The sequence below is a fragment of the Bacillus sp. TH25 genome (assembly GCF_016650935.1).
In the GTDB taxonomy this organism is placed as follows: domain Bacteria; phylum Bacillota; class Bacilli; order Bacillales; family Bacillaceae_G; genus Bacillus_A; species Bacillus_A mycoides.
Genome location: NZ_JAEKEU010000005.1, coordinates 62672 through 120342, shown reverse-complemented (window position 1 = coordinate 120342; position 57671 = coordinate 62672). Strand labels below are relative to the sequence as shown.

Genomic DNA, 57671 nt, shown 5'->3' with positions numbered 1-57671 from the left:
ACAAACAGCTTATGGAAAAGCTCCTGTTGGTGTCGCGAAGCGGGCGAAATGTCGTCATATTCCTGTAATTGCTATTGGTGGATCTGTATCTCCGAATTATACGACTGTTTACGAAAAGGGAATTGATGCAGTGTTTAGTATTACGGCTAGCCCAATGACATTAGAAGAAGCATATAAAGCGGCAGAAGAGAATATCGAAATGACAGCAAAAAATATTGCAGCAGTGTGGAAATTAGCATCAGAAAAACGCTTCTAAGTGTAGAAGTGTTTTTTAAATTCAGTTATTTGAGGATATTTTGTGTAATTCTAGGTATTGATGGAGAAAGGCACGGATAAAAATATTAGCTGATAGAAAAGTTAGTTGGTTCATTAAGTTAACTTTATACATAGAATAGTTTAAAAATCGGGAATCCAACGTAAATATAAGTGAATAAAATGTATATCCATGCAGAAAAATGTCGAGTTGAGTCAGACTATATAAAAGATTTAAAATATTTAGTGAAGGCATAAAAGGGGGATACTATCTATGAAAAAAGAAATCTCAGTTATTGGAGTTCCAATGGATTTAGGACAGATGCGTCGCGGGGTTGATATGGGACCAAGCGCGATCCGTTATGCAGGGGTAGTTGAAAGAATTGAACAAATTGGATATGACGTAAAAGATATGGGAGATATATGTATAGAGAGAGAAAAAGAAGTAGATGAAAATACAAAGTTACGAAACCTTACTCAAGTTGCAACTGTATGTAATGAACTAGCGACTAAGGTTGATCATATTATAGAAGAAGGTCGTTTTCCACTTGTATTAGGCGGTGATCATAGTATTGCTATCGGTACGCTAGCTGGTGTGGCGAAACATTATAAAAATTTAGGTGTTATTTGGTATGATGCACACGGTGATTTAAATACAGAAGAAACATCACCATCTGGAAATATTCACGGTATGTCACTTGCTGCAAGTTTAGGTTATGGACATTCTTCACTTGTAGATTTATACGGGGCATACCCGAAAGTAAAAAAAGAGAACGTTGTAATTATAGGTGCACGTGCATTAGATGAAGGGGAAAAAGACTTTATTCGTAATGAAGGCATTAAAGTATTTTCAATGCATGAAATTGATCGTATGGGTATGACGGCTGTTATGGAAGAAACAATTGCTTACCTATCTCATACTGACGGTGTTCATTTATCATTAGATTTAGATGGTCTTGATCCTCATGATGCACCAGGAGTTGGGACGCCTGTAATTGGTGGTTTATCGTATCGTGAAAGCCACCTAGCGATGGAAATGTTAGCAGAAGCTGATATTGTTACATCTGCTGAATTTGTTGAAATAAATACGATTTTAGATGAGAGAAATAGAACAGCAACAACAGCGGTTGCTTTAATGGGTTCTTTATTCGGTGAAAAACTAAAATAAATGTAAGAAAAGCAACTGAGAAGTTGCTTTTTTTATTTGAAAATAGGCGTATAATAATGACTTATATTATACTGTAGGATAAGAAAGTTTGACATCTTACCAATTTAAGCTAAAGGGGGGCGTTTGTAATTGTCGTTTGGTTCATGTATGGTATAATTAACTAGTTGTTGGAAATACATACAGATAGAGCATAAAATAATATTTCAATATATGGATAGAATTGCTCGTAAGTAGGAGGAAGGGTTAGCATGCCTTTTGAAGATACGACCATTTTGAAATATCTTAGTACGGCATTAGATATTGCTGTTGTATGGTTTATTATATATAAGCTAATTCTTATAATTCGGGGCACGAAAGCGGTGCAACTTTTAAAAGGTATTACAGTTATTATTGTCGTCCGGATGATTAGTATTTTACTTGAATTGCATACGCTATATTGGCTAACGGAACAAGTATTAACGTGGGGATTTTTAGCCGTTATTATTATTTTCCAGCCAGAATTGAGAAGAGCACTTGAGCAGCTAGGACGGGGTAGCTTATTTTCGCGTGTGGGAAATCAGGGGGAAGATGAACCTGAAATTGTTGCAACAGCGATAGCTAAAGCAACGGAATATATGGGAAAACGTAGAATTGGTGCACTAATTACTTTGTCAAAAGAGACTGGGATGGATGATTATGTAGAAACGGGTATTCCGCTAAATGCAAATGTATCATCGGAATTACTCATTAATATTTTTATCCCTAATACCCCTCTTCATGATGGAGCAGTAATTATGCAGGGAAGTACAATTAAAGCAGCAGCATGTTACCTTCCTTTATCAGAAAGCCCATTTATTTCTAAGGAGTTAGGAACTAGGCATCGCGCTGCAATGGGAGTTAGTGAAGTCACCGATAGTATTACAGTAGTTGTGTCGGAAGAAACAGGCCAAATTTCTTTAACGAAAAACGGTGAGTTACATCGTGATTTGAAGACAGAACAGCTAAAGGATATGTTGTTAGCTGAATTCAGTGGGAACGAAAAAACGACTTCTTCGTCTTTATGGAATTGGAGGAGAAAGCGTCATGGATAAGTTAATGGAGAATCATTGGTTTTTAAAAGGAATCTCATTACTATTGGCGTGTATGCTTTTTATGTCAGCAACTTTAACTGAAAAAAATACGACAGCGAATATACTGCCTTTCGTAAATGATGCGAAAGAAACATTAACTAATCATGCTATTAACCTTAAGTATGATGAAGAGAAGTATATTGTAAGTGGTATTCCATCAGAGGGAGTTAAGGTGAAGTTAGAAGGTCCAAAAGCAGCGGTTGCTGCAACAAAAAACAAAAGACAATTTGATATACCAGTTGATTTGGAAGGTCAACCAAAAGGAACGTATGAAGTTTCTTTAAAAGCGAACGGGCTTCCAGATGATGTGAAGGGGACAGTTCAGCCAGCAACAATTAAAGTCACTCTTCATGAAAAAGCAAAAAAGTATGTTCATGTAGATTTAAAATTATCAAATGAAGACCAGATGCCAGCAGGTGCTACCATTGAGAAATCAAGTATTAAGCCTGACACTGTTGAAGTAGTTGGAACAAAAGAAGAAATAGAAAGTATTTCATCTGCTAAGGCATATATAGATTTAAAAGGTGTTAATAAAACAGTTACAAAAACAGCAGACGTTACATTATACAATAAAGAAGGAAAACGTTTAAATGTAAAAACAAGTCCATCTAAAATAAGTGTAACGGTGAATGTAGCGACACAAGCTACAGCAAATAATGTCGAAAAAACAGTTCCTTTAACATATTCGAAAAAAGGGAATTTACCAGAAGGTTTAGCTGTTACAAATATTAGTGTTGAACCAAAAGAAGTAACGATAGCAGGTCCAAAAGACATTTTGGATAATATACAATCTATAGAGGGGGTCGAGGTAGATCTTAGTCAATTGACGGATTCTACAACATTCGATGCCTCTGTTTTATTGCCAAAAGGTGTAACAAGTGCAAAACCAAATCAAGTGAAGGTTTCCATAGGGGTACAAAAGGTAAAACAAACGAAAAGTAAAACTATTGATGGTATCCCGATTCAAAAAAGTGGAATTCCGAATGATGTTACTGTGCAGCTACTTTCGCCACAAGATGGAAAGATAAGCGTTGATATTTCAGGAGAAGCAAGTATAGTAGATAAAATAACAGTTGCTCAAATAACAGCGGCGATTAATCTGCAAAATGTATCTCCGGGGACGAAGGATGTTTCTATTCAAGTGAGTGGTCCTGGTAATATTTCGATAGAAGCAAAACAAAAAAGTGCTAAAGTCACAATTGTGAAGAAAGAAAAGCCGGATAAAGAAGTACAGGGTAATATTGAACAACCAGATTCAAAAAACAATCAAGAAAATCAAACTGAAAAACCAAAAAATCCTGAACCTAATCCAGAAAAGGATCAGGAAAAAGATAAAGACAAAGAAAAAGACAAAGACAAAGAAAAAGAAAATGGCCAAGAAACGAGCCAAGAACCAACAGTAGATAATCAAAAAGAGCACGAAAAAGGAGCGAATAATAATGGGTAAATATTTTGGTACAGACGGAGTACGCGGGGTTGCAAATAAGGAATTAACACCTGAATTAGCTTTTAAAATAGGACGTTTTGGCGGCTATGTATTAACAAAAGATACAGATCGTCCAAAAGTAATTATTGGCCGTGATACACGTGTATCTGGACATATGCTAGAAGGAGCTTTAGTAGCAGGCCTATTATCAACTGGAGCGGAAGTAATGCGCCTTGGTGTTATTTCTACACCAGGTGTGGCTTATTTAACAAAAGCTTTAGGGGCGCAAGCAGGTGTTATGATCTCTGCATCTCATAACCCAGTACAAGATAATGGAATTAAGTTCTTCGGTTCAGATGGATTTAAATTAACAGATGAGCAAGAAGCAGAAATTGAAGCGTTATTAGACAAAGAAGTTGATGAGCTACCACGTCCAACAGGTACTAACCTTGGACAAGTGAGTGATTACTTTGAAGGTGGACAAAAATATTTACAATACATTAAACAAACTGTAGAGGAAGATTTCTCTGGTTTACATATTGCTTTAGATTGTGCACATGGTGCTACATCTTCTTTAGCTCCATATTTATTTGCAGATTTAGAAGCTGATATTTCAACAATGGGAACTTCACCGAACGGTATGAATATTAACGCTGGAGTAGGTTCTACGCATCCAGAAGTATTAGCTGAATTAGTAAAAGAAAAAGGTGCTGACATTGGTCTTGCTTTTGATGGTGACGGAGACCGTTTAATCGCAGTAGACGAAAAAGGAAACATCGTTGATGGCGATCAAATTATGTTTATTTGCGCGAAGTATATGAAAGAAACTGGCCAATTGAAACATAATACAGTTGTTTCAACAGTTATGAGTAACTTAGGTTTCTATAAAGCGCTTGAAGCAAACAATATTACAAGTGATAAAACAGCAGTTGGTGATCGCTACGTAATGGAAGAGATGAAACGTGGTGGATATAACCTGGGCGGAGAACAATCAGGTCATATTATCTTACTTGATTACATTACAACTGGTGATGGAATGTTAAGTGCACTTCAACTTGTAAATATCATGAAAATGACGAAAAAACCATTATCTGAGCTTGCAGGCGAGATGACAAAATTCCCACAATTACTAGTAAATGTTCGTGTAACAGATAAGAAACTAGCACTAGAAAATGAGAAAATTAAAGAAATTATTCGTGTTGTAGAGGAAGAAATGAACGGAGACGGTCGTATTCTTGTTCGTCCATCTGGAACAGAACCACTTATTCGTGTAATGGCAGAAGCACCGACACAAGAAATTTGTGATGGGTATGTACATCGTATTGTAGAAGTTGTGAAAGGTGAAGTTGGCGTTGAATAATTAGCCGATTTTATTTAAAAGGAGCACAAAAAGTGCTCCTTTTTCATATGTTTTATAGACAATGAAAAAAATTTCATTGACGATTTATATTGTTTGTTATACGATGGTCTTGTTCTTTTTCTCAAAGGAAATATTGTAAATTATAAAAGCGCCAGAACTACAAGTAGTGTAGTTGACGAGGTGGAGTTTATCGAGATTTCGGCGGATGACTCCCGGTTGTTCATCACAACCGCAATCTTTTACTTAAAACATTAAGGTGACTTAGTGGACAAAGGTGAAAGTGTGATGAGAGAAGAGGAACGGATGAATACTAGCTGTATAAGTATATACGGACTTTAACCCAATCGAGAGGAAGGTGAAAGCCGTTACAAGCTTACAGGGCTAGCAATATGTAATCCGTTTTTTAGTATAAATAAAAATGGTATCGGACTATGTCGTTACATGTTCGCAGAGCAGTGTAAGCATTTGTAACGGCGACTAAACATGTGTGGAATCGTAGGATTTATTGGAGAGCAAGATGCAAAGGAAATTTTATTAAAAGGTTTAGAAAAGCTAGAATATCGCGGATATGATTCAGCAGGTATTGCAGTACAAGCAGAGAACGGTGTTATTGTATATAAAGAAAAAGGCCGTATTGCAAAACTTCGCGAAGTCGTAGAAGAGAATGTAGCAGCAAGCGTGGGAATCGGTCATACACGCTGGGCTACACACGGTGTTCCAAGCAAATTAAACGCGCATCCGCATCAAAGTACATCAAAACGCTTTACACTAGTTCATAACGGTGTAATTGAAAACTATGAATTAGTGAAAAAAGAATATTTACAAGATGTAACGTTCGTAAGTGAAACAGATACAGAAATTATCGTGCAGCTTATGGAACAACAAGTAAGTACAGGACTAAGTGTAGAAGACGCGTTCCGTCAAACGTTATCTCTTTTACATGGTTCTTACGCAATCGGACTACTTGATGCTGAAAATCCAAACATGATTTATGTTGCTAAAAACAAAAGCCCGCTATTAGTAGGTGCTGGTGATAACTTTAATGTTATTGCAAGCGACGCTATGGCGATGTTACAAGTTACAGATCAATTTATCGAGTTAATGGATAAAGAAATGGTAATCGTAACAAAAGAAAGCATTACAATTAAAAACTTACAAGGTGAAACGATTGAACGTGCACCGTTTACAGCGGAATTAGACGCAAGTGATATTGAAAAAGGAACGTATCCTCATTTCATGCTAAAAGAAATCGACGAGCAACCACTTGTAATCCGTAATATTATTCAAAAGTACCAAGATGAAAATGGCGAAATTGAATTAGATCAAGATATCCGTAACGCAATTTTAGATAGCGATCGCATTTACATCATTGCATGTGGAACAAGTTATCATGCAGGTCTTGTTGGAAAGCAATTCATTGAGAAATTTGCGAAAGTACCAGTTGAAGTACATGTAGCAAGTGAATTCTCTTACAACATGCCATTATTAACAGAAAGACCATTCTTCATTTACATTTCACAAAGTGGTGAAACAGCTGATAGCCGTGCAGTACTTGTGCAAACAAATGAAATGGGTCATAAAGCATTAACAATTACAAACGTACCTGGTTCTACGCTTTCTCGTGAAGCTGATTATACACTTCCTTTATATGCAGGACCAGAAATCGCAGTTGCATCGACGAAAGCATACACAGCACAGCTTGCAGTACTTTCAATCTTAGCGGCTGACATTGCAAAAGCAAAAGGTGAGGTTCTTGATTTCGATTTAACACACGAATTAGGACTTGTAGCAAATGCAATGGTAGTACTTTGTGATCAAAAAGAAGAGATGGACGCATTAGCAAAACAATTTTTAGCAACAACGCGTAACTGCTTCTTCATCGGACGTAGCGTAGACTTCTTCGTAGGTTTAGAAGGTGCGTTAAAACTAAAAGAAATCTCTTACATCCAAGCAGAAGGGTTTGCTGGAGGAGAATTAAAACACGGTACAATTGCCTTAATCGAAAACGGTACACCAGTTATCGCACTTGCTACACAAGAGCACGTAAACCTTGGAATTCGTGGTAACGTGAAAGAAGTAGTAGCACGCGGAGCTAACCCATGTATCATCTCAATGAAAGGCTTAGAAATGGAAGGTGACAGCTTCGTATTACCAGCTGTACACGAAGCACTAGCACCGCTAGTAGCAGTTATTCCATTCCAACTTATCTCATACTACGCAGCGCTTCACCGCGAATGTGATGTTGATAAGCCACGTAACTTAGCTAAGTCTGTTACAGTTGAGTAGGAGATTGGTAGGTTAATAAATATAGTTATAGCTTTAAAATAAACTTACGAATCTGTACCCCTTTAGATATTTTATCTAAAGGGGTATTTTTTATGTCGAAAAAGAATACCTAAAATTGATAAGTGGATAGAACCCTATTGATTAAAGTTGTACTTTATCGAATTTGGAATGGAACTACTTTTCCCTATCTGAATTTTCTGTTATCATTTTAAGTATTCGTGAACAATTTTCTTTATTATGACAAGAAGAGACGATAGATTCATGGACATTACAAGGGGGCATATTGATGAAAGTGAATGAAAAGAAATATCTAAGTATAGAAGAGATTATTTCATTACCAACCTTATCAGGTGCAAATATAAGTGATGACGGCAAAGGCGTAGCATTTGTTAGGAAGACAGCTAACTGGAAAGACAATACATATAGGAATCATATATGGATATATGAAAAAGATAAGGAGCAGAGTTACCTATTAACAACTGGGGATATAGATAGTATACACCCATTATGGTCCCCAGATTCTAGGGATATCGCATACCTTAGCCCAGTTGGTGACGGAGATAATAAGAAAAATCAAATCTTTGTTAAGTCAATAGATGGTTATAGTGAGTTACAAATTACTGATGAGAAAGAAGGGGTCAGTACATTCAAATGGGAGCCTACTGGTAAAGGTTTTTATTATGTTGCACAGTCAAAAGAATGTGGGGAAATAAAGAAACGTAAAGAGCTATATGGGGACTTCCAACATGCAGGTAAGGAACATCGGAATAATTGTTTATATTACATTGAAATAGAAAAAGGGATACAAAATGATAAAGAGGAACGTGAGATTAGCGGTGTTTATCAACTAACGGATGGTAAGGATTTTTATATACATAACTTTGATATTTCAAATGATGGGAAAAAGGTTGTATTTATGGCTACACCAAGCCTAAACGATTATATGAATGGTGATCTATACATATTAGATATTGAAGCTGGAGAACTACAAAAGATGAACATAGATAAGTTGTTGGGCGGGAGCGTTTGCTTTTCTCCTGAGGGCAGCAAAATATGTTACTCAGCAAGCATAAGAGAGAAGGATTACTATAGAAACCATATACAAGAAAGTACATTAGAGATATATGATATGAATACTGGAGAGGTAATTCAGCCTCTAACAAACTTTGATAGTACGGTTATGCCATTACAGTGGACAGATAAGGGGATTTTAATTAGATGGCAGGATAAAACTAACTATCGTATTGGATTGCTATGTGAGGATGGCACTGTGGAAATGTTAAGTGACAAAGTAGATGGCTTTATAATGGATGCTTCTATAACAAGGGATGGAAATCATATATCCTATAGTAAGGCTATAACAAATGAAACCTTTGAAATCTATTTAGACGATAAAAAAATAACGGATGAAAATAGCTTTTTTAAAGGGAAGCTGAAAAGTAACAGGGAAATAATCTCATGGCAAAGTAGTGATGGTCTTGAAATAGAGGGTGTTTTATCAACCCCAGTAGATTTTGATGCCAACAAAAAATATCCTTTATTAGTAGTAATCCATGGTGGACCAGCTTGGGCATCTTTTCCGATATTCTCAGACTGTTTTAATGAGAAATATCCGATTGAGCAGTTTATCGAAAAAGGCTTTATAGTTTTAGAGCCAAACTATAGAGGAAGTTCTGGCTATGGTAATGAGTTCTTAAAAGCCAACTATAGAAAACAGGGAATTGCTGACTACGATGATGTTATATCTGGAGTGGATAAACTAGTTGAGCAAGGGATTGTAGATAAAGATAGAGTAGGAGTTATGGGATGGAGTAACGGAGGATATATATCAGCCTTCTGTTCTACGTTTAGTAATAGATTTAAAGCTATTTCAGTTGGAGGTGGAATTACTAACTGGAGTACCCATTATGTGAATACAGATATACCTTACTTTATTAGAATGCATTTAGGAAATACTCCATGGAATGATCCAGATATATATACAAAAACATCGCCAATGGCATATATTAAATCAGCCTGTACGCCTACCTTAATCCAACATGGCGAAAAGGATGCAAGGATTCCAACTTCCAATGCATATGAGCTATATCAAGGGTTAAGGGATATGGAAGTTGATACAGAATTAATTATTTTTAAAGGAATGGCATATAGTTCTGATCAACCAGGAGTTCATGTGGCTATTATGAAGCAGAACTTGATGTGGTTTTCGCACTATATTCTTGGAGAAAGTATGGAGGATTTTAGTGGTTTATAATGGATATCCTCACAGGATACATAAGGATGAAACAGTCTTCATAAGGAGGGCTGTTTTCATATTTAGCTTGTGCTTGTAGCTCTTGCTGCTGGTTCATCTGCAAGTATACGTATTATTAGATTTTCAGATAGCCCAACGTTATAAGGTAACTTATAACGTTTATATAAATATAAATATAAATTACTTCTATAGATAAATTTGTATTATATCGAATTGTGAATAGTTTAGGTGATTTATTGTATATCAAAAAACCGAAATCTGATTATAGATTTCGGTTTCACTTTATGTGAGAAAATGATCGTGTATCTTATTAGCTTATATTTAAAAGGTGAACTATTCTTATGCAGTTTTACTTAATTTATATGCTTCACGGTTATTTTTTTTGGAAAGTTTTGGGAAAACATAACCATCTAATCCAATACGTCCAGCATTATGTCCTGCAACTAAAATGAACATAGTTAAAATAAGCAGGTTTGGGTTTACACTAACAGTTCCGCTTAATAAAAATGAAAGGTTCATTATGATGCCGAAAAATGCAGCTGTTTTTGTTAATCCACCTAAAATCAAACCTAGCCCTACTAAAATTTCTCCCCATTGAACTAAAAAGCTAAATAGGTCTGCGTTTGGAAGAACAAAATGTTGAAGAAAATCTGCCCACCAACCTTGTACTGCAGGGTGGTCACCTGATGCTTGAGCGATAGCTCCTTTTAGAAAACCACTTGCATCAAAAGACTGTCCAAAAACTTTTCCTATTCCAGCAGCGAGCCATGCATATCCTATGTAAAGTCGTAAAAATAATAATATGAAAATAGCGCGTTTATCAGTTCTTAAAAAATTGATGACCATTGAAATCCCTCCAATGTATTGTATTTACATGTTTATTATATATCCATTGTGAATAAATTCACAATGGATAAAGTGTGAACAAAAATTATGATTTTTCATTTGTACATAAAGTATTTGGAAATTTATTTTTTGGAGGATGAATAATAAATGAGGGATGGGAGCTTTCCACTAAAATAGATAGCTCCCATATTAAACAGATTAATGCACGTTCTTTTAACTATTTACTATTAGTTTATCTTGTCTTTTCCTTATTATTTCTCTGGTTTTATATAAGGAACTACTTGCGCAGTAGCTCCTACAGAGGCACCACGAATAAAGTCTTGGTTTTCTAACGCCTTAAAATTCTCTGTTTTCCCGGTTAGCATGACACCTAAAATTTTTACTTGATCAAAGGGTTTGTTTTTGTTTGATTTTAAAAATTTTTGAAGGTCTTCGTCATGTCCATCGTCATCGTATTGTTTAAGTGAATCAACGAACTCTTTGTACGCTTCCTCAGGGGACTTATCTGGATTGAATCCGTAAACTGGCATACCAGCAGGCCCTTTACTTTCATCTCCAATTGGTGATGTCATATATAGCCATACAATGTTTAAGGTATCTGGAATTTTTTCTTTAATTTCTTGTAATGTATAGGGTTGATTGAATGAGAGAGCAACTTCTGCAACATAGTTGTTCATTTGTGAAACTTCACCTAATTCATTTTGGACACCATCATGATATTCTTTAATATCTGGATTATAAAATGTCGCAAATTTATTTTTAGTTTGTTTATCGTACTCATAGAACTCTGTATCGGACCAATAAAAGCCGGGCGTTAATTCATTGGTATCAATGTTGGTACGGAGCCAACCATAGGAACTTGTTAAAGTGTTCCATGGGACTACATAACCATTAATATTTTTAGAACGATTTGATATAATATTGCCTCCAAACATAGATGAATTACTCGTTACTTGAGAATCAATTTGCACATTCGGTTCTGCAATTGCGTTATGTAAAAAGAGATGTTCGTGAAGTTTCGTAGAACTTTTCGCTGCGAAGTAATTACCGATCTGATAAATTATAGGGATAAGTATTATTACGACGATAATAGAAGTAATAATAATTTTGATTAATTGCTTACGCTTCGCCCTTTTTAACGCATCTTTTAAAGAAGTATCCATTAAGTTTTTCCTCCTACTTTAGAATGAATTGTTTTACGTGCGCGATGTAATTTTTGTTTGACGCTGTTTGCTTGAATATCTAGTATTAGAGCGATTTCTTCATATGTAAAATCGTAATAATATTTTAAAAAGAAGGCCTCTTTGTATTCTAGTTTTATATCTTTTAATAAATAGAAAATCTCATCTTTATTTAAAACGACGTCCAATTCACGGTCTGTATATTGTAGTTTTGAATAAATTTCCTCAGTTAAGTAGATGTTTTGCTGTTCTTTTTTTCTCTTTAAGTCAATGTATTCGTTTAGTGCGACTCTGAAAAACCATGGACGTATGTTACACTCGGTTAGATCATCTAGCAACGTGTATACTTTATAGAAAGTATTTTGGATGATATCTTCTGCATCTTCTTTTATAGCTCCTTTCGCTAGTAATAGCTTGAACACTTCCTCTCCTAAATTGATAAGATAGGAGGTCAATATATTTTCTTTTCCCATCATTTTTCCTCCCTACACTTATACAACGAATAGGTAATGATAAATGTATACACTTAAATTAAAGTTTTTGAGATAGTAACTAGAGTTATATTACATGATGATTTTTAGAAAGAAAATAAGAATAATTATTGTATTTTTTGAAATATTACCGCTTTATTGTTAAAATGAAAACTAGAGATATATTGAAAGGGGATAAAGAATAGATATGTGGATGAACTTGTAATGATTAGAAATTAGATAGATGAATTTTTCTCTCGTAAGTGAGGGTTTATTTAGCTATCTGTAAATCATTCAAGGACTGCATATTTAGCTTGTACATCCCCTTTGTAAGGGTAGATGCCTATGTGGGGAAATTTATATCTCTTATATAAAATATGCGTCCTTTAAACTTGGAGGAGTATATGATGAATCAATTAAAAAATAAAGTAGCAGTTGTTACAGGTGTAAGTCGTCTAGACGGTATAGGAGCAGCTATTTGCACGGAGTTAGCAGAGGCTGGATACGATATATTTTTTACGTATTGGACAGAATACGATAAAGAGATGCCTTGGGGCGTTGATAAAAATGAACAAATACAATTAAAAGAAAAATTGATACAAAACGGTGTCAAAGTATCGAGCATGGAGTTAGATCTAACTCAGAATGATGCATCAAATCAGCTTATAAATAAAGTTACTGAACAATTAGGGTACCCTCATATATTAATTAATAATGCAGCATATTCTACAAATAATGATTTCTCTAATTTGACTGCTGAAGAACTAGATAAGCACTACATGGTAAATGTTCGTGCGACTACATTGTTAAGTAGTCAATTTGCCCAAGGTTTTGATAAGAAATCTGGTGGTAGAATTGTGAATATGACGTCGGGACAATTTAAAGGACCTATGGCAGGAGAATTAGCGTATGCAACAACGAAGGGAGCAATTGACGCTCTTACTAGTACGTTGTCAGCGGAAGTGGCCCATTTAGGGATAACAGTGAATGCAATTAATCCAGGTCCAACTAGTACAGGATGGATGACTGAGGAGATAAAGCAAGGATTAAGACCGATGTTTCCTTTCGGCAGAATTGGTGAGCCAAAGGATGCAGCAAGGCTTATTAAGTTTTTAGTGAGCGAAGAAGCCGAATGGATTACAGGGCAAGTTATTCATTCAGAAGGTGGATTTAAGAGATAATTTTATAATTAAAAAGAAGGTATCTCATTGAAATGAGATACCTTCTTTTTAATCTTTCTTTAATTTTCGTGCAACACCATTTCCTAAAGACTGTAATCCTTGAACGAGGATAATCAAAATAAAGACTGTTGCATACATTACTTCAGGTTCGTAGCGTAAATGTCCGAATCGATATGCTAAATCACCAAGGCCGCCAGCACCTACAAGTCCAGCCATTGCTGTTGCACCGATTAAGCCGATCGTTGCGATTGTTAATCCAAGTACGAGAGACGGGCGAGCTTCTTTAACCATAACGTGCCAAATAATTTTTAAAGTAGAGACTCCCATTGCTTGATATGCTTCAATGACACCGCGATCCACTTCTAATAAAGCAGTTTCCATTAAACGGGCAATGTAAGGGGCTGTGAAGACAACAAGTGGTACGATAACACCTTGTACGCCAATGGACGTTCCCATTAGAAACTTTGTAAAAGGTAAAATGAAGAATAATAGAATGATAAATGGAAGAGAACGAATGATATTAATAACTGTATTAAGAATAGGATAGATAATTTTATTTTCTCGCTGTCCACCAGGTCTCGTTAAAACAAGTGTGACGCCGAGTGGTAATGCAATAAGAATAGAGATAAGTAGTGAAAGAGATGTCATTTGAAATGTTTGAATTGTTGCTTCCCATATTACGTTACCCCACTCATCCAAAAAGGACTTGTTTCCCATAATCTGTTCTACCTCCTTCTACGATAATCCCTTGTTCTTGTAAAAATGATAAGGCACGGTGTACTTCACTTTTTTCACCTTGCATATGAACGATCAGTTTTCCATATGCCTCATGTTTTAACTGTGTAATATTGCCTGATAAAATATTAGGATATACGTGGAAACGTTTTGTAGCGACAGCTAACGCTGGTTCTCCTGAAGCGGTTCCTATAAATGAAAGTGTTACGATTTCCCCGGTGCTTTGTAGTTCTTTCTGTACCTCTTCTGGAATTTTAGCTGCAAACGCGCTATTTACAAATTTCTTCGTTGTTACATGTTGTGGATTGGTAAAAATATCCTTCACTGTTCCACTTTCAACGACAGACCCATGTTCCATTACAGCAACTTGGTCACAAATACGCTGGATGACATTCATTTCGTGTGTAATTAGCAAAATCGTAATTCCGATTTCTTCGTTGATCTTTAATAATAAATCAAGAATAGAATCGGTCGTTTCCGGATCTAATGCGCTCGTTGCTTCATCACTTAATAAAACTTCAGGCTCATGAGATAGTGCGCGAGCGATCGCTACACGTTGTTTTTGACCACCAGATAATTCACTTGGATAGGCATCTTTTTTATTAAAGAGATCAACAATGCGTAAATACTTTTCTACCCTTTTTTCAATTTCATTTTTGGGAAGACCAGATAGACGTAAGGGTAGTGCGATATTTTCATAAACGGTAACGGTTTTAAGTAAATTGAATCCTTGAAAAATCATGCCGATCTTTTTTCTCGCCTTTGCGAGTTCTTTTGTCGATAAGGTTGTTAACTCTTGTTCATTTACAATGATATCTCCTGTCGTTGGTTTTTCTAATAAATTTACACAACGAATTAATGTACTTTTACCAGCGCCACTATATCCGATGATTCCAAATACTTCGCCCTTTTTTACTTTAAGGGAAGTTGATTTAAGAGCCTCAACATTCCCTTTTTTTGTTGTAAATATTTTGGAGACATTTTTTAATTCAATCATTATAGTCAGCTCCTACCAAGACGGTAAAACAGAACCATCGAATTTTTTCTCAATGAAATCTTTTACTTCTTTAGATTGATAAGCTTTCTTTAATTTATTAACAACAGCATCATCTTTATTTTCAGTACGAACAACGACCCAATTCACATATGGTGAATCTTTTCCTTCGCGGAAAATGGAGTCTTTTGCTGGACTTAATTTTGCACCTAATGCAAAGTTTGTATTAATTGCAGCTGCCTTCACTTCACCTAGCTGCGTTGGTAATTGAGATGCCTCTAATTCAACAATCTTTAAATTTTTCGGATTTTCAATTACATCTTTTGCAGTCGCTTTTTCTGTAGCTTTTGGATCCACTTTTAAAACCCCTGCTTTTTCAAATAGCTTTAAAGCACGAAGCTCATTTGTTGGATCGTTTGGGACAGCAATTGCGTCGCCCTCTTTTAATTCTTTTACATCTTTTAAGTTTTTAGAGTATATGCCCATAGGGAATGTTACTGTGGAAAATACTTCAGTTAATTTCATATTACGTTCAGCTTTAAATACGTCTAAATAAGATTTAGTTTGATAGCTGTTTACATCGAGACTTTTTTCATCTAAAGATACGTTTGGCGCTACATAATCATTAAATATCTTTACATCAATTTGGAGGCCATCTTTTGCTGCAACTTCTTTCACCTTTTCAAAAATTTGTTCATGCGGTCCGCCCGTTACACCGACAGTAATCTTTTTCTCATCTAATGCTTTTACCTCTTTATCAGAATTAGCACCACATGCACCTAACAATAATACAGCTCCGCTTACAATACTTAATAATACCTTTTTCATATATAATTCCCCCTTAATATACGTTCCAAAATAAAAAGCACCTCTCAAAAATAAGAGAGGTGCCGAATAGACGAAATAGGTTCCTCTCTTATCTTCCAAAACGAAAATCGTTCTGCAGGAATTAGCACCTTAGCTTATAAGTTCTAAGCTCGGTTGCCGGGCATCATCGGGCCAGTCCCTCCGCCACTCTTGATAAGAGTATGTGTATGTAGTTTTTAAATATGGTACTAATAGTAAATCTTACAAAAAGAATTGTCAATGTTATTTTCTGAATATATTTTATTTTAAGGCAATAGAAACATTCCCTTTTTTATGTCCCTTTTCCACATACATATGAGCTTCAGCAATTTCTTCTAATCGGTAAGTTCTATCAATAACGGGCTTTAGTTTTTCCGTTTCGACTAGTTTTTTTAATAGAATCATATCCTCTTTACTTACCTTAGCCATCATTCCATTAACAGATACATATTTTCCATTGGGTGTTAATGTATTTGTACAAAGGGATTTTTTATACTTCCCAACTGCATCAAATATAATATCGTAGCATTTGCCTTGCTTAGTAAAATCTTCTTTCGTATAATCAATTACTTTATCAGCTCCTAAAAATTGCACGAGTTCAAAATTTGAATTACTACAAACAGCCGTAACGGTCGCGCCGAAATATTTAGCAAGTTGTACGGCGGCTGTTCCTACTGAACCAGATGCGCCATATATAAGTACTTGTTGCCCTTTTCTTATACGTCCTTTTCTCAGGAAGTGTAATGCTGAAGTTCCACCAAAAGGAATAACGGCAGCTTCTTCATACGTCACATTGGTAGGTTTTAATGATATCAATCCACTTTCATGTACACATGTATATTCTGCATAACCACCGACATTAAGCTCTGTTAATGCGAAAACTTGGTCTCCTTTTTTAAATTGAGTTACATCTGTTCCTATTTCTTCGATTTCACCAGATAGCTCCACGCCGAGTATAGGTTTTCTTGGTTTTTTTAAACCTAATATAATCCGCATAGGAATCCAAAATAAAAGGGGGCTATTAAAGCCGCGCATTCTACAATCTCCAGTCGTTACACTTGTTGCGTGAATTTTAACTAATACTTCATTCTTTTTTGGAGTAGGTTTCTCTACATCTTGAAGTTTGAGAACATTAGGCGGCCCATACTTTGTGCAAATAATTGCTTTCATAATGACCTCCTGAATTTAGTTGTTTTTATTTACATCATATTTAAGTATTTCTTTAAACATGTTGTTATTCGAGAAATAAAGTTAAATAGAAATATTAAAAAGTATATAGATTTCAAAGGAAAATAGATGATATCCTTTTGGAAAGGAGGACAAATTATGAAAAAACTTATTTTAACTTCTAGTATGATCCTTGCAGTTATTTTAGGTGCAGGGTGTAGTAATGAGAAAACAACAAAGACTGATGAACCGAAAAAAGAAGCCATGCAGAAAGAAAAGGAATTAGCAGCGAAGGATGTTTTCAAGAAAACGAACGAAGCTTTTAAAAACGAAGAAAATGTAACGATGACATATGATGTAGGGATAAAAGCTGAGGGAACAGAGATGGATATATTAAAGGCTAAAATGCAATTAGAGCCAAAGACAAAGAATTCTCGTTCTGAAATGAATATTTCTGGTACAGATGTTGTAGTGTATACTGTGGATGGTAAAGTTGCTGGTGAGGTGAAAAACTCTAATACAGGAGAAGTTATATCTGTACCGGAGGAGCAATTAAACGCTGGTGGAATGAAAGCGACTCAAGATATTATAGATAATTTAGAAGTACCAGCAGTAGTTTTAGATAAAATGAAGATGGAGAAAAGCGGAGATAAATATAAACTGAAATTTACATTAAAAGGGCAAGAAACAGAAAGTATGTTAACTAGCATGGATGAAACGCAGAAGAAAATGCTACAAGCACAAAACGCAAAGATAGAAGAAGTGGATGCAGAATATATCATTACAAAAGATTTTAAATATGAATCAGCGAAGATAGATATGATTATGAGTAGTAATGGTAAGGATAAGGCACACATTATTACGAATGCAAAATATACATCGTACGAAAAGTTTGAGCCAATACAGCTGCCAGCAGCAAAGTAAAAGTCTTGATGAGGGAGGGACCTAAAATAAAGGGTCTCTCTCTTTTTTGTTAATACCTTCTTCGTAGGAAAGTAGGTACAATATGAAGAGGAAGAACGTTAGAAGAGGAGAGTGCCATTTGAAAAAAAGAAAGATAGCAGTTGTTATTGTAGCGTATACAGTGTTGCTCACGGCATCTGTATATACATACAAAGGGCAACTGGATCATCCTATTATGAGTGATGTAGGGAAGTTGCTTCCAACGAAAATTAAACGTGTTGAAAATGCTGAGGATGAAAGTTCATTAAAAAAGTTAGTGCAAGATGCAAAAGTATCTGGAGAGAAGATTTCTATTGCAGGTATGCAACATAGCCAAGGCGGGCAGACATATTATCCGAACGGTACGATGCTTGATATGAAAGGATATAATGAAATATTAGAATTCGATCCGGAGAAGAAGAGGGTTAGGGTGCAAAGTGGTGTCACATGGAATGACATTCAAAAGAAAATCAATCCATATGGTCTTGCAGTTCAAGTGATGCAATCTCAAAATATTTTTACTGTTGGTGGTTCATTAAGTGTAAATGTACATGGGCGTGATATTCGTCATGAAGCATTGATTGATACAGTAGAGTCGTTCAGATTGTTAATGGCAGATGGTACGGTGCGTAATGTAAATAGAGAAGAAAATGCTGACTTGTTTCCGTATGTAATTGGAGGATATGGATTATTTGGTGTGATTTTAGATGTGACGCTACAGTTAACAAACGATGAATTGTATGAAACGCACACGAAGGTACTAGATTATAAAGAATACTCTTCATACTTTAAGAATAAAGTGCGAAGGGACGAGAATATACGTATGCATTTAGCACGTATTTCTGTTGCCCCAAATTCATTTTTAAAAGAAATGTATGTGACAGATTATGTACTGGCAGAAGATCAACAGAAGGTGGGAGAGTACAGCAAATTAAAAGAAGAAAATATTATAGCTGCGCCGAAATTCTTACTTGGGTTATCACGTTATAGTGACTGGGGAAAGGGCGCATTTTGGGATATACAAAGAAGTTATTTTGAACGTACAGATGGTAAGTACGAAACTCGAAATAACGTAATGAGATCTGATAGTGCTTTTATGGAATACGATAATCCAAACTTGACCGAAGTTTTACAAGAGTACTTTGTACCGATAGATGGTTTTGCAGAGTATATAGATGATTTGCGAAGTGTTTTAAATGAAGAGGAATTAAACCTTCTTAACATCACAATCCGCTATGTAGAAAAGAATGAGAATGCGGTGCTATCTTATGCGAAAGATGATATGTTTGCGCTTGTGCTTCTAATTAATCAAGGGCGTTCTGAAGATGAAATAAAGAAAACAAAAGTGGTCATTCAAAAGATGATTGATGTTACGTTAAAGCATAATGGAAGTTATTATTTACCGTATTATTCTTATCCGGAAAAGGAGCAACTAAAGAAAGCGTATCCTCGCATAGAAGAATTCCTTCAGAAGAAGAAGGAAGTAGACCCAGAGGAAAGGTTTGTGAATTTATTTTATAAGGAGTATAGCAAATGACATATAGAAGATTTGTAGCCTCACAAAGCATTATTATGATGGCGGGTAGTATGGTATTTCCTTTTTATATACTATTGCTTCGAAATGTAGGAAATAGTTTCTCGCAATTTGGCTGGGCGTACGGTTTATTTGCCTTAACTTCAGCTCTAGTATATCCGTTAGTTGGAAGAACTTCTGATAGGATAGGTGATAGAAAGTTATTAATTATATACGCATGGTCCATGGCTATATTAATGCTTTGTTTCCCTATTGCAACAGAGGTTTGGCATGTATATATTCTCCAAATTTTAATGGGTATTTTAGGTGCTGTGCAGCGTAATACGGAGAAGACATCGTTAGCACGAAAGGTAGCGCATAAGGAAGCTGGTTATGAAATTGGAAAATACCATGTATGGACATCAATTGGTGGCGGAGTAGCTATAATTGCAACTGGTTACCTAGTGGATTTCTTTACGATAGGGACTATTTTTTACATTGCTTCAGTTTTATATGTAGTTAGTGGATTTGTATTAAGCCGCGGTGATAAGTAATTAAAAGTATTTCCATTCCCATTTTTACCTGATTACCCTTTATTTGTTATACTTATGGAGAAGACAAAAGAAAAGGGGACATTGCCTTTGATGAAATTTATAGTTTTAGCTATTCTCACTTTGTTTTTGATTCCATGGACTAGAAGCGGTAATAAAATTCGCGCGGTGGATAAAGGAGGAAATGAGAAAGTTGTAAAGGGTAAGAAATCATCTATTTTAGTTATTCCTGTTTTATTTTGGATAGGTATTGCAATCTATGAATATTTCTGGCTAATTGATGATCGAGCAGATTCTATTCTTACTCATTATTCTGTTGCAGTAGCGATTTTAATTGGGCTTGTTTTATTCTCACAAGAGCAGGTAGGGAAATTAGAAGGTACGCTAAAAGGACTTCTAATGTTCGTTTTACTCGCAAGTTACGGCTATTTTGGTTATTTGCACGATATAGTAATCTCGCAAAAGAAATATGATTCGGTCGTGAAGGTAGAGAAAGATATTTCAGAGCCATTTACTGAAAATGACCAACCGTTTACAGTTCCGCCTAAAACGGCGGAGAATAAAATGAAAAAGGTATTTGGTGATATTCCGAAAGTAGCTTATTTTGAGCTAGGGGAATTAACGCCACAAATGGTAAATGGTGAAGCCTTGTATGTAGCACCGATAGAAGTTTCGGGATTTTTTAAAGCACGTAAAGCGGAAACAATTCCAGGTTACGTAACAATGTCAGGTACAAATCCTGATGCGGAAGCGAAATTACATCTTGGATATAAAATGAAGTATGTACCAAGCATGTTTTTCGGTAATAAATTAGAACGTGTCGTTCGAAAAGCAGAGCCAGATTTAGTTTTTAAAGGGAAACCAAAATTTGAAGTTGATGATAAAGGAAAACCGTATTATACAATGACATACGGTGAGTTTATTTCAGGAAGATCAGGGTTTGAAGTAGAAGGCGTTGTCGTTGTTGATGCACAAACAGGTAATGTGAAACGATATGATAAAGGGAATGCACCTAAATTCATTGATGGTGTATTAAATCATGAAACAGCATCTACGTTAAATACGTACTTCGGAAAATATATTCACGGATTTTGGAATACGAAATTCTCACAAACTGACATGAAGATGCCGACTGAGTGGGGGACGAAGGAAGGCGTTACGCCAATCTTCGGGAAGGATGGTAAATTGTATTACTTTACAGACTTTACCTCTCCGAAAGAAGGAGTAGATTCTGCTCTCGGTTACTCATTAGTTGATGCACGTACAGGAAAGTTGTATTACTATAACGGAAAAGAAGTGAAGGGAATTATGGACGGTTCGGCTGCTACAGAAGTAGTGGATAATTCCTTTAAGAGAGAGAAATGGCATGGAACAATGCCGGTTATTTATAACGTATATGGTAAACCTTCTTGGATTGTACCGGTTATTGATGACGGCGGATTAGTACGTGCTCATACTGTCATATATGCTTCTAATGCAAAAGTGTTTGCAACAGGTTCAACGCAAAAAGAAGCACTTGAGAATTATAAAAATGCGCTGAGCGGAAGTGGTGATTCATTTAGACCGACTTCAAATGGGAAAGAATCGCAAAAAGAAGGTACTGTACAACGTGTGTATAAAGAAAAATCAGGTGAAAATACGATTGTGTACGTACTATTAGAAAACGAGCAAAAAGTATTTATGGTACCGGCGAAGAAATTCCCATATGCAATGTTTACAGAAGTAGGAGATCCAATTCAAATCACATATTTAGACACAGGAGAAATGATGGCATCTGTATCTAAATTTACAAATAGTAATTTGAAAAAGTAAAGCGATAGAAATTCTATCGCTTTTTTTTTACATTATTAAACAGGAAAATACGGTATACTTGACGTATATTTATGTTGTAACTATAATTGTTACGATTAAGTATTTATATGAAAGGGTGAATGGAAAAAGTGAATGGAGTTAATCACGAAGTATATAAACCTGTAAAGACAAACAGGTTATGGATGATTCTTGTATTAGGGACACTTACGGCAATTGGGCCATTATCTATTGATATGTATTTGCCTTCTTTACCAAAGTTAACGGATGATTTACAAACGGGTGCATCCCTCGCGCAGCTTACATTAACTGCTTGTCTGCTTGGGCTTTCAGTAGGGCAGTTATTTATTGGTTCAATTAGTGACATTTACGGAAGACGCAAACCTCTTATTATCGCTCTTATTATTTATGTTGCTTCTTCTTTACTTTGTGCTGTTGCGCCATCTATTTGGACTTTAGTCTTATTGCGCTTCTTACAAGGAGCTTCAGGATCAGCCGGGATTGTTATATCACGTGCAATGGTACGTGATATGTATTCAGGTTCTGAAATGACGAAGTTTTTCTCATTACTTATGTTAGTAAACGGGGCAGCACCTATTTTGGCACCGATTATTGGAGGGCAATTATTACAGTTTACATCATGGCGCGGCGTTTTTATCGTTCTTGGAGTAATTAGTGTATTCATGCTAATATCATCTACTTTCGTATTACGTGAAACATTACCTCCTGAAGAAAGAGAGACAGGTGGATTATCAGGAACGCTGGCAACATACGGAAAGCTTTTGAAAGATCGTTTATTTATGGGATATGCATTGTCGCAAGGATTAGTAACAGCTGCAATGTTTGCTTATATTTCTGGTTCACCGTTCGTGTTGCAAAATATATACGGGGCATCACCACAACAGTTTAGTTTGTTCTTTGCAATTAACGGTATTGGTATTATTATTGCTAGCCAAGTTACTGGCCGCTTAGCGGGGAAAGTTAATGAGAAAACTTTATTTGTTGCTGGTATTATTATTGCGGCTGTTGGCGGTCTATCGTTACTACTTACAATCGCACTTGGAATAAGGCTAATCGGTGTTTTATGCTCGCTATTTCTTGTTGTATCAAGTGTTGGGGTTGTATCAACAACCGGCTTCTCGTTAGCGATGAGAAATCAAAAACAAGCAGCAGGAACAGCATCAGCTTTACTAGGTTTATTACAGTTCATTTCAGGAGCACTTGTAGCACCGCTAGTAGGTATTGGTGGAAGCAATACAGCACTTCCTATGGGTGTTGTTATAGCTCTTTGTGAAATTGGTGCTGTATTATGTTATCTATTTATGGCTAGAAGAAGTGAGAAGCAGTTTGAACTGCAACAAAATAAAAAGTTAGAAGCTTAATACAAAAGAGCTGATTCAAACATTTCTTTGAATCAGCTCTTTTTTTCATTTCTTTGAAATAACTCATACATATTATTCATGATCGCATCATATAAGAAAGCGAGTTTATCCCATACCCAGCGGTTACTGTCGACCTCTTTCTCCCCGCAATCAATAATATCAGTATGATCTGTAATTCTATATGCCCTCTCAACGATAATAGGAGCAATCTTCGGTATGCGTGGAATTTCTTTTAAGACATCTGCAAAATTTCCAATGTAGACATGACCGATAATCTCGATTGTTAAAGATTTATCGGATATATTTAGCACAGTATGAAATTGATTTATATGTTGTTTCTTTAAATATTGGGCCAGCTTAAATGGAGCATGCTTCTTCTTTAATACGTGGCGAAGGCTCTCTGTATTTTCAATATGAAGTGACTTTTCGCGAATAAGGACGCGAATATCTTCGCCCATAAAGGGTATTGTATTGTACATTGATGATTCTCCTTACAAACTGAACTACGCTTACTTTATGCATATGTAAGTCTAGCATGGTTTGTTCTCTATGTGTGCTTACAGTTTTGTAAGGTGATGTAGTAAAGTGATGCAAAAGTTATTTGCATAAAGTGACGATACTGTGACAAAAATGTTGGTATGTATATTAAGATATCGTCTTAAGTGTAAAAAGTGGGGCGTTCTCGGTATAATAACAAGTGGAGATAAAAGAAACTATAATTAGTAGTAGCTGTAGATAAAAGGAGAATTCGAGATGAAGAAGGTTTTGGGTATTGCTGTAATGGGAAGTATGATCCTTCTAGCAGGATGTAATGGAAATAAAGATACGAAAGAACCGAAAGAAAAGGTAGAGCAATCCACTGAGCAAACAGAAGAAATGAAAGAATACAGCGCAGTACATGAAAAATATGATGCGAAAATAAATAAAGAAATTAATAAGGCGTTACAGTTATTTGAAGTGGCAAAAGAAAAGGGCGGTAAGGAAATAACGAATGCTACATATAAAGAAGATGTGCAAAAGGTAACAACGAGCATGTTAGAAGATATTGATAATATACGTAAAGAAATTCGTGTTCCAAAGTCGAAAGAGCAAGAACATGAGGTATATGTTGGTTTCTTGAATGAATCGGAACAAGCAATGAAAAAATTACAGAAGTTAGCTAAAGAAGAAGATTCATCATTGATTCGTGATATAGAAATTAACTTTGCAACAGCATCGACATACTATAAACGTTTTCAAACAGAGGCGAAAAAATAACCTTGCGCATGCGCAAGGTTATTTTTTCTTCTTACCATCTCCGTCTTCATCCTCGGATACTAATACCTGCTGTTCTTCGTGAAATTCTGAAATTGTTTGGCCAGTAATATTATCGAATGGAGTGTAAAAAGAAGTGATACGTTTCTTCTTAATGAAGAGTTTGTAGAAGCCGATGATTACGAGTATGACAATTGTTAATGGCAATCCTATGGTGGCCAGAAGTAAGGGATCCATTTTATAACTCCTTTAAAGTAATTAATTTTATTATAAGCTAAAGTAGTGATTTTAAGAAATAACGCTATTAAAAACTGATTTTTCTAAATATATCCAATTTGATTGACTTTTCATTTTTTCAGAATTATAATTCGAAATATACAATTTGAACCAAATAATAATATAGCAATTTACTTATCCAGAGAGGTAGAGGGACTGGCCCTATGACACCTCAGCAGCGGGTTCTGTAACAGGAACACCGTGCTAATTCCAGCAAGCAAGTCTTGAAAGATAAGTGATGGGCCTTCGTTTATTAAGCCTTGATCTTATTTTTTAAGATCAAGGCTTTTTGTGTTTTAAGAAGTAGAGGAGGAGTAATGGCAACAAATATGTCAATAAAACAAAGTAAATTCATTTGTTTAGGGGGTTATTGAAGTGTATGTTATTAAAAAACTATCGGTTATGGTATTCACGCTATGGGTCATTACGACAGTAACATTTTTAATTATGCATATTATTCCAGGTGATCCATTTTCATCAGATGCGAAAATCTTTCCTGAAGAAGTAATACAAAACATGAGAGCGAAGTATCACCTTGATGAACCGTTATGGAATCAGTATGTTGCTTATTTGGATGGGGTAGTTCATTTTGATTTTGGCGAATCTGTTCAATCGACAGGTCAAGGTGTATCGGAAATTATAACGACAGGCTTTGGTCCATCAGCGATTATTGGTTTACAAGCACTTATTATTTCATTGTTAGTCGGAATTGCCGCAGGTACATTTGCCGCGCTATATCATGGGAAAGTGATTGATTATAGTGTGAGCTTGCTTGCGATTCTCGGTATTTCTATTCCTAGTTTTATTTTAGCACCACTATTTATACAAGTATTCGCCATACAATTTGAATTACTACCAGTGGCGTCTTGGGGAACATTTGAGCATACTGTATTACCCTCCTTCGCATTAGCGTTAGGACCAATCGCAGTTATTACAAGATTTGTTCGCTCTAATATGATTGAAGTGTTGCAGAGTGATTATATTAAGCTAGCGAGAGCGAAAGGTATACCAATTAAGAAAATCATTATAAGACATGCTCTTCGAAATGCGATTGTTCCGGTACTTACATTTGTTGGCCCATTAATGGCTGGACTTTTAACAGGGACTTTCGTTATTGAAAAAATCTTTTCAATTCCTGGTTTAGGAAAATATTTTGTAGACAGTATTTTCAACCGAGATTATCCGGTGATTATGGGAACAACCATTTTCTATAGTGCGCTATTAATTGTATGTATTTTTATTACAGATATCATTCATCGTATTGTTGATCCGCGCATTCGTTCTATTACGTAAGGAGGGTGATGTTTAAATGGGGGCTTATGAAATTAATGACCAGTTATTAACGAATGAAGAGAAAAAAGAATTAACGATAAATAAAGATCAGAAAACGATTAGCCGGAAAAAGGAAGTGTTTCGCAAGTTTATATCAAACCCTATAGCAGTTTTAGGGGCAGTGACGTTATTACTAATTATTGTTTTCTCGCTTATTGGCGAAAGTTTAACGCCATTTACTGCGAGTGAACAAGTAAAAGAAGCAACTAATTTACCGCCTAGTAGTGAGCATTGGTTCGGAACAGACGATTTAGGGAGAGATATTTGGGCACGTACTTGGGCTGGTGGGAAAATTTCATTAGTAGTTGGATTAGTAGCGGCAGTTCTTGATATAGGGCTTGGTGTACTTATCGGTGGCTTTAGTGGATATGTGAGAGGACGTAATCGTCTTGGAACGTTAATTGATGAGTGGATTATAAGAGGGATTGAAGTGTTATACGGTATCCCATATTTACTGATTGTTATTTTACTATTAATCATTATGAAACCAGGACTTTTTACAATTATTATAGCTCTTGCGTTAACGGGATGGATTGGCATGGCACGTCTCATTCGGGCGCAAGTACTTTCATTGAAACAAAGAGAATTTGTTATTGCAGCAGAGCGATTAGGTACACCTCATATGAAAATTATATACGGACATTTAATTCCAAACTTAACAGGGATTATTATCGTAAATTTATCATTTACAATTCCAGCAGCTATTTTCTCAGAATCATTTTTAAGTTTTATCGGACTTGGAGTACAATCACCAGCAGCGAGCTGGGGCACGATGACAAACGATGCACTCGGGACATTACTAAGCGGAGAGTGGTGGCAACTTTTCTTCCCGGCAATTATGATTGCACTCATCATGTTCGCATTTAATGCGATTGGTGATGGTTTGCAAGATGCGATTGATCCGAAAATCGTAAAACGTAATCGAAAGGAGAAAAAACATGGCACAAATCTTATCTTTAGAAAACGTAACGTTGGCCGTTGAAAAAGAGAATAGTAAGCAAGCAATTGTGAAGCATGTTTCCTTTTCTATTAACGAAGGTGAAATAGTTGCACTTGTCGGAGAAAGTGGTTCAGGGAAAAGTGTTACAGCACAATCAATTATCGGCTTAAATCAAGAATCGATTCATATTGATGATGGAAATATATCTTTCCAATCAAAGGAATTAACGGATTTACAAGAATCAGAATGGAATCAAATTCGCGGGAAAGATATTTCCTTTATCTTTCAAGACCCGCTTTCATCTTTAAATCCGACGATGAAGGTTGGAAGACAAATTACAGAAGTAATTGTGCAGCATGAAAAGAAATCGAAAAAAGAGGCAAAAGAAATTGCAATTAACTTACTAAATGATTTAGGGATACATGAAGCAGAGAAACGCTTTGAACAATACCCGTATCAGTTGAGCGGAGGTATGAGGCAGCGTATTTGTTTAGCAATTGCATTTGCTTGTCACCCGAAGCTCGTTATTGCAGATGAACCTACAACAGCATTAGATGTAACGATTCAAAAGCAAATTATGGAGTTGTTAAAAGCAAGAAAAGAAAAACAAAATACGAGTATTTTATTAATTACACATGATTTGGCACTTGTACGTGAAGTAGCTGACCGAGTAGTAGTTATGTACGGGGGACGTGTTGTTGAAAAAGGAACGATTCAAGAAGTAATTGGCTCACCTAAGCACCCTTACACAAAAAGTTTATTGCAAGCAATTCCGAATATGGATGATTCAGAAAAGGTACTTAGAGCAATTGAGGGAACAACACCTTCAATTGAGACGTTAAATAGTTTTGGATGCCCGTTTGTGAATCGTTGTCCTGTAGCGATAAAAGAATGTATTCAGCGCTTCCCAGAGAGAACAACATATTCTGAGGAGCATAGTTCACATTGCTGGCAGCATATTCTGGAGCATAATAAAGCGAAATCAAAAGAGAGGGTGAATGCCTCATGACGACAGATTTAATTACTGTAAAGCAAGTAACGAAAACGTATGGAAGTAAAAATAAAGAAATCGCAGCTTTAAAAGATATATCACTTTCTATCCCGAAAGGAACAACGCTTGGCATTATTGGGGAAAGTGGTTCTGGAAAGACAACACTTGGTAAGCTCATAGCTGGGATCGAGCGTCCAACGTCTGGTGAAATTGATTATAACGGTCAAGTTGTTCACAAGCTGAAGTCAGCTCATAAGCGGGATTTCTTACAGAAAGTACAGTTCATTTTTCAAGATTCCACAGCGGCATTAAATCCGCGCTGGAAAGTACGCGATATTGTAACAGAAGGCTATATTTCATTCGGTTTAGGCGATAAAGGATTGAAAGATAAGGTCGCAGGTGATGCACTAGAGCGTGTTGGATTAGATAGACGATATATTGATCGCTATCCACACGAATTTAGCGGAGGACAACGTCAACGTATTGCCATTGCAAGAGCGCTATTATGTGAGCCAGAAGTATTAATCCTTGATGAGCCAATTTCAGCATTAGATGTTTCACTGCAAATCCAAATTGTACATTTACTGCAAAAGATTCAAAAGGAACAAGGCTATACATATTTATTTATCGCACATGATTTACCGATGGTTCACTATTTATGTGAAAAAGTGGCTGTCTTATACAAAGGAGAACTTGTTGAATTTGGATATACGGACGAAGTATTCCGTAATCCACAACATTCTTATACAAAAACATTATTAGCATCAACACCAAAAATTTCAGGTTAAAGGAGAATGTAGGATGAAGAAGTTTTTATTATTTGTCATTATGACTGTTTTAGCAATTACTTCTGTTGCTTGCGGTAAGAAAGAGACGCAAAAGGCGAGTGCTGGTAAGGGAGACGGGGATCGATTAGTAACGAATATTAGCAGTGATCCGTATACGCTTGATTCTGCCATTGCGACAGATAGCACGTCAGGTTACATAATTGGACAGTTGTTTTCAAGTTTATATACGCAAGATAGTGATGGGAAATATCAAAATGAATTGGCGGAGAAAGAAGAAGTAAATGCGGATGGAACTGAATATACAATTCATTTAAAGAAAGATATTAAATGGTCAGATGGCTCTTCTATTACAGCAAATGATTTTGAGTTCGCATGGAAGCGATTATTAAACCCGAAAACAGGTTCTATGAATGCGACAGAAATGTATTTTATTAAAGGAGCAGAGGCATATAATACTGGAAAAGGTGAAGAAGGACAAGTTGGTATTCAAGTCGTTGATCCTCAAACATTAAAGGTAACACTTGAGCACCCAGTTGCTTCTATTAAACAAAAATTAGCAAGTTCATTATTTATTCCATTATCTAAAAAATCAATTGATGATAATAATAAATTAAAAACGGATCCAAAAGAGTTAATTACGAACGGACCATTCACGTTAAAAGAATGGAAGCATAACCAAGCTATTACAGTACAAAAAAATAAAGAATACTATGATAAAAAGGTAACATTAAAAGAAATTGAGTTTCGTATTATTCCAGATTCTAAAACAGCGTACCAATTGTACAAGTCAAAAGAATTAGATTTGCTAAGTAGCCTACCACAAGAGATGATTGAAAAAGAAAAAGAAAAAGGAAACAAAGAATATAAGCGTGTTGCAGGATTCTCATCTTATATTTATTCGTTTAACGTAGAAAAAGAGCCGTTTACAAATGCAAAAGTACGTAAAGCATTTTCATTAGCGGTTGATCGTAAGTTTATCGTTGAAAAATTGTATAAAAATAATGCACAAGAAGCATATGCATTCGTTCCAGAAGGAGCAAAAACACAAGGTGGTCGTGATTTCCGTAAAGAAAAAGGCGATTACGTAAAATTCGATTCAGCAGAAGCGAAAAAATTATTAGAAGAGGGCATGAAAGAGCAAGGTTGGTCTACATTACCTGAAGTAACATTAAAATTCACTACAGATACACAACATAAAAAAGTAGCAGAAGCAATGCAGGAAATGTTTAAGAAAAATCTTGGTGTAGATATTAAATTAGAGAATAAAGAGTGGAAGAGTTACATCGACACATACAAGCAAAGTGATTTCCAATTAGCTTATATGGGATGGGGCGGCTCTCTATTAGATCCAATTACTAAACTAGATTTATATGCAGGTGATGGTCCAAACAACTATGCAAAATGGCATAATAAAGAATTTGACGCTTTAGTAAAAGAAGCAGAAGTTGAACAAAACGAAGATAAGCGTTTTGACTTATTGCATAAAGCAGAAGATATTATGTTTGATGATACACCATTAATCCCAATTATTTTCCCAAGCTCTTCGTATTTACAAAAATCATCAGTATCTGGCGTCCAATTCATTATTGGTTCTAGTCCAGAACTAAGATACGTAAAAATTAAAAAATAAAGAAGTAGGCAATCGCCTACTTCTTTATTTTATTTCTCTTTTATATTCTTTTTTCGTTCCATCAGAGAATACAACTTCTAAAGCGAATTTTTGGTAGTCTTTATCAAGTTTGAACACGTTTACTACTTGATCAATTACTTCTTGGTCAGGAGTATCTTTATCAAATTTTAATTCTTGTAGAAGTGGGCTTAATTTTGTAATAGCTTCATCACCTGTTAATTTTACATCTGTTTTATGGTCTTCAACTTTTGCTTCCATTTTTTTATCGGCTGCTACATTTTTATAATCAGCTTCGTAGTCTTTCTTTGTATCTTGATAGTCCGCTTTTAAATCGAATTCATTGAAGTTTAGCTTTAAATCAGCAGGAGCTTCGTTTTTTGCCTCTTCTGTAGTTTTTTTATTAGAAGTTGTGTCTTCTTTTGCAGGAGCTTTACATCCTGTTAATGCAGGTACTAGCATAAGAGCTAATAAAATTGATAGTAAAATTCTCATTATAAATTCCTCCTTATGTAAATTTGTTCTATACAAGTTTTTCCCAAAATCATGTAATTATGTATGTGTTGAAAATAAATTATTTTCTCGCAGCTTCAAGGGTAAATGCGCAATTTAAATCAAAAATGATTTGTATGTATATGGTAAATTTAAGTTGTAAGGAGGTACTGAAATGCATGAAGAATATAAAGAGATGATAAAAAAAGCAATCGAATATATAGAGAATCATTTACATGAAGAGCTTACAACAGAAAGAGTGGCATTTCACGGTGCAGTATCGATGTACCATTTTCATCGTATTTTTCAAAGTTATATTGGGATGAGTGTAACGGATTATGTTCGTAAGAGAAGATTAACTCATGCTGCACAGGCTTTAGTATCGACTGAAAGAGCAGTCATTGATATTGCAGTGCAATATGGTTTTTCCTCACAAGAGGCATTTACTAGAGCTTTTAAAAGAATGTTTCAATTACCACCAAAAAAATATCGAAAGTATTTCCAGTCATTTTATATAGAAAGAGAGGGTGTTTCAATGGAAAAAGGTATACCAAAAGGATGGGTATTAAGCGGAAGTCATCCTGCTGAATATGAAATGGGTTTAGATTATGAAGTTGTTCATCAAGGAAAAGTATCTGCATACATAAAAGCAAAAGAGAACGTTACGCATGGAGGCTTTTCAACATTAATGCAAATGTTCCGAGCGGATAAATATGTAGGTAAGAGGTTGCGTTTAACAGCATTTATTAAGAGTGAGAATGTAAAAGACTGGGCAGGATTGTGGATGCGAGTAGACGGAAAAGATACAGAGCCTATTGCTATGGATAACATGCAAAATCGTCCAATTAAAAATACGAATAACTGGCAATCATACTCGGTTGTACTAGATATAAAAGAAGAAGCACTTGGTATTGCATTTGGTGTTTTATTATCAGGAGAAGGTTGTGTCTGGTTAGATAGTATTCGATTTGATGAAGTGGATGAAAAAATTCCTTCAACAGATTTGGCAGAAAACTTTTATGAAACACTCCTAGAAGAGCCGGTGAATCTGCAATTTGAAGAAATAGAAAATTAAAAAGTAAGGAGAAAAGATATGCTCAAATATGTGAAATTGATAAGTATTAGTTTAGTAGTATCGTCGTGTATTATGGGAATCAACTATTTAATTAGTTATCTTTGGTCAGGGCATATACCTTCTTTGACGTGGAGAACATATTTGATATTTATGGTTATATTTATGATGAGTTTTGGTTCAATACAAAAAGAGAGCTATGAAGAGAGTCGATAATCGTCCTTTTAGTCTTCTTAGTATTAATACATATGTATTTATCACTGCATTGGAAAAACAGGTTTGCCGTTTGGGATTATTTCCCGCAACATACGCAGCCAATGGGTTATTATACAATAATATTCGGCGGAGTTAGTTTGGAGAAAGATATTATTTCATTATTACTTATTATACTAGTTACACAATTGGTAGCGGGAATCACTATAGGTATAAAAGGGATAGTAAAGAGGGGAAGTTCTGTAGTTAAAGAAGCATAAAGTAAAAAAGGTATCCTTCGTGGGATACCTTTTTTACTAGCGTTTATTATTTTGCAACTTCTGTCCACTTGTAGTTAAATTCACCGCCGAAGTCAGTTGTTACAAGTCCTTTAATGAAAGAGCGTTGTAAGTAAGAGCGACCTTGTTGGTATAAAGGAGCGACAGCACCATCTTGTAATAAGATTTTTTCAGCTTGCTTCATTGCTTCCCAGCGTGCTTTTTCATCGCCAGCTAAATCTGTTTTCACTTTATGAATTAGCTCGTCGTACTCTTTGTTAGAGTATTTATCGAAGTTATAAGCACTATCTGTTGTGAATAGATCTAAGAATGTAATAGGATCCGCGAAGTCAGGGCCCCAGCCATCGATTCCGATTTCGTAATCACCACTCAATAGTAGTTTTAACTGTTGTTTACGTGGTTGAGGTTTTAAATTCACTGTTAATCCATCTAGATTCTTTTCTAATTCACCTTTTAAATATTCACCAGTTTTCTTAGCTAAAGCATTATCACTTGTTAATAGTTCAATTGTTACTTTGTCAGTACCAAGTTCTTGTTTCGCTTTTTTCCAGTTTTCTTTTGCAGATTTCACATCATCTTTGACTAGATTTCCATTCTCTTTACGGAAGTCATTACCGTCTGGACTTTTTGCGAATTTCGCAGGAACCATTCCTTCTGCTGGGATTGCACCGTTATTTAAAATTGTTTCTACGTAAGCTTTCTTATTCATTGCTTCGTTAATAGCAAGACGTGCATGTTGATTCTTTAATACTGCATTTTTTTGATTTAGTCGTAAGAATTGAATACCTACTTCAGCGCGTTCCTTGAAGTTGGAATCGTTCTTATACTTATCAACAAACTCCGCAGTTAAAGCAACACGATCAATTTGTCCTGAATCATATAAGTTAACTTCTGTAGATTTATCTTTAACGACATTGAAGTTGATTTCTTCTAGTTTTACAGTTTTAGCATCCCAATAGTTAGGGTTCTTCTTCAATTGGAAGCTTTGTTCATGTTTCCAGTTATCTAATGTGAAAGCCCCGTTGTAAATTAAATGATTCGTTTCTAAACCGTATTTATCACCTTGAGATTTTAAATACTCTTCATTGATTGGTAAGAATGTTGCAAATGTCGTTAAGCTTAAGAAGTAGGGAACAGGGCGGTCCAGTTGTACTTCTAAAGTTTTATCGTCAAGAGCTTTAACGCCTAATTGATCGATTGCTACTTCTTTTTGGTTTATTTGTTTCGCATTTTTTATATCAAAGAATAAGAATGCATATTCAGCAGCTGTTTCAGGGTTAACGGCACGTTGCCAAGCGAAAATAAAATCTTTTGCTGTAACAGGAGTACCGTTTGACCATTTCGAATCACGAAGATGGAATGTATATTTTGTTTTATCGGGACTAATGTCAACTGACTCAGCGACACCAGGGATTGGTTTATTATCTTCTCCCATTGCATACAAACCTTCAAAAACATTTCTCATTACATTCATGGATTCCCCATCTGTCGCTTTTGCAACATCCATTGTTGGAATTTCTGAAGCAAATGATAAGTTAATCGCTTGTTTATCAGGTGCTTTATCGTTCGCTTTTGCTCCGCCTGCATTATCTTTATTTCCCCCGCAAGCAGTTAGTAGTAGACTTGCCCCTAAAACAGATGCAACAACAGGTACAACTTTTTTCTTCATTGTTCTTTCCTCCCTAAATGTGTTGTTCGTAACGTCATAATGTCCATGTCTTGAAGTGTAGCTATAGAAGGAGAGAAAACCTATTATAAATATGTGTATATAGGTAATCAGGTATTCTATATGTATATACATGTTGAACTATAATCTATCGTTATATGTTTCAACTTAGTAGACATTACATTTTGATGGTAAAATATTTTGTTTCTTTGATTATTTAGAATATTAACACTGGAAAGAACTATATGTCAATAATAAAAAGTGGAGTGTTAATTTCTTGGAATAATATATTGAAAAAGCAGATTTCCTCATATTAGGGAATCTGCTTTTAATATATTTTGCTAAAAAAACAATGGGTGTGGGTGAGAACACGATGATCTAAGTTGCATTTTATCCCGCATTAACGGGCAGTAAGATCCTCACCTCAAAATTCAGTGAAAGCAAAGAAGTTAGGGGGGATCAACTGCCTGTAAAAGCCCGATTGGTGGGGCCGATAATCAGTGGGGGATGAAGAACCCCCACTGATTAAAGTTTCACTTTATTTTTCAATTTTTGCCCATTTGAAGTTTAATTGACCTGCAAAGTCTACTTGCACAATGCCTTTCACATAAGAACGCTCTAAATAAGATTCTCCTTTTTGGTAAAGAGGAGCGATAACAGAGTCCTTAAATAAGATTTTTTCTGATGCTAGTAACGCTTCCCAGCGAGCTTTTTCATCACCAGCCAAGGTAGTTTTAACTTTTTCAATTGTGTCATCAAACTCTTTATTAGAGTAATGATCTAAATTGTAAGGGTTATTCGTCGTAAATAGTTCAAGGAATGTAATTGGATCAGCAAAGTCAGGGCTCCAACCGTCAATTCCAATCTCGTAGTCACCTTTTAATAAGAGTGAAACTTGTTGTTTACGTGGTTGCGGTTTTATATTTACTGTTAAGCCATCTAAATTCTTTTCTAGTTGTCCTTTTAGGAACTCACCAGTTTTCTTCTCAAGGTCACCATCACTTGTTAATAATTCTAATGTTATCTTTTCAGAACCAAGTTCTTTTTTTGCTTTCTTCCATAATTCTTGTGCAGATGTTGTATCAACTTTTGTTAAATCGCCGTTTGCAGTACGGAAGTCTTTTCCATCAGGCCCTTTTGCAAAGTTTTTCGGCACGAGACTAAAGGTTGGTGTAGAGCCATCATTTAATAACGTATTTACAAAAGATTTTCGATCAATTGTTTGATCGATTGCTTGGCGTGCAGAAACGTTTTGAAGTACTTTGTTTTGCTGATTCATACGTAAAAACTGTACCCCTACGTTCGGACGTTCTTTAAAGTTAGCATCCTTTTTATATTTATCAACGAAGTCAGATGTTAGTTTTATACGGTCTAATTGTTTGGATTCGAATAAATTTACTTCTGTTGATTTCTCTTTCACAACGTTGAAATTGATTTCTTCGAGTTTGACATTATCTTTATCCCAATAGGTAGGGTTTTTCTTAAATTTAAAGCTTTGTTCATGCTTCCAATCGCTTAGTGTAAAAGCTCCGTTGTACAAGATTTTGTTATCTTCTAAAGCGTACTTATCACCTTGTGCTTTAAAGAATTCCTCGTTGATTGGTAGAAATGTTGGGAACGCCGTTAAGCTAATAAAATACGGAACAGGGCGCTCTAATTCTACTTCAAACGTATGGTCATCAACTGCTTTTATACCAAGTTGATCGGATGGGAGTTCTTTGCTATTAATTTTTTTAGCGTTTTTAATATCCAGGAATAAAAAAGCATATTCAGAAGCTGTTGCTGGATCGACAGCTCTTTGCCAAGCGAAGACAAAATCTTTCGCTGTTACAGGTGTGCCGTTCGACCATTTTGAATCTCGTAAATGGAATGTGTATTTCGTTTTATCAGCACTTACTTCATGAGATTTCGCAACGCCAGGAACAGGTTTATTGCCTTCACCAAGATTGTATAAACCTTCAAATACGTTTCTCATTACTTGACCAGAATCAGTATCTGTAGCACGAGCCGTATCCATTGTTCGAATCTCAGTAGGTGAAGATAAGTTTAAAACTTGCTTACTAGGTGCCTCATCTTTTGCATTTGCTCCGCTCGCTTCGTTTTTATAACTACCGCAACCAGATAATAAAATACTTACTCCTACAACTGATGCAATACCGGGTACAAACTTCTTTTTCATTTGATTTTCCTCCTAAATAGTTAATAAGATTGGATGATGATGAGGGAAATGAAAAACAAAAAATCCCTCTTTTCGTATTGAGAAAGAGGGATTTTTACGTACAAGTTATGCACCCGTATATAAACGAAGTCCCTCATTCTATCTTTCAAGCACAAAGCTTGCAGGAAGTGGCACAGTATTCAAAATGAACCTGCTGCCGAGGTTTCAAAGGGCCAGTCCCTCCACCTCTCTTGATACAATGAGTAAACAAATAAATTTTATTAATTTTTGTGTTTCTTTGATAATTCAAAATCTTACACCTTAGATAATGAAGTGTCAATCAAATGGAATATAGTTTAAATTTTCAGTTTTATTAAAAATAAAAAAACCACTGCATATGGCAGTGGTTTCCCTACTAGAAGTTAAAATTATCTGGATCTGGACCAACGCGATGATTTTCATTCAAAGCTTGAATTGCTTTCATATCATCCGAGCTTAATTCAAAGTCAAAGATGTTTGCATTTTCAATAATGCGGTGTTCTTTAATAGACTTAGGGATTGTTACAACTTCATTTTGTAGATCCCAACGTAAAATAACTTGTGCAGTCGATTTATTATATTTCGTAGCGATTTCTTGTAATGTTGGGTGATTAAGTAGCTGCCCCTGCATTAATGGTGACCAAGCCTCAAGCTGGATGTTATGTTCTTTACAGAAGGCATGTAATTCTTCTTGTGCTAAACGTGGGTGGTATTCCACTTGGTTAACCATTGGTTTAATTTCTGCAATTTCAAATACGTCTTGCAAATGGTGAATATGGAAATTACTCACACCGATAGCACGAACACGACCATCTTTATAAAGCTGCTCTAAAGCTTTCCATGATTCAGTGTATTTTCCTTTTACAGGCCAATGTACTAAATATAGATCTAAATATTCTAGACCTAATTTTTCTAATGTAGTTTCAAATGCTTGTAGTGTTGACTCGTAACCTTGATCACTATTCCACACTTTTGAAGTGATGAATAACTCTTCACGAGGAATACCAGATTCTTGAATTGCCTGTCCAACGCCTTCTTCGTTTTTATATATCGCAGCAGTATCGATACTACGGTATCCATTTTTTATAGCTGCTTTTACAGAATCAATTACTTCTGTACCATCTTCAACTTTAAAAACACCCAAGCCGAACCAAGGCATTTTCACGCCGTTATGTAATGTTGTATAGTCGTTTAAACTTGTTAAAGTCATATTAATTCCCCCTAGCTTTTTTATTGGTCGCTTCAACTGCTTGTTGAATAACTTCTGAAAAATTATTTTCATATAGAACTTTTAAGCCTTCAGCCGTTGAACCTCCTGGTGTTGTTACTTGTTCGCGGAGCATAGCTGGATCCTGATTTTGCTGGAGCATAGCGGCAGAGCCAGCAATCATTTGAATGACAAGGTGTTTTGCTGTTTCCTCATCAATACCATAGCTTTTCGTTGCTTCAATTAAACCTTCAGCAAAGTGATAGAGAAAAGCGGGTGCACTACCAGTAACTGCGGTAAGTTGGTGAACTTCCTCTTCGGTACAAAACTGTGAGGTACCGATACCTTTTAAAAGAAGTTGTAACGTTTCTTGATGTGTTTCATCTACAGAATGTCCCGTCGTATATAAGGAGATAGACTTTCCAATTCCAGCAGCAGTATTTGGCATAATCCAAGCAACAGGTGTCCCTTGGGGAAGTCTTTCTTCTAGATAAGATGGTCCGATTCCGGCAGCAACTGTCACGACAAATTGATTAGTTAGAAGAGGGGATAGATCCGCTAATAGCTGTTCATGTGCGACAGGCGGCATTGCTAAAACGATTGTATCTACAGATTTAATATGCTGTTTCCAATCTGTTGTAATCGATAGATCATATTGAGTTTGTAATTGCGTTAGTTTTTCTATGTTACTTCGGTTGGAGACAATAATTTCTTCGATGTATTCTTTACTTGTTGTAAGTAGTCCAGCAAATATAGCTTCTGCCATACGACCGGCACCAATAAATAAAATTCGATGTGTATTAGGCATATCCTTTATTCCTTTCTGATGAGAATATGTTATAAAAAACGATACCATTTTTAAGAGAATTTTGTAAAAAGAAACGGCTTATCGTAAGTGGAATAGATGAGTGGGGAGTTTTACAGGAGAAAATTTATAGTAAGTATAAGAGTTATTTCTTATACTGTTGATAGGGAGTTTATTACATATCTGGGGAGAGATAAATATGGTTAGAAGTCCACTTTTTTTACTCATTTCTAGTATTATTTGCATATTAGTTGGGTTCTATATCCGATCAAGTTATATTGAAATTTTCGCATCGGTTATGGGGATTATTAATGTTTGGTTGCTTGCAAGGGAAAAGGTATCAAACTTTTTATTTGGGATGATTACAGTTGCGGTATTTCTGTATATTTTCACTACACAAGGCTTATACGCAATGGCAATATTAGCAGCCTTCCAATTTATATTTAATGTGTACGGTTGGTATTACTGGATTGCGCGTAGTGGGGAGGAGAAGGTAAAACCGACAGTTCGCTTAGATTTGAAAGGATGGATTATTTATATACTTTTTATTTTAGTTGCTTGGGTTGGTTGGGGCTATTATCAAGTCCGTTATTTAGAATCAACAAGTCCATATTTAGACGCTTTAAATGCTGTATTAGGATTAGTAGCTCAATTTATGCTGAGCCGAAAAATCTTAGAAAACTGGCATTTATGGATTTTGTATAATGTAGTTAGCATTGTAATTTATATTTCCACTGGTTTATATGTCATGCTAATACTAGCTGTTATTAATCTCTTTATATGTGTAGCTGGTTTGCTAGAGTGGAAGAAGAACTATAAAGGGCAAGTGCATGTAAATAATTATATTTAGAAAATAATTAAAATCGGAAAAACCCCTGGGACACATATGCCTCAGGGGTTTATTAATAGAATATAAGTTTATGCTTTTGTCATACCAAGCAATACAGCGCCGCCGATAATTAAAACACTACCTAGTGCAATAAAGATCAATTGACGTTTTGTTTTCTTTTCACCTAAGAAGACAATCGCACCGAATGTTGAGATAACGATTCCAGTTTGAGATAATGGGAAGCTTGTCGCTACTCCGACACGTGGTAATGAAAGAAGTAAGAATAAGTTTCCGGTTCCCCATAGTAAACCAGATAAAGCATTACGCATTGCATATTTGTTAAATGGTTTATGTTTAGACGTCAGTACAACCGCACCAACGAACATACCAACTGCCTGTGGTAAAATAGCAGACCAACCATCAATGTTATACCAACGAATAATAATTACATATACAAGATAACCGAAAGTAGAAACAATTAAAGTAAGAAGTCCCTTTTTCAATTGTCCTGGTGGCTGTGCATTTTCTTTATCATCTAGTGATGTGAATACAACACCAACTACGATTAATAGGATTGCAATCGTTCCCAGAACAATCGTTGTTGTAGTAGTCCACTCACGGAAAGCGATAACCCCAAAGATAGAAGTTGCAACAAGTTGCATACCAGTAGAAATCGTTACAGTAGTTGAAACACCTAGTTTTTCAACTGTTTTTAATTGGTTTACTTGTCCTAAAGCCCAGAATAAACCTGAAATAAAACCAACAATCAAGACTGTCATTGTTAAAGCTGGTTGAGTAAATACATACATAACTGTTGCGAAGAATAGAGCACCGATTGTCATACCTACCGTTTGGCTATATGCACCACCGCCCATTTTTACGCTTACTAATAAGATGTTTCCCCATGCGATTGCAGGAAGAAGCGCTAATAAAATGTCCATTACAAGACTCCCTTCGGTTTTCTATACCAATATAATTACATATCGTTCTAACGATCGGTAATGCCCCACTAATAGAGTAGAAGATTACCGATCGCTAAAACAGGATGAAGAACTTACGATATAAATGCGTTTTCATTTCTTCACTTTTTGAAACACTTTCATATAATAACAGGAAATTACCTATTTTAGAAAGTGAATTCAAATAAAATGTATATTTAAATAAGAAATAAAATTCAGTCATTAGTTAGGTCATTTTATTTTTCGGGAAATAAAAAAAGCAGCTTTTGTCGAAAACTGCTTTAGGAAGTGGTAATTCGCTTGTTAATGATTTGAATACATAATAAAAATAGTAATGACATGCTAATTGTTATGATGACAAGAGTCCAAGCGAGTTGCATATTACTTGCATCAATAGCCATATAAATTGCAGTTGGAATCGTTTGTGTTTTGCCAGGTATATTTCCTGCAAACATTAAAGTAGCACCAAATTCCCCGAGTGCGCGAACGAAGCTTAAAATCATACCGCTAAGTAGTGCGGGGAATGCAAGTGGGAGTGTAACGTGTAGAAAAACTTGATATTCACTCGCACCAAGGTCGCGCGCACCATCTTCAATTTGCACATTCGCGATGGAAAATCCTGTTTTTGCTGATTGATACATGAGCGGAAATGCGACAACTGTAGAAGCAATGATAGCAGCAGTAGATGTAAACATAATGGACTGCTGAAATAACGATTCTATCCACTTTCCAATGGGGCTGCTATTTCCAAAAATAATAATGAGAAAAAAGCCGATTACAGTTGGCGGAAGAACCATTGGTAATAAGAAAATAGTTTCTAGTATTACTTTATATCTCCATGAGGAGCGTGCTAGTGACCGACCGATAATCGTTCCTAAAATTGTGACGATAATGGTGGCGCATGCAGCTACTCGTAAAGATAGAAAGACAGGTGACAAAATATCATCAAAGCTCATGGCAATTATGATAGGACTGTAAATCCATATTTCTTAAAGATAGATTGTGCATCTTTTGACTGCAAATATTCATAAAATGAAGTCGCCTCTTTCTTATGCTTCGATTCTTTTATAACGCCTAAAGGATAGTGGATTGGTTCATGAGAAGTAGCAGCTGCCGTCTCGCCAATCTTTACTTTGTCTGAAATGAGAGCATCTGTTTTGTATACAATACCAGCATCGACATTACCTGTTTCTACATATGTTAACACTTGGCGAACATCTTTTGTAAATACGATTTTATTTTGAATGTCATTCCAAAGATTTTCATGTGTGAGAGAAGCTTTTGCATATTTCCCAGCAGGTACTGATTCAGGTGTACCAAGTGCGATTTTCTTGATTTTCTCATTTTTTAAATCTTGGATTTTTGTAAGAGAACTATCTTTTGGGACGACTAGAACTAGTTCATTTCCAAGAAGATTTTTCCCTTCTTTTTCATTAATGAATCCTTTTTTAACAAGAGTTTGAAATTTATCTTCTGCCGCAGAGAAGAATAAATCGGCAGGCGCACCTTGTTCGATTTGTTGTTGAAGTGCACCAGAAGCACCGAAGTTAAAAGAGAGTTTAATATTAGGATCTTTCTCTTTATATTGTTTTTCAATTTCTTTTAATGCATCTTGTAAGCTAGCAGCAGCTGAGATAGTCAGTTCGACTGTTTGTCCCTCTTTAGCAGCTGACTTTTCTTTCTTTTCCCCACTTGTACAAGCAGCACTAAATATAAGAAGGAAAGAAAGTATAAGTGCCCCGATGGATCGTAATGTGAATTTGTTCATAAAAAAATCCCCTTTCGTTTTGATATATTCAATTATAACTAAATATAACTAAATATAACTAGTTATAATTGAATATAATTTAAACGATTGAGTTGTTTTTAAAAAATAGGAGAAATATTCTTTTCTTTGTTACAATGAAGGAAGAAAGTGAGGAATCGTCTATGGATCATCATTCCTACACAACGGAAGAAGTAGCAAAGCGATTAAAAGTATCAAAATTAACTGTATACGACCTAATTAAAAAAGGAGAACTGCCTTCTTATAGAGTTGGTAGACAAATGCGCATTGATGCAGCTGATTTAGAACAATATATAAAGCAAATGAAAACAGGTAAGATGCAATTTACTCCTGTAAAGAAGGACGAAATTAGTACCTCGAATACACGCATCATTAGTGGTCAAGAACTAACGTTAGATATGTTGGCAAAACATATAGAAAATCGTTTACCCAATTCTAATATATTAAGAGCATATCAAGGAAGTTTAACGAGTTTAGTGAAGATGTACCAAGGAGAAGGAAGTATCGTTAGTCTGCATTTGTTTGATGGCGAAACGGGTACGTATAATGTTCCTTACGTAAAGCGTATTTTAGTTGGACAACCATGTATTATGATTAATTTATTGGCAAGAAATGTTGGGTTTTATGTGCAAAAAGGGAACCCGAAAGGAATAAAAACGTGGGCTGATATATCCCAATCCTCTATAAAATTTGTGAATCGAGAAAAAGGCTCTGGTATTAGGGTGCTAGTGGATGAACAATTACGAATTCAAAAGTTAAATAAAGAACATATTAGTGGATATGAATGGGAAGAATCAAATCATCTTGGTGTTGCTTCGCAAGTTGCGAACGAAAAAGCTGATGTTGGAGTAGGGTCAGAAAAGGTTTCGCAAATTGTAAATGTAGACTTTATTCCGATAATGAAAGAACAGTATGATTTAGTAGTTTTGAAGAATAAAGAAAACGAAGAGCTTATTGAAGTTATGAAAGACATTCTGCAATCGGAAGAATTTCATAATGAGTTAAAAGCGATTGGCGGATACGATATTACGAAAACAGGCCAAATTATATATGAAACAAACTAAAAAGCTGCTTGTCTATAAGACGAGCAGCTTTTTCTATATATAAAGGGGTTTGGGGAAACGAATTGTTAAACAAGACTTTGAGCAAGTGTGTAAATGAAAGCTGTAAGAAGAGTAGCTCCACTTGCAAGTCCGATAAAGTCTGATTTTTTGAAAGTAATGTTGTTCATTATAATCTCTCCTTATTTGTTTAATGTAGTTGCAACAGCTTTTGCATCGACAAGTGCGGATAGCACCATGCCCATTGTATTGAAAAATTTGTTTGATTTCATTTTGTTCATCATGCGTATCCGCTCCTTTTCGAATTGTTGTTGCCCTGCTTTCTGTCTTAATTATATGAAATATGGCTGCCTGCAACTATCGAATTAGCTTACGGGAGGATTACACTTTTGTAAGAAAAAAAGACATTCATGTAAGAATGTCCTTCAAAGCATATTGATATGATGGTGCTCTTTAATTGTTTTTAAAAAGCTGCGCATCGAATTGGTCATGTAACTATCTTTACGGCGTATGAAAACAGTTGAAATACTGCCGTATTTCTCCGGAATTGGATGGCAGTGGACTTTACCTGCTGTAGAAAGGTGCTGCACCGCAGACTGGGGGACGAGTGTAATCCCAAGACCGAGCGCTACGCTATTTAATATAGTTTCTAATATGTTAAATTCCATAATTCTTTTTGGTAGCAAACCTTCATCTTTAAGCCATCGTTCAAGCTTGGAACGGTATCCACATCCTTGATTAAAAACGAGTAGGGGCGTCGTAGTAAATTCTTCTATATGAAAAGCTTTATTTTGTGTAACAAGCATTAATTTCTCAGTACTAACATCGTATTGTTCAATTAGTGGATGTTTAATAGGACCTGATATAAAGGCGCCATCTAATTGATGATCAAGTACTTCTCTAATAAGTTCTTCCGTTAGACCAGCTTGTAATGATAAATCGACATTTGGATAGCTTTTATAGTAAGAAGACAAGATGGTAGGTAATGTACTGACTGTTTCGACTGTACCAATTTTTAATATGCCAGATGGTGTTTCACTATCTAAAAACACTTGTTTTAGCTCTTCAACATCTTGCAAAATTTTATGAACATAAACGAGCATTTTTCTTCCTTCAGCTGTTAAAGTCATGCCTCGCTTATGACGGTAAAAGAGAGGTGTTTTCAGCTCGTTTTCTAATTGTTTAATACGTGCGGTTACATTTGATTGTACGTAATTTAATTCCTTTGCTGCGCCGCTTACACTACCGCGGTCGGCAACGCTTTGGAAGATTTGTAAGTCTCGTAATTCCATTTTATGCTCCCCCTTGATGTTAACTATCATTATAAATGATAGTTAACATCATTTTGAATCATTTTACGTGATATATTTTTTCTTTTACAATTCTCCTTGTGCAAATAGAAAGAAGCGGGGGATTGTGGTGAGAAAAGGTCAAATGATAATAGGTGCTTTAGCGTGTTTAATTGCAAGTATGTCATGGGGAGCGATGTTTCCGGTTGCTGATCATGCGCTAGAATACATAGATCCGTTTTATTTTTCGTTTATTCGTTATGGGGCGGTAGCAATTGTACTGATTGTATTATTGCTAATGAAAGAAGGAAAGAAAGCATTTCGCTTAGAAGGAAGAGGAAAGTTACTCGTCTTTTTTGGAACAATGGCGTTTACTGTATATAATGTATTAATTTTTCTAGGACAAATGTTAATGGGAAAATCAGGTGTGATGGTAGCTTCTATTATGGAGGCGCTTATGCCGATGATTTCAATTTGTATTTTATGGGGATATAAAAATATAAAGCCGAAGAAGTATATGATAACGAGCATGATTATCGCATTTGTAGGAGCTGTATTTGTTATTACGAAAGGTGATATGAGTTTCTTTTTAACATTGAAAGATAACATGTTTTCGCTAGCATTTATATTTGTTGGTGTTGTAGGATGGGTAATTTATACGATGGGTGGTCAAACGTGTAGCGATTGGTCAACATTACGCTATTCTACTTTGACGTGTGTATTGGGTACAACTGTCACAGGGATTATAACTGTAGTCATTACAGTGCTTGGATATGTGTCTGTTCCAAGTATGGAAACGATTTCTATTGTGAAGTATGATTTGTTATTTATGATGACATTACCAGGTATCGTAGCACTACTTGCTTGGAACTACGGTGTGAAAATCTTATCATCCATTAATGGTATTTTATTTATTAACTTTGTGCCAATTACTACGTTAGTTATTATGATGATACAAGGGTATAAAATAACGACATTTGATATTGTAGGAACATTATTTGTTATTGCAGCGCTTATTCGTAATAATGTTTGTCAGAGAAAAGAAGAAAATATAAATAAACAAATTTTGCAAGAAAAGCAATTGCGTCAAGCTGTTTAATAGGCAACTGGAGGATTTTATATGTTAGAAAGTTTATTGTTTTTCTTTGCTGCTGGAGTTGCCTGCGAGCTTGCAGCAATTAATCGAAACGGTCGTAAAAATATAAAACAACAAGCTGAACTGATACAGCTTTTAAAAGACTTGAAGGAAAGAAAAAATTAAAAAGACGACCGGGCATAGACGGTCGTCTTTTCTATTATTATTTATATAAAGGGGAAAGGGGACACAAAGTTATATAAGCGTAGCAGCGTAAATGAAAGCAGTAAGAAGAATCGAGCCGCTAGCTAGTCCTAAAAAATCTAATTTATTAAAAGTCATGTTATTCATTATAAATTCTCCTTACTTGTTTAATGTAGAAGCAACAGCTTTTGCATCGATAAGAGCGGAAAATACTATGCACATTGTATTTAAGAAATTGTTCGTTTTCATTTTGTTCATCATATAGATCCGCTCCTTTTCAAATGGTTGTTGTTACTTTCTGACTTAATTGTATAAGATAGTGGAGGGAGCCACTATCGAATTAGCTTACAAGAAAATTACACTTTTGTAAGAATTGAAATTTAACAATAAATACTTATTTTTATTACCAACTCCTAAAACTTAGTGTTATAATCGTTGTAAGAAAATGATTATACTTCGGATATTCAGAAAGGAACGAAACAAATGTATAAACCAATTACATTTTCGTTGAAATATATATTTAAAATGGCTGGGAAGGTAGAAGTACAAGGGAGAGAGAAATTACCGGAAGATGGCCCTTACGTTGTTGCGTGTACACATACAAGTTTTATGGATGTTTTAATGCTAGCGGCAGGAATGTACCCAACCCAAATTCATTACATGGCAAAAAAAGAATTGTTTGAAGGGAAATTTAAAAATTGGTTTTTTAAAAATGTAAATGCATTCCCTGTAGACCGTGCGAATCCAGGGCCAAGCACATTAAAAATTCCATCACGTTTATTAAAAGAAGGAAAAGTAGTAGGGATTTTCCCGAGTGGGACGAGGTCATCAGAAGACGTTTCACTAAAAGCTGGGGCTGTTACGATTGCAATGCGTTCTAACGTTCCGTTAATACCGGCAGCTTATGTTGGTCCATCAAGTATAAAAGAATTGATAAAAGGAAAAAAAGCGCGATTAGTTTTTGGAGACCCAATTCAAATCGATGCTGAAGAACAAATAGATCGAAAAACGGCTATGAAGATGATGACAGATGAATTAAATGCAAAGTTTGAAGAACTAAAGGAAGTTTTGCAGCCGAATCAAAGCTAAAAAAGACGACCGGGTATAGATGGTCGTCTTTTTTATTATTATTTATATAAAGGGGAAAGGGGACACAAAGTTATAGTGTAGCAGCGTAAATGAAAGCAGTAAGAAGAACCGTGCCGCTAGCTAGTCCTAAAAAATCTAATTTATTAAAAGTGATGTTGTTCATAATGCATTCTCCTTACTTGTTTAATGTAGAAGCAACAGCTTTTGCATCGATAAGAGCGGAAAATACCAAGCTCATTGTATTTAAGAAATTGTTCGTTTTCATTTTGTTCATCATATAGATCCGCTCCTTTTCAAATGGTTGTTGCCCTGTTTCTGACTTAATTATATGAAATGTTGCGGAGAGTCACTATCGAATTAGCTTACAGGAAAATTACACTTTTGTAAGAAAAACGAATGAAAGTGTCATGATGAGAAGATTTGACATATGTTCATGTGATTCATTAAGTTAAAAGTAGAGGTGAGTGTATGGCTAATATTAAAGATATTGCAAAGATGGCTGGGGTTTCAGTTACGACTGTTTCGAGGGTATTAAATGATCATCCATATGTAAGTGAAGAAAAAAGGAAAGTTGTTTTAGAAATAGTTGAGAAATTGAATTACTCGCAAAATGCAAATGCTGTTCATTTATCAAAAGGGAAGACGAATATTGTTGGCGTGATTTTACCTTATATTAATCATCCGTCTTTTGATGCGATGGTGGGTGGAATGATGGAAGTTGCGTTAGCTCATAATTACAGGGTGCTTCTTTGTCAAACGAACTACAATAAAAAAGAAGAAATGAAAAGTTTACATATGTTGAAAACAAAGCAACTAGACGGTCTTATCATTTGTTCTCGTGCCAATGAGTGGGAAACTATAGAGCCTTATGCAGCGTATGGGGCGGTTATTGCTTGTGAGGATAATGATATTGAAAGCATATCGAGTGTATATACAGATCATTTTAATGCCTTTCAATTAGGGATGAGTTACCTTATTGAAAAAGGTTATAAGAAGATTGGATATTGTACGGGAAGAAAGTTAGGGCCAAGTAGTAAGAAACGTTTTGATGCTTATAAACAACAGCTACAATTAATAGATGAAGAAGTGATGGAAGATCGGATTTTCACAGAATGCTTTACGTTAGAAGATGGTGTAAGAGTTGCACATCAATTCAAGGAGATGGAGAATCCTCCTGAAGCATTAATAGTGGCAGGAGATGAAGTTGCTATTGGGATCATGACAGAAGTTGAAAAATTAGGTATTGAAGTTCCTGAGGATTTAGCGATTATTGGTTTTGATAATCAACCGATTTCTCAAGTTTTACAACTGACAACCATTGACCAAAATTTAAAGGGAATAGGTAAGACGGCTTTTGAAATGTTTTATAGGCAAGTAAGTGATGAAAGTTCTAAACAAGAAAAGATGGAAATTCCGTATAAACTTGTGGAACGCTCGACGGTTTAGTATTTATCCGTTATGTGTATAATCACATAACGGATTATTTTTTGAAATGTCTTTGACAGGAAACGCGTTTCATACTTTATAAAAGAGTTACACCGGTCTGTAATAATCCATGGATTCTTTTCAAGTGTTAAAACAATGAATAGAATTTGGAGGGATATGCATGAATGAACTTTTATTAAGTATGAAAAAATATGTAGAGGATGACGAAAAGATTTTAGCGTTTGTCGTAGGGATATTTGAAAAGGATGACTTTACTTTATGTTATCAACATGGGATTTTTGTTGCCACTACTAGACGTCTTCTGTTTTACGGGAAATTTCCGTGCTATCCTGCGATATTTGAAGAGTATTCATATTTGCATATAGATGACATAGATTTCCGTCCATATTTCGAATGTACTTGTAATCGTGAAACCATTAGAGCTAAGTATATTCAGAGTGGGAATGTGGAGCGCTTTGTCCGTACAGTTAGAGCGAATATGAATAATTAATCACCCCTTTGTTTAAACATAATATCTTGGTCTTTGTGAGGGAAAATGCGGAATAAAAACAACTTCTAAACCTCTAGGAGATAGTGATACAATGTCAAATGGGGGGAGGTATGAACTATGGTTAATCAACGTATAAAGGAAATAACACTAATTACAATTGGTTCATTATTATTCGCAATTGGTATTAATTACTTTGCAATTCCAAACCGTTTATCAGAGGGTGGAATTATTGGTTTAACGGTTGTTACGTACTATTTATTTGATTGGTCACCAGGAATTGTGAATTTTGGTTTGAATGCAATTTTATTAGCTGTAGGTTATAAATTTTTTGATAAGAAAACGATGGTTTACACAATTATAGGTATTGTGGAAACATCTTTGTTTTTATATGTTACAGAACATATCGAATATCAAGTAAATAGTGATACGTTACTAGCAGCTTTATTTGCTGGTGTATTTGTAGGTATCGGATTAGGCTGTATGTTCAAAGCTGGAGGTACATCAGGAGGATCGGCAATTTTAGCTCGACTAGCAAATCAATATTTAGGTTGGAGCGTTGGTAAAGGCGTACTTATTATTGATATCGTTGTAATTGCGGGTTCTGTATTTATAATAGGACAAGAAAAGGCAATGTATACACTTGTAGCCGTATTTGTCGGAGCGAAAGTAATTGATTTCATCGTGGAAGGTATGGATACAAAAACAGCTGTTACGATTATTTCAAATCAACCAGACTTAATTCGAGAGACTATTACGAAAAACATGACACGCGGTGTCACTGTATTAGAAGGACGCGGCGGATATACTGGTAAAAATAAAGAAGTTTTATATATCGTTATTAATAAACAAGAGCTTGTTAAGTTAAAGCAAGTTATTAGTAGAGTTGATGAAGATGCCTTCGTTGTCATTCACGATGTGCGTGATGTACTTGGCGGTGGCTTTAAAGCAAGCTAAAAGGTGAACGAGAAAATTCGTTCATCTTTTTTTATCCCGCATTAACGGGCAGTAGAACTCCCACCTCAAAATTCAGCTGGAGCAAAGAAGTTAGGTGGGAGATCAACTGCCCGTAAACCCCCACTGATTAAAGTTTCACTTTATTCTTACAAAAATGTAAGGGTAATGTAATGGGATTGAATGGTAGATTAAATTCCTGCTCTTTAGAATGGATGTATAAGTATCCTGCAGAGGAGGAAGATCAGTATTATGAAGAAAAAAATAATTACTACTGTAATAGCTATGGTAGTGATAGTAGTAGTATTACTACCTACGAAACTTGGACCAGTTATTGATAAATATAATCCGCTTTATACGACGAAAGAATACTATACAATTGTGGATGCGATTGGTCAGCATGTCGGTGATGAATGGTATGAATATGAATTTATTGCATTTGATGAACGTGGAAGAGAACAAAAAATAAAGAAGACTGTTAAGCATATGTTAAAGAGAGATGAAGCATTAAAGGTGTACGCAAAAGGACGCTACGGCGAGGCAATTGAAGAAATTGAAGCTGGAAATATTCCTATTAATGCGAAGAGTAAACTTTTAACGATGAGATAGCGAATTATACCCCCGCCTATTTTTTGTCGAAAATAAAAATACTAGGTAGGGGTATTTTAGGTTCGTGAAAAAGCCTTAGTCCATATGGACTAAGGCTTTTCTTATTATATAAAGGGGAAGGGGGTACATTGTAGTAGCATAAGTGAAAGGTATAAGAAGAGTCGGCTACTAGCAATGTAATTTGGTTATGTGAGTGTTCTTCTTATTTGGCTTACTTTCTAACTTTATTGTACGAAATATAGGTAAGGGAAACTATCGAATTACATTACACATAGCTTACAAACATGTAAGTCTTCTGTAATGTAATTCGATGGTTAAAATATAGTAAATTTCATATAGTGTAACTAGAAAGTCTTACTGTATCACTTTCTGTTTGTAATGTTAATGAAGAATGAAAAACCAACTAATTTTTAATAGCCCTCATCTCTATTTAGATGAGGCTCTTTTTTCAAACCTTACAACATTGTAAGGTTTACGTAAGTTAATTCGATAGTAATTTTGTCATATTTTTTGCATAATAGATACAAATAGATAAAAAATAATTAGGGATATATTAAGAAGGGAGAAAACTGGGATGCGTAAAGAAGAAGTAGTGAAGTTTCCAATTAAAGATTTCTGTAGCTACTTTACTGTTGCCGTAGTATGTATTGGATTATTTGATATAATAACAAATTTAATTGTTAACTAATATAGATCATAAAACAAGAAGGAAGACCCTTTCTTGTTTTTTTTATGGGGGCATAAAGATGAAATTGATTGATAGTCATATACATGTTGATCAATATAAGAATGAAGAGAAAAGTAGATTATTTATAGATGTGGAAAACAGTAAAGAGATACAAGGGCTTATTGCGGTATCTATGAATTATCAATCATGTCTAGAAACTTTATCTTTAGCAAAGCGATATCCTTTTGTACATCCAGCAATAGGTTTTCATCCGGAACAGCCGATTCATAAAGAGGAATGTGAGCAAATTTATAAATTAATTGAAGATCATGTAGATGAAATTGTTGCGATTGGTGAAGTGGGACTCCCATATTATTTAAGGAAAGAAGATGAAAATATTGCTATTGATCCATACATAGCGGTGTTAAAAAAGTTTGTGGAACTAGCTAGTAAATACGATTTACCAATTATATTGCATGCGGTTTATGAAGATACTGACACTGTATGTGATTTACTTGAAGAATATAAAGTTTCGCGTGCACACTTTCATTGGTTTAAAGGAAGTGAAGAGACAATGAAACGGATGATGAGGAACGGTTATTATATTTCTATCACACCGGATGTTTTACATAAGGAGAAAATTAGAAAAATCGTTTCGTATTATCCGCTTGAATATATGATGGTAGAAACAGATGGGCCGTGGGAATTTCAGAAGGATACGATGACACATCCTTATATGATAAAAGATGTATTACAAGAAATTAGTATAATAAAAAAAATATCAGTAGAGAAAGTTACTGAGCAAATATATGCGAATACGGTGCGATTTTATAAAGTTAGTGAGTCATAAAAAAACACCAAGCATCTCGCTTGGTGTTTTTTTATGACTCTAATTTTTTCGCACGTCTTAATAATAAAAGAAAGACAATTATAATGAACCCAATTATAAGGAAGAACCCATATTGTTTTATATAATCAATTATGTCATTCGCACTTGTTGGTTTTTCAACGTGAATGCCGTCTTTATTAGTAGTAATATGAATATCTTTCATTTTTACTTCATTCGTTTCTTTTTGTAAATCAATCCACTCTATGTTTGGAATACTTTCTAGTTCTTTTAATACTTCTTTTAATGGTTCAACGCCCAAGTAAGGATGATAAAATGCACTGATAATTCCATCAGATAGTTTAGTGATAGATAAAGCACGTTCTTTCATTTTTGCTATAGCTTGTGGCTTACCTTCTTCAATAAAGCCAACAGTTTCAGGAATTAATTTCATCCCATGTAAAAATGACGGTGTACTTATATAAGCCGGTGAGTGCATTGATTTCCAAGTTGTATCGTTTAGTTGTATTTGTCCTACATAAGTTGAAAAATATTGTGATAGTATTTCATATCCTTTTTGAGACATTGTATAGTGCGGAGCTTCAAAGGCAACTGGATATAATTTAGCTTCTACAAGCTCTGTAATCCCTTTTTCAATATGATCTTTAATATATTTTTCTTCGAAGGATTTTCCGTTTTCTACGTATTTATTATAGTCTTCTGTAGAATGAAAATCTTCTTTTGTCTTTGGTTTTTCATGGTTCGGTTGGCGAATTGGTTGATCTGTTTTTACATCCCAAAATTCAAAACCTTCGCCAGTTTCACTATCATAAAACTGATGTGTGTAACCATGCATAACGATAGAGCCACCATTATCTTGCATAAAGTGTAAAACATCGATTAATTCAGAGTTATCCTTTAAATGTACTGTTTTTCCTGTGTCTGGATCTTTGTAAACAGGGATAACCGTAATCATATAAGGGAGCTTTTTCTCTTTTAGTAATTCAGCGATTTCTTTTAATTGCTTTACATCTACAGCTGGATGAACGTCTTCAAGGCGTAAATAAGCTGAAGTTTTATTTGTTTCAGGTTTTTGTCCGAAATAAGAAAATAACATTTCACCGACGTAATGAGACATCCAATCGAAAAGGTTTGGAGTTGCAACATAATAGGATGTTCCTTGCTGAATGATTAACGGATGAGTTCCATCAGCACTCAAGGCGTAAGCAAGAGTTGTTCCTTTTGTTTCAATTTTCTTCATTAAGCGTTCTTCATGTAATTCATTTTTTAACTGGTTAGTCGGATATTCTATAGTGTGAATTCGTATATCGGTTTCTTTCGAGGTAATGAAAGAAAAACGATTAGATAATTGTTCAACATTTTGTCCTAAAACTAATACGGGACCTGAGAAGTTTTCTAGAAATTGTTTTGCTGCAATAGAAAAATCTTCTTTTTTCTCTCCGATATAAACAATATGTGTATAAGAAGATGATTCAGTACTTTCCTTTACTTCCTTTAAGCTTTTTACTGTTATATTTTTTGTAAAGTGCCCTAACTGAGTATTAAGGATTTGTACATTGTTTGTAATTTTGTTGTCTTCTGTACTATACAAAACGAGTACTTTTGATTTTGATGATGTTTGTGCAGAGGTATGTATAGGAATGAGTAGTAAAATGCTGAAAAAGATTAGTAGAGTTTTTTTCATTTATTTATGCTCCTATTCTATATATAGAATTCAATTTACAATTATATACAAAAAATAAGTTATAGTCCATGTAAGTTACATTTTTGCACGTATTTACCATATGTTTTTTCGCAAAATCGGTCTAAAGCATGATGATAATATGTATAGTAATTTGCTATGATTGAAAGGTAAGAGAATGATAGAGTGTTGGTAATTGTAAAAGGAAGGCTGAAAGGGGACAAATTTCAGCGGAGAAAGAGGTAGAGGTAGTGAAGAAATTCTTTGTAGGATTTTTAGTTGTTCTTGGAGTGTATTTATATTTCCAAGGAAAGTCTGAAGGAATGGGTAAGCTAATGAATGAAACAAGCTATGTTGATTCAGAAGAAGCAAAACAGATGAAACAAATCATTATAGAGGAAGCAAAGAACGTAAACCTTCCGGAATGGATACCTCTTACAATTGCCGAACATGAAAGTAGGTTAAATCCAAGAAGTGTTGGAGATAACGGAACTTCATTCGGATTGTTTCAATTACACCGCGGTGGTGGGCTTGCGCCAGATCATTTAACTGATGAAGAGCTGAAAGATCCACGTACAAATGCGCAAATTGCAATGCCGCATTTAATGAAAGGTTATAAGCGCGGGGTGCAAAAAGGTTTGACTGATTTTGCATTACTGAAATATATAGCGAATACATCTGGATGGCCAGGGAATTTAGGACCAGAGTGGACGGATAACAATATGAAGTATAACATCGGATTAGAGGATGTATACTATCGAAATAAAGGTGTAATCAAAGAGTAGGTTTTCTATACCTACTCTGTTTTTTTATGAATAATTTCATCCTTTTCTTTCGTGAAATACTGCGCTAGTTGTATTTTTACATCTTCTAGTTTTGTAGAAACTTGCGGTATTTTATATCCTACATACAACGGTGAAACGACAAACCTAGGAACAACTTTACAAATGATTTTCCTGTTTAAGTGATAGAAGAATAAGTTATAACTACTACATCCTTTATGGAAATCTGTCAGTATGTAACGTACAGTTTGCTGAATATAATTGGCCATTTCATCTATAAATGCAATATCTTCAATGATGATATTAAATTCAGTAAAGCCGATAATAGGACGCTCTGAAATATTGAGTTCAATGCGTTCATTTTTTTGAACAATTACCCCTTGGAAATTTGCTTCCTCAATATTTTCAAGATAGTCTACATGTTTCATTCCGATAATTTGCATATGTGCATGATGCAAACTTCCGCCTGAAAATGGACCATGATTTTTGTATAAAATCACAGAAGTGAATTCTTCATTTTCCTGTAAGTTTAACCAATGGAGAATAGAGAAGCGAATTAGTTTTCTCATATGTTCTTCTGTATATGTTGCGATATGGTCTTCGCAATTATCTGTTTCGATTAGCACGGTTTGAAAGGTATCCTTTAATGTAGGAAATTTATTTTTTAACCAAATAATAGAGCCCTCAGTTGCTAAAATATCCGTTAAATTTTCTCTGTCACAAAAAGGACATGCAGCGCTTCTGTTCCGAATGCTTTCTGGTTTTTGTTTACCGATATCGTTTAAAAAATATAGTTGTTGTGTATCCATTTGTATATGCCCCTTTAAAATATATGTAAAAATCCCGCTTAATACATTCGGGAAAAGGAGAAGGAAATCCTTTAAAGGGAATAGGGAAAAATAAAAGACAAGATATCCTCATTGTAATAGGGTACCTTGTCTTTTATTTTTTCTTTAATAGTGTGTATGGATAATATAGAGCATTTTCATTTTGTTTCTTTTTTCTATTTTTTATTGTGTATAAGGCAATTGCTGTACTTGCGATTACAATAATGGCTTTCTTCATATTCATATACCCCTTTTTATTGTTGGTTTAATTCATGGCTAACTGCTTTCGCATCAACTAAAGCATGTAAGATCATTTTTACCATGTTCATCATAGTTCTTTCCTCCCTTTTATAGTTCGTTTAGTTCTTTTACAACTGCTTGTCCGTTCACTAATACCTCAAAGATTGCTTTTACGATTTCTTTCATCATGATTGTTTCCTCCTTGTTTTTGTCTCTCTTGTTTACATCTTTATTGTATAGGGAGGCATCTTTTCGTACTATCGCTTTCCATTACGTGAACATAACAGTTTTGTAAGATTTGATGTCACTTATTGAAATGTTTAGTCTATCTTCATTATTTTCAGAAAAATGACTATTCAAACATAAATCGGGGAAGTATAATAAAGAAGTAAGTATTAAATTCCGTACGAAAGGAGTGAATGAGATGAAATGTTCTTTAGCTACGCGCGCAAAATTTTTAGATTATATCTATATTTGTCGTGCGATTTTTCATGATGCAGTTGTTAACGGGATACGTATGCCCTTTTTTAACAATTGCATAGTAGCTATTGAACGATAGAAGTCTCTTCACCCATTTTTGATAAACGTGTGAAAAGGGAGCTATTTGGCTTCCTTTTTCTATGACAAAAACCATGGGGAATGTTTCTTTCCCATGGTTTTTTATATTGAAAGGAGTACGGAAAATGACAATTTGTAGTGTAAATAATGTAAAGAAATCTTTTGGTGGAAACATCATATTTGAAAATATATCGCTTGAAATAAAGAATGGAGAACGTATTGGATTAGTTGGTCGTAACGGTAGTGGGAAGACAACTATCTTTCAGCTTCTAACAGGAATGGAGAGTTTGGATGCAGGAGCCATTCATATGAAGAAAGGTACATGCATCGGTCATGTAGCACAAATTCCAAAATTTAATAATGAAATGAATGTATATGATGTATTAAGCTCCGCTTTTAAAAAGGAAAAAGAGTTGGAGATAGAAATGCATGCCTTAGAAAAAAATATGGCGGAAGAACAGGAATCATCTGCTTTACAAAAATTGATGGAGAGATACGGAGTAATTCAAGAAAGGTACGCGTTTCTCGGTGGTTATGAAATAGAAGCGAATATTATGAAGGTAGCAAATGGTCTACAGGTGACGGAACTATTTCCAAGATCATTTATGGAGTTAAGTGGTGGAGAACAAACAAAAGTAAGCCTTGCGTATATGCTATTGCAGAAACCAGATCTACTTTTGTTAGATGAACCAACAAATCATTTGGACTTATTTGCAGTCGAGTGGTTAGAGCAATTTCTAAAAGAATATACAGGAACAGTTATGGTCATTTCGCATGATCGCTATTTCCTTGATGAAGTTGTAACGAAAATTTTTGATTTAGAAGATGGAGAAATTCACGTATATCATACGAACTATTCACAGTTTGTTGAGGAAAAGGAAGAAAGGCTGCTTCAAGAATTTCAAGCGTATCAAGAACAGCAAAAGAAAATAAAGAAAATGAAAGAAGCAATTAAGCGTCTACGTGAATGGGCAAATCAAGCGAATCCGCCGAATGAAGGATTGCATAAGAGAGCCAGAAATATGGAACGTGCATTAGAGCGCATAGAGAAACTAAAGAGACCCATTTTGGATAGAAAACAGATGGGACTTCAGTTTGAAGGGCAAGAGAGAAGCGGGAAAGATGTTGTTGTAATGAAAGAAGTGAGTAAAGGATTTGATGAACGATCTTTATTCGAGAAAGTAAATTTGCATATTCGTTTTCAAGAGCGCGCAGCTATCGTTGGACGTAATGGTACAGGAAAGACTACGTTATTAAAACTATTACTAAAAGAAATGCAGCAAGATGCTGGAGAAATTCGGATTGGTAGTAGTGTGAAAATCGGTTATTTATCGCAACATGCGTACGGGAATATGAAGAACAATGTATTGGAAGCTTTCAGAGATTGCGTGGCTGTAACAGAGGGAGAAGCAAGACATATATTAGCTCGTTTCTTATTTTATGGTCCAGCTGTTTTTAAGAAAGTAACGCAACTTAGCGGTGGAGAAAAAATGAGGTTAAGGCTCGCGCAACTTATGTATCAAGATGTTAACTTTCTTATTTTAGATGAACCGACGAATCATCTTGATATTGAATCAAGGGAAGTTTTAGAGGAGGCCCTTGAACAATATAATGGGACGATTTTAGCTGTTTCACATGATCGTTATTTCTTAAATAAATTGTTTGAAAAGA

Annotated in this window: 58 protein-coding genes, 2 pseudogenes and 3 riboswitches (2 of these 63 running past the window's edge); of the genes and pseudogenes, 36 read left to right on the top strand and 24 right to left on the bottom strand. The window is 35.2% G+C overall.

Annotated features, from left to right (window positions below):
* From JFT89_RS02495 to JFT89_RS02460, 8 genes and pseudogenes are all read left to right on the top strand, one after another.
* Window positions 1-256, top strand: partial view of a glycerate kinase gene (locus tag JFT89_RS02495; protein WP_002063443.1) — the 3' end only. Its footprint begins 890 nt before the window's first position; 256 of the gene's 1146 nt are visible here — the last part of the coding sequence; its start codon lies off the left edge, out of view; the stop codon is at window positions 254-256.
* Between the two features lie 270 nt (window positions 257-526).
* On the top strand, window positions 527-1420 hold the full coding sequence (gene rocF / locus JFT89_RS02490; protein WP_201039425.1) for an arginase: 894 nt from the start codon (window positions 527-529) through the stop codon (window positions 1418-1420).
* A 248-nt stretch (window positions 1421-1668) separates the two neighbouring features.
* On the top strand, window positions 1669-2490 hold the full coding sequence (gene cdaA, locus JFT89_RS02485) for a diadenylate cyclase CdaA (protein ID WP_002091475.1): 822 nt from the start codon (window positions 1669-1671) through the stop codon (window positions 2488-2490).
* Window positions 2483-3976, top strand: a complete 1494-nt coding sequence (locus JFT89_RS02480; protein WP_201039424.1) for a CdaR family protein — start codon at window positions 2483-2485, stop codon at window positions 3974-3976. The genes cdaA and JFT89_RS02480 overlap by 8 nt, the downstream gene beginning before the upstream one ends.
* The gene (glmM, locus tag JFT89_RS02475; RefSeq protein WP_016095092.1) at window positions 3969-5315 is read left to right on the top strand and encodes a phosphoglucosamine mutase; all 1347 of its coding nucleotides are present in this window, start codon (window positions 3969-3971) and stop codon (window positions 5313-5315) included. Before JFT89_RS02480 ends, glmM begins: the two co-directional genes overlap by 8 nt.
* A gap of 285 nt (window positions 5316-5600) precedes the next feature.
* A pseudogene (locus JFT89_RS02470) lies at window positions 5601-5786 on the top strand (hypothetical protein).
* A 12-nt stretch (window positions 5787-5798) separates the two neighbouring features.
* Entirely contained in the window at window positions 5799-7601 is a 1803-nt protein-coding gene (glmS, locus tag JFT89_RS02465) for a glutamine--fructose-6-phosphate transaminase (isomerizing) (RefSeq protein ID WP_002009853.1), read from the top strand.
* 286 nt (window positions 7602-7887) lie between these two features.
* Complete coding sequence (locus tag JFT89_RS02460) at window positions 7888-9855, top strand: S9 family peptidase (RefSeq protein WP_201039423.1); 1968 nt, start codon at window positions 7888-7890, stop codon at window positions 9853-9855.
* 339 nt (window positions 9856-10194) lie between these two features.
* On the opposite strand, the gene JFT89_RS02455 is transcribed toward JFT89_RS02460, so the two are convergent.
* The 3 genes from JFT89_RS02455 to JFT89_RS02445 form a co-directional block, all read right to left on the bottom strand.
* Window positions 10195-10701 carry a DoxX family membrane protein gene (locus tag JFT89_RS02455; RefSeq protein ID WP_201039422.1) on the bottom strand — a complete coding sequence of 169 codons (507 nt, stop codon included), beginning with the start codon at window positions 10699-10701 and terminating at the stop codon, window positions 10195-10197.
* A 251-nt stretch (window positions 10702-10952) separates the two neighbouring features.
* Window positions 10953-11864: a sigma factor regulator N-terminal domain-containing protein gene (locus JFT89_RS02450; protein ID WP_002063447.1), complete on the bottom strand. Its 912-nt coding sequence runs from the start codon at window positions 11862-11864 to the stop codon at window positions 10953-10955.
* A complete protein-coding gene (locus JFT89_RS02445) occupies window positions 11864-12355 on the bottom strand; it encodes an RNA polymerase sigma factor (RefSeq protein ID WP_002063448.1) in 492 nt (163 codons plus the stop codon). Before JFT89_RS02445 ends, JFT89_RS02450 begins: the two co-directional genes overlap by 1 nt.
* Window positions 12356-12756: 401 nt before the next feature.
* On the opposite strand from JFT89_RS02445, the gene JFT89_RS02440 reads away from it, so the two are divergent.
* Window positions 12757-13533, top strand: a complete 777-nt coding sequence (locus JFT89_RS02440) for an SDR family oxidoreductase (protein ID WP_002124715.1) — start codon at window positions 12757-12759, stop codon at window positions 13531-13533.
* 48 nt (window positions 13534-13581) lie between these two features.
* On the opposite strand, the gene JFT89_RS02435 is transcribed toward JFT89_RS02440, so the two are convergent.
* The 4 genes from JFT89_RS02435 to JFT89_RS02420 all read right to left on the bottom strand — a co-directional run bounded on the left by JFT89_RS02435 (window position 13582) and on the right by JFT89_RS02420 (window position 17278).
* Window positions 13582-14250, bottom strand: a complete 669-nt coding sequence (locus JFT89_RS02435) for a methionine ABC transporter permease (RefSeq protein ID WP_201039421.1) — start codon at window positions 14248-14250, stop codon at window positions 13582-13584.
* Window positions 14225-15265: a methionine ABC transporter ATP-binding protein gene (locus tag JFT89_RS02430; RefSeq protein WP_201039420.1), complete on the bottom strand. Its 1041-nt coding sequence runs from the start codon at window positions 15263-15265 to the stop codon at window positions 14225-14227. Before JFT89_RS02430 ends, JFT89_RS02435 begins: the two co-directional genes overlap by 26 nt.
* Window positions 15266-15277: 12 nt before the next feature.
* Window positions 15278-16090, bottom strand: a complete 813-nt coding sequence (locus JFT89_RS02425; RefSeq protein WP_016095097.1) for a MetQ/NlpA family ABC transporter substrate-binding protein — start codon at window positions 16088-16090, stop codon at window positions 15278-15280.
* 85 nt (window positions 16091-16175) lie between these two features.
* A riboswitch (SAM riboswitch) is annotated at window positions 16176-16289 on the bottom strand.
* A gap of 80 nt (window positions 16290-16369) precedes the next feature.
* Window positions 16370-17278, bottom strand: coding sequence for an NAD(P)-dependent alcohol dehydrogenase (locus JFT89_RS02420; protein WP_201039419.1), 909 nt, complete (start codon window positions 17276-17278; stop codon window positions 16370-16372).
* Window positions 17279-17434: 156 nt separating this feature from the next.
* Here JFT89_RS02420 and JFT89_RS02415 point away from each other — a divergent pair, with 156 nt between their 5' ends.
* The 5 genes from JFT89_RS02415 to JFT89_RS02395 all read left to right on the top strand — a co-directional run bounded on the left by JFT89_RS02415 (window position 17435) and on the right by JFT89_RS02395 (window position 23472).
* Window positions 17435-18199 (top strand): DUF6612 family protein, encoded by a 765-nt coding sequence (locus tag JFT89_RS02415; RefSeq protein WP_201039418.1) that lies wholly within the window; start codon window positions 17435-17437, stop codon window positions 18197-18199.
* Between the two features lie 118 nt (window positions 18200-18317).
* Window positions 18318-19754: an FAD-binding oxidoreductase gene (locus JFT89_RS02410; RefSeq protein ID WP_201039417.1), complete on the top strand. Its 1437-nt coding sequence runs from the start codon at window positions 18318-18320 to the stop codon at window positions 19752-19754.
* Window positions 19751-20284 carry an MFS transporter gene (locus JFT89_RS02405; RefSeq protein ID WP_016095101.1) on the top strand — a complete coding sequence of 178 codons (534 nt, stop codon included), beginning with the start codon at window positions 19751-19753 and terminating at the stop codon, window positions 20282-20284. Before JFT89_RS02410 ends, JFT89_RS02405 begins: the two co-directional genes overlap by 4 nt.
* Window positions 20285-20374: 90 nt before the next feature.
* Window positions 20375-22093 carry a DUF3981 domain-containing protein gene (locus tag JFT89_RS02400; protein ID WP_016095102.1) on the top strand — a complete coding sequence of 573 codons (1719 nt, stop codon included), beginning with the start codon at window positions 20375-20377 and terminating at the stop codon, window positions 22091-22093.
* Window positions 22094-22212: 119 nt separating this feature from the next.
* Complete coding sequence (locus tag JFT89_RS02395) at window positions 22213-23472, top strand: multidrug effflux MFS transporter (protein WP_201039416.1); 1260 nt, start codon at window positions 22213-22215, stop codon at window positions 23470-23472.
* Window positions 23473-23504: 32 nt separating this feature from the next.
* Here JFT89_RS02395 and JFT89_RS02390 read toward each other — a convergent pair whose 3' ends face one another.
* Window positions 23505-23951 carry a hypothetical protein gene (locus JFT89_RS02390; RefSeq protein ID WP_201039415.1) on the bottom strand — a complete coding sequence of 149 codons (447 nt, stop codon included), beginning with the start codon at window positions 23949-23951 and terminating at the stop codon, window positions 23505-23507.
* Window positions 23952-24225: 274 nt separating this feature from the next.
* On the opposite strand from JFT89_RS02390, the gene JFT89_RS02385 reads away from it, so the two are divergent.
* A complete protein-coding gene (locus tag JFT89_RS02385) occupies window positions 24226-24729 on the top strand; it encodes a hypothetical protein (protein ID WP_002139912.1) in 504 nt (167 codons plus the stop codon).
* Between the two features lie 18 nt (window positions 24730-24747).
* On the opposite strand, the gene JFT89_RS02380 is transcribed toward JFT89_RS02385, so the two are convergent.
* The gene (locus JFT89_RS02380) at window positions 24748-24963 is read right to left on the bottom strand and encodes a DUF3951 domain-containing protein (protein ID WP_201039414.1); all 216 of its coding nucleotides are present in this window, start codon (window positions 24961-24963) and stop codon (window positions 24748-24750) included.
* Between the two features lie 171 nt (window positions 24964-25134).
* Window positions 25135-25240, top strand: a riboswitch (SAM riboswitch).
* 137 nt (window positions 25241-25377) lie between these two features.
* Between JFT89_RS02380 and JFT89_RS02375 the strand changes: the two genes are divergently transcribed.
* From JFT89_RS02375 to JFT89_RS02355, 5 genes are read left to right on the top strand one after another with little or no spacing between them, the layout of a single operon-like run.
* Window positions 25378-26295, top strand: coding sequence for an ABC transporter permease (locus JFT89_RS02375; protein WP_016095104.1), 918 nt, complete (start codon window positions 25378-25380; stop codon window positions 26293-26295).
* A 16-nt stretch (window positions 26296-26311) separates the two neighbouring features.
* A complete protein-coding gene (locus JFT89_RS02370; protein ID WP_201039413.1) occupies window positions 26312-27316 on the top strand; it encodes an ABC transporter permease in 1005 nt (334 codons plus the stop codon).
* The gene (locus JFT89_RS02365) at window positions 27273-28283 is read left to right on the top strand and encodes an ABC transporter ATP-binding protein (protein ID WP_016095105.1); all 1011 of its coding nucleotides are present in this window, start codon (window positions 27273-27275) and stop codon (window positions 28281-28283) included. The genes JFT89_RS02370 and JFT89_RS02365 overlap by 44 nt, the downstream gene beginning before the upstream one ends.
* Entirely contained in the window at window positions 28280-29053 is a 774-nt protein-coding gene (locus JFT89_RS02360; protein WP_002169314.1) for an ABC transporter ATP-binding protein, read from the top strand. Before JFT89_RS02365 ends, JFT89_RS02360 begins: the two co-directional genes overlap by 4 nt.
* Before the next feature lie 13 nt (window positions 29054-29066).
* Window positions 29067-30683 (top strand): peptide ABC transporter substrate-binding protein, encoded by a 1617-nt coding sequence (locus tag JFT89_RS02355; protein ID WP_201039412.1) that lies wholly within the window; start codon window positions 29067-29069, stop codon window positions 30681-30683.
* Between the two features lie 24 nt (window positions 30684-30707).
* Here JFT89_RS02355 and JFT89_RS02350 read toward each other — a convergent pair whose 3' ends face one another.
* The gene (locus JFT89_RS02350) at window positions 30708-31175 is read right to left on the bottom strand and encodes a YusW family protein (RefSeq protein WP_002063467.1); all 468 of its coding nucleotides are present in this window, start codon (window positions 31173-31175) and stop codon (window positions 30708-30710) included.
* Window positions 31176-31347: 172 nt separating this feature from the next.
* On the opposite strand from JFT89_RS02350, the gene JFT89_RS02345 reads away from it, so the two are divergent.
* From JFT89_RS02345 to JFT89_RS02335, 3 genes and pseudogenes are all read left to right on the top strand, one after another.
* Window positions 31348-32247: a helix-turn-helix transcriptional regulator gene (locus JFT89_RS02345; protein WP_002139906.1), complete on the top strand. Its 900-nt coding sequence runs from the start codon at window positions 31348-31350 to the stop codon at window positions 32245-32247.
* A gap of 18 nt (window positions 32248-32265) precedes the next feature.
* Window positions 32266-32460 carry a hypothetical protein gene (locus tag JFT89_RS02340; protein WP_016095107.1) on the top strand — a complete coding sequence of 65 codons (195 nt, stop codon included), beginning with the start codon at window positions 32266-32268 and terminating at the stop codon, window positions 32458-32460.
* A pseudogene (locus tag JFT89_RS02335) lies at window positions 32444-32717 on the top strand (hypothetical protein). The gene JFT89_RS02340 and the pseudogene JFT89_RS02335 overlap by 17 nt, the downstream one beginning before the upstream one ends.
* Window positions 32718-32763: 46 nt before the next feature.
* Here JFT89_RS02335 and JFT89_RS02330 read toward each other — a convergent pair.
* The 4 genes from JFT89_RS02330 to proC all read right to left on the bottom strand — a co-directional run bounded on the left by JFT89_RS02330 (window position 32764) and on the right by proC (window position 38613).
* Window positions 32764-34404 carry a peptide ABC transporter substrate-binding protein gene (locus JFT89_RS02330; RefSeq protein ID WP_016095108.1) on the bottom strand — a complete coding sequence of 547 codons (1641 nt, stop codon included), beginning with the start codon at window positions 34402-34404 and terminating at the stop codon, window positions 32764-32766.
* 535 nt (window positions 34405-34939) lie between these two features.
* Window positions 34940-36580, bottom strand: a complete 1641-nt coding sequence (locus JFT89_RS02325; protein ID WP_002009939.1) for a peptide ABC transporter substrate-binding protein — start codon at window positions 36578-36580, stop codon at window positions 34940-34942.
* A gap of 135 nt (window positions 36581-36715) precedes the next feature.
* Window positions 36716-36820, bottom strand: a riboswitch (SAM riboswitch).
* Window positions 36821-36974: 154 nt separating this feature from the next.
* Window positions 36975-37808, bottom strand: coding sequence for an aldo/keto reductase (locus JFT89_RS02320; protein WP_002063472.1), 834 nt, complete (start codon window positions 37806-37808; stop codon window positions 36975-36977).
* Window position 37809: 1 nt separating this feature from the next.
* Window positions 37810-38613: a pyrroline-5-carboxylate reductase gene (gene proC, locus JFT89_RS02315; protein ID WP_002063473.1), complete on the bottom strand. Its 804-nt coding sequence runs from the start codon at window positions 38611-38613 to the stop codon at window positions 37810-37812.
* A 196-nt stretch (window positions 38614-38809) separates the two neighbouring features.
* Between proC and pnuC the strand changes: the two genes are divergently transcribed.
* The gene (gene pnuC, locus JFT89_RS02310) at window positions 38810-39460 is read left to right on the top strand and encodes a nicotinamide riboside transporter PnuC (protein ID WP_201039411.1); all 651 of its coding nucleotides are present in this window, start codon (window positions 38810-38812) and stop codon (window positions 39458-39460) included.
* A gap of 68 nt (window positions 39461-39528) precedes the next feature.
* On the opposite strand, the gene JFT89_RS02305 is transcribed toward pnuC, so the two are convergent.
* The 3 genes from JFT89_RS02305 to modA all read right to left on the bottom strand — a co-directional run bounded on the left by JFT89_RS02305 (window position 39529) and on the right by modA (window position 42166).
* The gene (locus JFT89_RS02305; RefSeq protein WP_000353554.1) at window positions 39529-40380 is read right to left on the bottom strand and encodes a GRP family sugar transporter; all 852 of its coding nucleotides are present in this window, start codon (window positions 40378-40380) and stop codon (window positions 39529-39531) included.
* Window positions 40381-40679: 299 nt separating this feature from the next.
* Complete coding sequence (gene modB / locus JFT89_RS02300) at window positions 40680-41354, bottom strand: molybdate ABC transporter permease subunit (RefSeq protein ID WP_002063477.1); 675 nt, start codon at window positions 41352-41354, stop codon at window positions 40680-40682.
* Window positions 41355-41359: 5 nt separating this feature from the next.
* On the bottom strand, window positions 41360-42166 hold the full coding sequence (modA, locus tag JFT89_RS02295) for a molybdate ABC transporter substrate-binding protein (protein WP_002063478.1): 807 nt from the start codon (window positions 42164-42166) through the stop codon (window positions 41360-41362).
* Between the two features lie 134 nt (window positions 42167-42300).
* Between modA and JFT89_RS02290 the strand changes: the two genes are divergently transcribed.
* The gene (locus tag JFT89_RS02290) at window positions 42301-43248 is read left to right on the top strand and encodes a helix-turn-helix transcriptional regulator (RefSeq protein WP_201039410.1); all 948 of its coding nucleotides are present in this window, start codon (window positions 42301-42303) and stop codon (window positions 43246-43248) included.
* Between the two features lie 65 nt (window positions 43249-43313).
* Here the strand turns inward: JFT89_RS02290 and JFT89_RS02285 are convergent, their stop codons facing one another.
* Window positions 43314-43415, bottom strand: a complete 102-nt coding sequence (locus JFT89_RS02285; RefSeq protein WP_016095112.1) for a DUF3948 family protein — start codon at window positions 43413-43415, stop codon at window positions 43314-43316.
* A gap of 255 nt (window positions 43416-43670) precedes the next feature.
* Window positions 43671-44537: a LysR family transcriptional regulator gene (locus tag JFT89_RS02280; RefSeq protein ID WP_002063480.1), complete on the bottom strand. Its 867-nt coding sequence runs from the start codon at window positions 44535-44537 to the stop codon at window positions 43671-43673.
* Window positions 44538-44664: 127 nt separating this feature from the next.
* Between JFT89_RS02280 and JFT89_RS02275 the strand changes: the two genes are divergently transcribed.
* Window positions 44665-45633 (top strand): DMT family transporter, encoded by a 969-nt coding sequence (locus tag JFT89_RS02275; protein ID WP_002167140.1) that lies wholly within the window; start codon window positions 44665-44667, stop codon window positions 45631-45633.
* A 21-nt stretch (window positions 45634-45654) separates the two neighbouring features.
* Entirely contained in the window at window positions 45655-45795 is a 141-nt protein-coding gene (locus tag JFT89_RS02270) for a YrzO family protein (protein WP_002063481.1), read from the top strand.
* A gap of 69 nt (window positions 45796-45864) precedes the next feature.
* Here JFT89_RS02270 and JFT89_RS02265 read toward each other — a convergent pair whose 3' ends face one another.
* Window positions 45865-45960 carry a DUF3948 family protein gene (locus JFT89_RS02265; RefSeq protein WP_002124767.1) on the bottom strand — a complete coding sequence of 32 codons (96 nt, stop codon included), beginning with the start codon at window positions 45958-45960 and terminating at the stop codon, window positions 45865-45867.
* A gap of 336 nt (window positions 45961-46296) precedes the next feature.
* Between JFT89_RS02265 and JFT89_RS02260 the strand changes: the two genes are divergently transcribed.
* Complete coding sequence (locus JFT89_RS02260) at window positions 46297-46902, top strand: lysophospholipid acyltransferase family protein (RefSeq protein ID WP_002063482.1); 606 nt, start codon at window positions 46297-46299, stop codon at window positions 46900-46902.
* A 70-nt stretch (window positions 46903-46972) separates the two neighbouring features.
* On the opposite strand, the gene JFT89_RS02255 is transcribed toward JFT89_RS02260, so the two are convergent.
* A complete protein-coding gene (locus tag JFT89_RS02255; RefSeq protein WP_012260201.1) occupies window positions 46973-47065 on the bottom strand; it encodes a DUF3948 family protein in 93 nt (30 codons plus the stop codon).
* Window positions 47066-47370: 305 nt separating this feature from the next.
* On the opposite strand from JFT89_RS02255, the gene JFT89_RS02250 reads away from it, so the two are divergent.
* The 5 genes from JFT89_RS02250 to JFT89_RS02230 all read left to right on the top strand — a co-directional run bounded on the left by JFT89_RS02250 (window position 47371) and on the right by JFT89_RS02230 (window position 51915).
* Complete coding sequence (locus JFT89_RS02250; RefSeq protein WP_002009913.1) at window positions 47371-48348, top strand: LacI family DNA-binding transcriptional regulator; 978 nt, start codon at window positions 47371-47373, stop codon at window positions 48346-48348.
* A 160-nt stretch (window positions 48349-48508) separates the two neighbouring features.
* A complete protein-coding gene (locus tag JFT89_RS02245; protein WP_002139893.1) occupies window positions 48509-48838 on the top strand; it encodes a PH domain-containing protein in 330 nt (109 codons plus the stop codon).
* A gap of 117 nt (window positions 48839-48955) precedes the next feature.
* Window positions 48956-49792 (top strand): YitT family protein, encoded by an 837-nt coding sequence (locus JFT89_RS02240; RefSeq protein WP_002009911.1) that lies wholly within the window; start codon window positions 48956-48958, stop codon window positions 49790-49792.
* Window positions 49793-50041: 249 nt separating this feature from the next.
* On the top strand, window positions 50042-50398 hold the full coding sequence (locus tag JFT89_RS02235) for a YxeA family protein (protein WP_002009906.1): 357 nt from the start codon (window positions 50042-50044) through the stop codon (window positions 50396-50398).
* 746 nt (window positions 50399-51144) lie between these two features.
* Window positions 51145-51915 (top strand): TatD family hydrolase, encoded by a 771-nt coding sequence (locus JFT89_RS02230; protein ID WP_016095116.1) that lies wholly within the window; start codon window positions 51145-51147, stop codon window positions 51913-51915.
* A gap of 31 nt (window positions 51916-51946) precedes the next feature.
* On the opposite strand, the gene JFT89_RS02225 is transcribed toward JFT89_RS02230, so the two are convergent.
* On the bottom strand, window positions 51947-53596 hold the full coding sequence (locus JFT89_RS02225) for a DUF2334 domain-containing protein (protein ID WP_002063485.1): 1650 nt from the start codon (window positions 53594-53596) through the stop codon (window positions 51947-51949).
* 248 nt (window positions 53597-53844) lie between these two features.
* Between JFT89_RS02225 and JFT89_RS02220 the strand changes: the two genes are divergently transcribed.
* A complete protein-coding gene (locus JFT89_RS02220; protein ID WP_002063486.1) occupies window positions 53845-54378 on the top strand; it encodes a transglycosylase SLT domain-containing protein in 534 nt (177 codons plus the stop codon).
* An 11-nt stretch (window positions 54379-54389) separates the two neighbouring features.
* Here the strand turns inward: JFT89_RS02220 and JFT89_RS02215 are convergent, their stop codons facing one another.
* Both JFT89_RS02215 and JFT89_RS02210 read right to left on the bottom strand, forming a co-directional pair.
* A complete protein-coding gene (locus JFT89_RS02215; protein ID WP_002063487.1) occupies window positions 54390-55184 on the bottom strand; it encodes a DUF4931 domain-containing protein in 795 nt (264 codons plus the stop codon).
* A gap of 133 nt (window positions 55185-55317) precedes the next feature.
* On the bottom strand, window positions 55318-55446 hold the full coding sequence (locus JFT89_RS02210; protein WP_002029408.1) for a hypothetical protein: 129 nt from the start codon (window positions 55444-55446) through the stop codon (window positions 55318-55320).
* Between the two features lie 420 nt (window positions 55447-55866).
* On the opposite strand from JFT89_RS02210, the gene JFT89_RS30575 reads away from it, so the two are divergent.
* Together JFT89_RS30575 and abc-f are read left to right on the top strand one after the other, a co-directional pair.
* The gene (locus JFT89_RS30575) at window positions 55867-56001 is read left to right on the top strand and encodes an RAxF-45 family protein (RefSeq protein WP_000650295.1); all 135 of its coding nucleotides are present in this window, start codon (window positions 55867-55869) and stop codon (window positions 55999-56001) included.
* Window positions 56002-56125: 124 nt separating this feature from the next.
* Window positions 56126-57671, top strand: the 5' portion of a protein-coding gene (abc-f, locus tag JFT89_RS02205) for a ribosomal protection-like ABC-F family protein (protein ID WP_201039409.1). Its footprint extends 341 nt past the window's final position; 1546 of the gene's 1887 nt are visible here — the first part of the coding sequence; it begins with the start codon at window positions 56126-56128; its stop codon lies off the right edge, out of view.

Coding starts and splice junctions, on each gene's coding strand:
- rocF (WP_201039425.1), top strand. CDS start 527: ATGAAAAAAGAAATCTCAGTTATTGGAGTTCCAATGGATTTAGGACAG.
- cdaA (WP_002091475.1), top strand. CDS start 1,669: ATGCCTTTTGAAGATACGACCATTTTGAAATATCTTAGTACGGCATTA.
- JFT89_RS02480 (WP_201039424.1), top strand. CDS start 2,483: ATGGATAAGTTAATGGAGAATCATTGGTTTTTAAAAGGAATCTCATTA.
- glmM (WP_016095092.1), top strand. CDS start 3,969: ATGGGTAAATATTTTGGTACAGACGGAGTACGCGGGGTTGCAAATAAG.
- glmS (WP_002009853.1), top strand. CDS start 5,799: ATGTGTGGAATCGTAGGATTTATTGGAGAGCAAGATGCAAAGGAAATT.
- JFT89_RS02460 (WP_201039423.1), top strand. CDS start 7,888: ATGAAAGTGAATGAAAAGAAATATCTAAGTATAGAAGAGATTATTTCA.
- JFT89_RS02455 (WP_201039422.1), bottom strand. CDS start 10,701: ATGGTCATCAATTTTTTAAGAACTGATAAACGCGCTATTTTCATATTA.
- JFT89_RS02450 (WP_002063447.1), bottom strand. CDS start 11,864: ATGGATACTTCTTTAAAAGATGCGTTAAAAAGGGCGAAGCGTAAGCAA.
- JFT89_RS02445 (WP_002063448.1), bottom strand. CDS start 12,355: ATGGGAAAAGAAAATATATTGACCTCCTATCTTATCAATTTAGGAGAG.
- JFT89_RS02440 (WP_002124715.1), top strand. CDS start 12,757: ATGATGAATCAATTAAAAAATAAAGTAGCAGTTGTTACAGGTGTAAGT.
- JFT89_RS02435 (WP_201039421.1), bottom strand. CDS start 14,250: ATGGGAAACAAGTCCTTTTTGGATGAGTGGGGTAACGTAATATGGGAA.
- JFT89_RS02430 (WP_201039420.1), bottom strand. CDS start 15,265: ATGATTGAATTAAAAAATGTCTCCAAAATATTTACAACAAAAAAAGGG.
- JFT89_RS02425 (WP_016095097.1), bottom strand. CDS start 16,090: ATGAAAAAGGTATTATTAAGTATTGTAAGCGGAGCTGTATTATTGTTA.
- JFT89_RS02420 (WP_201039419.1), bottom strand. CDS start 17,278: ATGAAAGCAATTATTTGCACAAAGTATGGGCCGCCTAATGTTCTCAAA.
- JFT89_RS02415 (WP_201039418.1), top strand. CDS start 17,435: ATGAAAAAACTTATTTTAACTTCTAGTATGATCCTTGCAGTTATTTTA.
- JFT89_RS02405 (WP_016095101.1), top strand. CDS start 19,751: ATGACATATAGAAGATTTGTAGCCTCACAAAGCATTATTATGATGGCG.
- JFT89_RS02400 (WP_016095102.1), top strand. CDS start 20,375: ATGAAATTTATAGTTTTAGCTATTCTCACTTTGTTTTTGATTCCATGG.
- JFT89_RS02395 (WP_201039416.1), top strand. CDS start 22,213: ATGGAAAAAGTGAATGGAGTTAATCACGAAGTATATAAACCTGTAAAG.
- JFT89_RS02390 (WP_201039415.1), bottom strand. CDS start 23,951: ATGTACAATACAATACCCTTTATGGGCGAAGATATTCGCGTCCTTATT.
- JFT89_RS02385 (WP_002139912.1), top strand. CDS start 24,226: ATGAAGAAGGTTTTGGGTATTGCTGTAATGGGAAGTATGATCCTTCTA.
- JFT89_RS02380 (WP_201039414.1), bottom strand. CDS start 24,963: ATGGATCCCTTACTTCTGGCCACCATAGGATTGCCATTAACAATTGTC.
- JFT89_RS02370 (WP_201039413.1), top strand. CDS start 26,312: ATGGGGGCTTATGAAATTAATGACCAGTTATTAACGAATGAAGAGAAA.
- JFT89_RS02365 (WP_016095105.1), top strand. CDS start 27,273: ATGGCACAAATCTTATCTTTAGAAAACGTAACGTTGGCCGTTGAAAAA.
- JFT89_RS02360 (WP_002169314.1), top strand. CDS start 28,280: ATGACGACAGATTTAATTACTGTAAAGCAAGTAACGAAAACGTATGGA.
- JFT89_RS02355 (WP_201039412.1), top strand. CDS start 29,067: ATGAAGAAGTTTTTATTATTTGTCATTATGACTGTTTTAGCAATTACT.
- JFT89_RS02350 (WP_002063467.1), bottom strand. CDS start 31,175: ATGAGAATTTTACTATCAATTTTATTAGCTCTTATGCTAGTACCTGCA.
- JFT89_RS02345 (WP_002139906.1), top strand. CDS start 31,348: ATGCATGAAGAATATAAAGAGATGATAAAAAAAGCAATCGAATATATA.
- JFT89_RS02340 (WP_016095107.1), top strand. CDS start 32,266: ATGCTCAAATATGTGAAATTGATAAGTATTAGTTTAGTAGTATCGTCG.
- JFT89_RS02330 (WP_016095108.1), bottom strand. CDS start 34,404: ATGAAGAAAAAAGTTGTACCTGTTGTTGCATCTGTTTTAGGGGCAAGT.
- JFT89_RS02325 (WP_002009939.1), bottom strand. CDS start 36,580: ATGAAAAAGAAGTTTGTACCCGGTATTGCATCAGTTGTAGGAGTAAGT.
- JFT89_RS02320 (WP_002063472.1), bottom strand. CDS start 37,808: ATGACTTTAACAAGTTTAAACGACTATACAACATTACATAACGGCGTG.
- proC (WP_002063473.1), bottom strand. CDS start 38,613: ATGCCTAATACACATCGAATTTTATTTATTGGTGCCGGTCGTATGGCA.
- pnuC (WP_201039411.1), top strand. CDS start 38,810: ATGGTTAGAAGTCCACTTTTTTTACTCATTTCTAGTATTATTTGCATA.
- JFT89_RS02305 (WP_000353554.1), bottom strand. CDS start 40,380: ATGGACATTTTATTAGCGCTTCTTCCTGCAATCGCATGGGGAAACATC.
- modB (WP_002063477.1), bottom strand. CDS start 41,354: ATGAGCTTTGATGATATTTTGTCACCTGTCTTTCTATCTTTACGAGTA.
- modA (WP_002063478.1), bottom strand. CDS start 42,166: ATGAACAAATTCACATTACGATCCATCGGGGCACTTATACTTTCTTTC.
- JFT89_RS02290 (WP_201039410.1), top strand. CDS start 42,301: ATGAAGGAAGAAAGTGAGGAATCGTCTATGGATCATCATTCCTACACA.
- JFT89_RS02285 (WP_016095112.1), bottom strand. CDS start 43,415: ATGAACAACATTACTTTCAAAAAATCAGACTTTATCGGACTTGCAAGT.
- JFT89_RS02280 (WP_002063480.1), bottom strand. CDS start 44,537: ATGGAATTACGAGACTTACAAATCTTCCAAAGCGTTGCCGACCGCGGT.
- JFT89_RS02270 (WP_002063481.1), top strand. CDS start 45,655: ATGTTAGAAAGTTTATTGTTTTTCTTTGCTGCTGGAGTTGCCTGCGAG.
- JFT89_RS02265 (WP_002124767.1), bottom strand. CDS start 45,960: ATGAATAACATGACTTTTAATAAATTAGATTTTTTAGGACTAGCTAGC.
- JFT89_RS02260 (WP_002063482.1), top strand. CDS start 46,297: ATGTATAAACCAATTACATTTTCGTTGAAATATATATTTAAAATGGCT.
- JFT89_RS02255 (WP_012260201.1), bottom strand. CDS start 47,065: ATGAACAACATCACTTTTAATAAATTAGATTTTTTAGGACTAGCTAGC.
- JFT89_RS02250 (WP_002009913.1), top strand. CDS start 47,371: ATGGCTAATATTAAAGATATTGCAAAGATGGCTGGGGTTTCAGTTACG.
- JFT89_RS02245 (WP_002139893.1), top strand. CDS start 48,509: ATGAATGAACTTTTATTAAGTATGAAAAAATATGTAGAGGATGACGAA.
- JFT89_RS02240 (WP_002009911.1), top strand. CDS start 48,956: ATGGTTAATCAACGTATAAAGGAAATAACACTAATTACAATTGGTTCA.
- JFT89_RS02235 (WP_002009906.1), top strand. CDS start 50,042: ATGAAGAAAAAAATAATTACTACTGTAATAGCTATGGTAGTGATAGTA.
- JFT89_RS02230 (WP_016095116.1), top strand. CDS start 51,145: ATGAAATTGATTGATAGTCATATACATGTTGATCAATATAAGAATGAA.
- JFT89_RS02225 (WP_002063485.1), bottom strand. CDS start 53,596: ATGAAAAAAACTCTACTAATCTTTTTCAGCATTTTACTACTCATTCCT.
- JFT89_RS02215 (WP_002063487.1), bottom strand. CDS start 55,184: ATGGATACACAACAACTATATTTTTTAAACGATATCGGTAAACAAAAA.
- JFT89_RS02210 (WP_002029408.1), bottom strand. CDS start 55,446: ATGAATATGAAGAAAGCCATTATTGTAATCGCAAGTACAGCAATTGCC.
- JFT89_RS30575 (WP_000650295.1), top strand. CDS start 55,867: ATGAAATGTTCTTTAGCTACGCGCGCAAAATTTTTAGATTATATCTAT.